The 56,561-nt window shown below is 52.0% G+C and carries 56 protein-coding genes (1 of these 56 running past the window's edge); 26 read left to right on the top strand and 30 right to left on the bottom strand.

The window, feature by feature from the left end:
- The 7 genes from nadA to ric form a co-directional block, all read right to left on the bottom strand.
- Positions 1-234, bottom strand: partial view of a quinolinate synthase NadA gene (gene nadA / locus I0P70_RS20285; protein WP_196120962.1) — the start only. Its footprint begins 810 nt before the window's first position; 234 of the gene's 1,044 nt are visible here — the first part of the coding sequence; the start codon lies at positions 232-234; the stop codon falls past the left edge of the window.
- Positions 235-280: 46 nt separating this feature from the next.
- Positions 281-736 carry an Rrf2 family transcriptional regulator gene (locus tag I0P70_RS20280; RefSeq protein ID WP_076423179.1) on the bottom strand — a complete coding sequence of 152 codons (456 nt, stop codon included), beginning with the start codon at positions 734-736 and terminating at the stop codon, positions 281-283.
- A 39-nt stretch (positions 737-775) separates the two neighbouring features.
- On the bottom strand, positions 776-1,096 hold the full coding sequence (locus tag I0P70_RS20275) for a metal-sulfur cluster assembly factor (protein ID WP_007658699.1): 321 nt from the start codon (positions 1,094-1,096) through the stop codon (positions 776-778).
- Entirely contained in the window at positions 1,056-2,384 is a 1,329-nt protein-coding gene (locus tag I0P70_RS20270; protein WP_196120961.1) for a hypothetical protein, read from the bottom strand. Before I0P70_RS20270 ends, I0P70_RS20275 begins: the two co-directional genes overlap by 41 nt.
- A 327-nt stretch (positions 2,385-2,711) precedes the next feature.
- Complete coding sequence (locus I0P70_RS20265) at positions 2,712-3,530, bottom strand: DUF2249 domain-containing protein (protein ID WP_196120960.1); 819 nt, start codon at positions 3,528-3,530, stop codon at positions 2,712-2,714.
- Between the two features lie 2 nt (positions 3,531-3,532).
- The gene (locus tag I0P70_RS20260) at positions 3,533-4,033 is read right to left on the bottom strand and encodes a hemerythrin domain-containing protein (protein WP_007658702.1); all 501 of its coding nucleotides are present in this window, start codon (positions 4,031-4,033) and stop codon (positions 3,533-3,535) included.
- Positions 4,034-4,343: 310 nt separating this feature from the next.
- Positions 4,344-5,300, bottom strand: a complete 957-nt coding sequence (gene ric, locus I0P70_RS20255; protein WP_196120959.1) for an iron-sulfur cluster repair di-iron protein — start codon at positions 5,298-5,300, stop codon at positions 4,344-4,346.
- A 177-nt stretch (positions 5,301-5,477) separates the two neighbouring features.
- Between ric and I0P70_RS21630 the strand changes: the two genes are divergently transcribed.
- Positions 5,478-8,792: a vitamin B12-dependent ribonucleotide reductase gene (locus I0P70_RS21630; protein WP_370583271.1), complete on the top strand. Its 3,315-nt coding sequence runs from the start codon at positions 5,478-5,480 to the stop codon at positions 8,790-8,792.
- A 75-nt stretch (positions 8,793-8,867) separates the two neighbouring features.
- Complete coding sequence (locus tag I0P70_RS20245) at positions 8,868-9,323, top strand: hypothetical protein (protein ID WP_196120957.1); 456 nt, start codon at positions 8,868-8,870, stop codon at positions 9,321-9,323.
- A 1,479-nt stretch (positions 9,324-10,802) separates the two neighbouring features.
- Here the strand turns inward: I0P70_RS20245 and I0P70_RS20240 are convergent.
- From I0P70_RS20240 to I0P70_RS20230, 3 genes are read right to left on the bottom strand one after another with little or no spacing between them, the layout of a single operon-like run.
- Positions 10,803-12,092, bottom strand: a complete 1,290-nt coding sequence (locus tag I0P70_RS20240; protein ID WP_196120956.1) for a hypothetical protein — start codon at positions 12,090-12,092, stop codon at positions 10,803-10,805.
- Between the two features lie 3 nt (positions 12,093-12,095).
- The gene (locus tag I0P70_RS20235; RefSeq protein WP_076423191.1) at positions 12,096-12,536 is read right to left on the bottom strand and encodes a hypothetical protein; all 441 of its coding nucleotides are present in this window, start codon (positions 12,534-12,536) and stop codon (positions 12,096-12,098) included.
- Positions 12,533-13,177, bottom strand: coding sequence for a thioredoxin family protein (locus I0P70_RS20230; RefSeq protein ID WP_007659154.1), 645 nt, complete (start codon positions 13,175-13,177; stop codon positions 12,533-12,535). Before I0P70_RS20230 ends, I0P70_RS20235 begins: the two co-directional genes overlap by 4 nt.
- A 239-nt stretch (positions 13,178-13,416) precedes the next feature.
- On the opposite strand from I0P70_RS20230, the gene I0P70_RS20225 reads away from it, so the two are divergent.
- The 4 genes from I0P70_RS20225 (at position 13,417) to I0P70_RS20210 (ending at position 17,495) form a co-directional block, all read left to right on the top strand.
- The gene (locus I0P70_RS20225) at positions 13,417-14,610 is read left to right on the top strand and encodes a proline dehydrogenase family protein (RefSeq protein ID WP_230392324.1); all 1,194 of its coding nucleotides are present in this window, start codon (positions 13,417-13,419) and stop codon (positions 14,608-14,610) included.
- A 234-nt stretch (positions 14,611-14,844) separates the two neighbouring features.
- Positions 14,845-16,650: a hypothetical protein gene (locus I0P70_RS20220; protein ID WP_196120955.1), complete on the top strand. Its 1,806-nt coding sequence runs from the start codon at positions 14,845-14,847 to the stop codon at positions 16,648-16,650.
- A 6-nt stretch (positions 16,651-16,656) separates the two neighbouring features.
- On the top strand, positions 16,657-17,106 hold the full coding sequence (locus tag I0P70_RS20215; RefSeq protein WP_196120954.1) for a 6-carboxytetrahydropterin synthase: 450 nt from the start codon (positions 16,657-16,659) through the stop codon (positions 17,104-17,106).
- A 155-nt stretch (positions 17,107-17,261) separates the two neighbouring features.
- A complete protein-coding gene (locus I0P70_RS20210; RefSeq protein ID WP_196120953.1) occupies positions 17,262-17,495 on the top strand; it encodes a hypothetical protein in 234 nt (77 codons plus the stop codon).
- 132 nt (positions 17,496-17,627) lie between these two features.
- Here the strand turns inward: I0P70_RS20210 and I0P70_RS20205 are convergent, their stop codons facing one another.
- The 15 genes from I0P70_RS20205 to I0P70_RS20135 form a co-directional block, all read right to left on the bottom strand.
- Positions 17,628-18,395, bottom strand: a complete 768-nt coding sequence (locus I0P70_RS20205) for an ABC transporter permease (protein WP_196120952.1) — start codon at positions 18,393-18,395, stop codon at positions 17,628-17,630.
- On the bottom strand, positions 18,392-19,102 hold the full coding sequence (locus I0P70_RS20200) for an ABC transporter ATP-binding protein (protein WP_196120951.1): 711 nt from the start codon (positions 19,100-19,102) through the stop codon (positions 18,392-18,394). The genes I0P70_RS20205 and I0P70_RS20200 overlap by 4 nt, the downstream gene beginning before the upstream one ends.
- On the bottom strand, positions 19,035-20,363 hold the full coding sequence (locus I0P70_RS20195) for a nitrous oxide reductase family maturation protein NosD (protein ID WP_196120950.1): 1,329 nt from the start codon (positions 20,361-20,363) through the stop codon (positions 19,035-19,037). The genes I0P70_RS20200 and I0P70_RS20195 overlap by 68 nt, the downstream gene beginning before the upstream one ends.
- Entirely contained in the window at positions 20,347-20,814 is a 468-nt protein-coding gene (locus tag I0P70_RS20190) for a nitrous oxide reductase accessory protein NosL (protein WP_007659140.1), read from the bottom strand. The genes I0P70_RS20195 and I0P70_RS20190 overlap by 17 nt, the downstream gene beginning before the upstream one ends.
- Before the next feature lie 16 nt (positions 20,815-20,830).
- Positions 20,831-21,412, bottom strand: a complete 582-nt coding sequence (locus tag I0P70_RS20185) for a hypothetical protein (protein ID WP_196120949.1) — start codon at positions 21,410-21,412, stop codon at positions 20,831-20,833.
- An 83-nt stretch (positions 21,413-21,495) separates the two neighbouring features.
- Positions 21,496-23,532 carry a Sec-dependent nitrous-oxide reductase gene (gene nosZ, locus I0P70_RS20180; RefSeq protein ID WP_196120948.1) on the bottom strand — a complete coding sequence of 679 codons (2,037 nt, stop codon included), beginning with the start codon at positions 23,530-23,532 and terminating at the stop codon, positions 21,496-21,498.
- A 17-nt stretch (positions 23,533-23,549) separates the two neighbouring features.
- On the bottom strand, positions 23,550-24,095 hold the full coding sequence (locus I0P70_RS20175; RefSeq protein WP_230392323.1) for a cytochrome c: 546 nt from the start codon (positions 24,093-24,095) through the stop codon (positions 23,550-23,552).
- 251 nt (positions 24,096-24,346) lie between these two features.
- Positions 24,347-25,114: an ABC transporter permease subunit gene (locus I0P70_RS20170; RefSeq protein ID WP_196120947.1), complete on the bottom strand. Its 768-nt coding sequence runs from the start codon at positions 25,112-25,114 to the stop codon at positions 24,347-24,349.
- 3 nt (positions 25,115-25,117) lie between these two features.
- The gene (locus I0P70_RS20165; protein WP_196120946.1) at positions 25,118-25,825 is read right to left on the bottom strand and encodes an ABC transporter ATP-binding protein; all 708 of its coding nucleotides are present in this window, start codon (positions 25,823-25,825) and stop codon (positions 25,118-25,120) included.
- Entirely contained in the window at positions 25,788-27,086 is a 1,299-nt protein-coding gene (locus tag I0P70_RS20160; RefSeq protein WP_196120945.1) for a nitrous oxide reductase family maturation protein NosD, read from the bottom strand. The genes I0P70_RS20165 and I0P70_RS20160 overlap by 38 nt, the downstream gene beginning before the upstream one ends.
- Complete coding sequence (locus I0P70_RS20155) at positions 27,070-27,537, bottom strand: nitrous oxide reductase accessory protein NosL (protein ID WP_196120944.1); 468 nt, start codon at positions 27,535-27,537, stop codon at positions 27,070-27,072. The genes I0P70_RS20160 and I0P70_RS20155 overlap by 17 nt, the downstream gene beginning before the upstream one ends.
- Positions 27,534-28,136: a hypothetical protein gene (locus I0P70_RS20150; RefSeq protein WP_196120943.1), complete on the bottom strand. Its 603-nt coding sequence runs from the start codon at positions 28,134-28,136 to the stop codon at positions 27,534-27,536. The genes I0P70_RS20155 and I0P70_RS20150 overlap by 4 nt, the downstream gene beginning before the upstream one ends.
- 91 nt (positions 28,137-28,227) lie before the next feature.
- A complete protein-coding gene (gene nosZ, locus I0P70_RS20145) occupies positions 28,228-30,246 on the bottom strand; it encodes a Sec-dependent nitrous-oxide reductase (protein ID WP_196120942.1) in 2,019 nt (672 codons plus the stop codon).
- Positions 30,247-30,275: 29 nt separating this feature from the next.
- On the bottom strand, positions 30,276-30,758 hold the full coding sequence (locus I0P70_RS20140; protein WP_230392322.1) for a cytochrome c: 483 nt from the start codon (positions 30,756-30,758) through the stop codon (positions 30,276-30,278).
- A gap of 212 nt (positions 30,759-30,970) precedes the next feature.
- A complete protein-coding gene (locus I0P70_RS20135; RefSeq protein ID WP_196120940.1) occupies positions 30,971-31,372 on the bottom strand; it encodes a cupin domain-containing protein in 402 nt (133 codons plus the stop codon).
- A gap of 184 nt (positions 31,373-31,556) precedes the next feature.
- Between I0P70_RS20135 and I0P70_RS20130 the strand changes: the two genes are divergently transcribed.
- The 5 genes from I0P70_RS20130 (at position 31,557) to I0P70_RS20110 (ending at position 38,118) form a co-directional block, all read left to right on the top strand.
- Positions 31,557-31,931, top strand: a complete 375-nt coding sequence (locus tag I0P70_RS20130; RefSeq protein WP_230392321.1) for a hypothetical protein — start codon at positions 31,557-31,559, stop codon at positions 31,929-31,931.
- 65 nt (positions 31,932-31,996) lie between these two features.
- Positions 31,997-32,896, top strand: a complete 900-nt coding sequence (locus I0P70_RS20125; protein WP_196120939.1) for a hypothetical protein — start codon at positions 31,997-31,999, stop codon at positions 32,894-32,896.
- Positions 32,897-32,969: 73 nt separating this feature from the next.
- On the top strand, positions 32,970-35,270 hold the full coding sequence (locus I0P70_RS20120) for a nitric-oxide reductase large subunit (protein ID WP_196120938.1): 2,301 nt from the start codon (positions 32,970-32,972) through the stop codon (positions 35,268-35,270).
- Between the two features lie 332 nt (positions 35,271-35,602).
- On the top strand, positions 35,603-36,235 hold the full coding sequence (locus I0P70_RS20115) for a hypothetical protein (RefSeq protein ID WP_196120937.1): 633 nt from the start codon (positions 35,603-35,605) through the stop codon (positions 36,233-36,235).
- 230 nt (positions 36,236-36,465) lie between these two features.
- Positions 36,466-38,118 carry a M28 family metallopeptidase gene (locus tag I0P70_RS20110; RefSeq protein WP_196120936.1) on the top strand — a complete coding sequence of 551 codons (1,653 nt, stop codon included), beginning with the start codon at positions 36,466-36,468 and terminating at the stop codon, positions 38,116-38,118.
- A gap of 158 nt (positions 38,119-38,276) precedes the next feature.
- Here I0P70_RS20110 and glgP read toward each other — a convergent pair whose 3' ends face one another.
- Entirely contained in the window at positions 38,277-39,923 is a 1,647-nt protein-coding gene (gene glgP, locus I0P70_RS20105; protein WP_196120935.1) for an alpha-glucan family phosphorylase, read from the bottom strand.
- 454 nt (positions 39,924-40,377) lie between these two features.
- Between glgP and I0P70_RS20100 the strand changes: the two genes are divergently transcribed.
- Positions 40,378-40,896: a GNAT family N-acetyltransferase gene (locus I0P70_RS20100; RefSeq protein WP_196120934.1), complete on the top strand. Its 519-nt coding sequence runs from the start codon at positions 40,378-40,380 to the stop codon at positions 40,894-40,896.
- Positions 40,897-40,913: 17 nt separating this feature from the next.
- On the opposite strand, the gene I0P70_RS20095 is transcribed toward I0P70_RS20100, so the two are convergent.
- Positions 40,914-41,777 (bottom strand): pirin family protein, encoded by an 864-nt coding sequence (locus I0P70_RS20095; RefSeq protein WP_196120933.1) that lies wholly within the window; start codon positions 41,775-41,777, stop codon positions 40,914-40,916.
- A gap of 125 nt (positions 41,778-41,902) precedes the next feature.
- A complete protein-coding gene (locus I0P70_RS20090) occupies positions 41,903-42,559 on the bottom strand; it encodes a response regulator transcription factor (protein ID WP_196120932.1) in 657 nt (218 codons plus the stop codon).
- Between the two features lie 489 nt (positions 42,560-43,048).
- Here I0P70_RS20090 and I0P70_RS20085 point away from each other — a divergent pair, with 489 nt between their 5' ends.
- Positions 43,049-43,396 (top strand): STAS domain-containing protein, encoded by a 348-nt coding sequence (locus tag I0P70_RS20085; RefSeq protein ID WP_007658051.1) that lies wholly within the window; start codon positions 43,049-43,051, stop codon positions 43,394-43,396.
- Positions 43,397-43,447: 51 nt separating this feature from the next.
- On the opposite strand, the gene I0P70_RS20080 is transcribed toward I0P70_RS20085, so the two are convergent.
- On the bottom strand, positions 43,448-44,308 hold the full coding sequence (locus I0P70_RS20080) for a hypothetical protein (RefSeq protein ID WP_196120931.1): 861 nt from the start codon (positions 44,306-44,308) through the stop codon (positions 43,448-43,450).
- A gap of 329 nt (positions 44,309-44,637) precedes the next feature.
- Here I0P70_RS20080 and cphA point away from each other — a divergent pair, with 329 nt between their 5' ends.
- The 11 genes from cphA (at position 44,638) to I0P70_RS20025 (ending at position 53,813) form a co-directional block, all read left to right on the top strand.
- Complete coding sequence (gene cphA, locus I0P70_RS20075; RefSeq protein WP_196120930.1) at positions 44,638-47,280, top strand: cyanophycin synthetase; 2,643 nt, start codon at positions 44,638-44,640, stop codon at positions 47,278-47,280.
- 131 nt (positions 47,281-47,411) lie between these two features.
- Positions 47,412-48,377 (top strand): isoaspartyl peptidase/L-asparaginase family protein, encoded by a 966-nt coding sequence (locus tag I0P70_RS20070; protein ID WP_196120929.1) that lies wholly within the window; start codon positions 47,412-47,414, stop codon positions 48,375-48,377.
- Between the two features lie 349 nt (positions 48,378-48,726).
- The gene (locus I0P70_RS20065; RefSeq protein ID WP_196120928.1) at positions 48,727-49,350 is read left to right on the top strand and encodes a hypothetical protein; all 624 of its coding nucleotides are present in this window, start codon (positions 48,727-48,729) and stop codon (positions 49,348-49,350) included.
- Between the two features lie 7 nt (positions 49,351-49,357).
- On the top strand, positions 49,358-49,666 hold the full coding sequence (locus tag I0P70_RS20060) for a transcriptional regulator (RefSeq protein WP_007660395.1): 309 nt from the start codon (positions 49,358-49,360) through the stop codon (positions 49,664-49,666).
- Between the two features lie 79 nt (positions 49,667-49,745).
- On the top strand, positions 49,746-50,084 hold the full coding sequence (locus I0P70_RS20055) for a potassium transporter KefB (protein WP_196120927.1): 339 nt from the start codon (positions 49,746-49,748) through the stop codon (positions 50,082-50,084).
- A 52-nt stretch (positions 50,085-50,136) separates the two neighbouring features.
- Positions 50,137-51,378: a DUF4153 domain-containing protein gene (locus I0P70_RS20050; RefSeq protein ID WP_196120926.1), complete on the top strand. Its 1,242-nt coding sequence runs from the start codon at positions 50,137-50,139 to the stop codon at positions 51,376-51,378.
- Positions 51,379-51,420: 42 nt separating this feature from the next.
- Complete coding sequence (locus I0P70_RS20045) at positions 51,421-51,708, top strand: hypothetical protein (RefSeq protein ID WP_196120925.1); 288 nt, start codon at positions 51,421-51,423, stop codon at positions 51,706-51,708.
- A gap of 49 nt (positions 51,709-51,757) precedes the next feature.
- The gene (locus tag I0P70_RS20040) at positions 51,758-52,048 is read left to right on the top strand and encodes a hypothetical protein (RefSeq protein WP_196120924.1); all 291 of its coding nucleotides are present in this window, start codon (positions 51,758-51,760) and stop codon (positions 52,046-52,048) included.
- Between the two features lie 11 nt (positions 52,049-52,059).
- Positions 52,060-52,332: a hypothetical protein gene (locus tag I0P70_RS20035; protein WP_196120923.1), complete on the top strand. Its 273-nt coding sequence runs from the start codon at positions 52,060-52,062 to the stop codon at positions 52,330-52,332.
- 144 nt (positions 52,333-52,476) lie between these two features.
- Complete coding sequence (locus tag I0P70_RS20030; protein ID WP_196120922.1) at positions 52,477-53,490, top strand: NAD(P)/FAD-dependent oxidoreductase; 1,014 nt, start codon at positions 52,477-52,479, stop codon at positions 53,488-53,490.
- Positions 53,490-53,813, top strand: a complete 324-nt coding sequence (locus I0P70_RS20025; RefSeq protein WP_196120921.1) for a 2Fe-2S iron-sulfur cluster-binding protein — start codon at positions 53,490-53,492, stop codon at positions 53,811-53,813. The genes I0P70_RS20030 and I0P70_RS20025 overlap by 1 nt, the downstream gene beginning before the upstream one ends.
- A 72-nt stretch (positions 53,814-53,885) precedes the next feature.
- Here the strand turns inward: I0P70_RS20025 and I0P70_RS20020 are convergent, their stop codons facing one another.
- Positions 53,886-54,257, bottom strand: coding sequence for a hypothetical protein (locus I0P70_RS20020; RefSeq protein WP_196120920.1), 372 nt, complete (start codon positions 54,255-54,257; stop codon positions 53,886-53,888).
- A 142-nt stretch (positions 54,258-54,399) separates the two neighbouring features.
- Here I0P70_RS20020 and I0P70_RS20015 point away from each other — a divergent pair, with 142 nt between their 5' ends.
- Complete coding sequence (locus tag I0P70_RS20015; protein ID WP_196120919.1) at positions 54,400-55,851, top strand: tyrosine-type recombinase/integrase; 1,452 nt, start codon at positions 54,400-54,402, stop codon at positions 55,849-55,851.
- 161 nt (positions 55,852-56,012) lie between these two features.
- Complete coding sequence (locus I0P70_RS20010) at positions 56,013-56,453, top strand: hypothetical protein (protein ID WP_196120918.1); 441 nt, start codon at positions 56,013-56,015, stop codon at positions 56,451-56,453.
- The last annotated feature ends 108 nt before the right edge of the window (positions 56,454-56,561 follow it).

Here is a 56,561-nt window from a genome sequence, read left to right as displayed (position 1 = left end):
CACACTCAGTCCGAGCGAGTCACCCACAAAATCGGCTATACCGCCATCAGCGTGCTGCACCTGCAGTTCGGGCGACATGTAGAAGTGGGACAAGATCACCGCGTTCTTCTCACGCTTCAGTTCCCGGATCTCTTCCACCGCCTCCTGCAGGGCGGCAATCTCTTCGGTTTGGGCAAAAGGGTGCATGGCTCTGAATTTTTCAGAGAAGGCACCCTGTGTCAGGGTCGCTGTCATGTTATGTGTTAGAATTGTTTGAGCTGTGCCTCAGGTCAGCTTGAGCTTAGCCGTTCAGCACTGGTTCAGGTTGGTTTTTGATGAAATATTTTCCGGTTTTCACGTCGTCTACCAGGCTCTGTATAGTCTTGTCGCGGAACACCTGTAAGAGGTGATCGCGGTAAACTTTGATCTCATCGTGGAGCGGACAAGGGTGCTTGTCAGAGCATTGCTTCATGCCCATACCGCATTTTTTGAAAGCTTCGAGCCCATCGATCAGGCGCACCACTTCCAGAATGCTGATTTCATTGGCGGGACGGTGCAGGAAAAAACCACCATGGGGACCTTTGATAGACGCGATCACGCCTTTGCGCACCATGTCCTGCAGGATCTTGCCCATAAAATGGGCCGGCAGTTCCAGTTCGTTCGCTATTTCCTTTATGCCTACCCGCTTGCCTTCATCGTCGGCCATCGCGATGTATACAATGGACCGCAGGGCATATTCTGTTGTTTTTGAAAGCATAACCTTGTCTTTATATCCTGTGCTCGGATCGCAAATTTATCAGGTATTTCCCAGTAATCGCATTCCTTCCTCACTTATCATCTCGGGTGTCCACGGTGGGAGCCATACCAACTCCACCTTTATCTCCAGATTTGGAAAACGCTTGTGCAGCATTTGCTCGGCCGCCGTGGTAATGGTGCCACTCATGGGGCAACCCGGCGTTGTCAGTGTCAACTCCACCCGCAGTGCCTCCTTATCTTCGTCGACCACTACTTTATATACCAGTCCGAGGTCGACAATGTTTATACCTATTTCAGGGTCGATGATATACTTGAGCGCCTCATACGCTTCGTTGACGAGCTCCTGTTCCTGCGTTTTCATATCCAAATGGTTTTAAATCTTTCACCTTGTGCAGCAGCACCTTAAACACATTGCCCGCATACAGCACCGCTGCTATGCACAGCAGTATCGCCCCCAGCAGGATCACTGTTTGCTCTGCCAGCAGCACCCCTCCCAGCAAACCCACCAGACCGACAATATAGGCGATGTTCTGCCAGCGCAGCAGCGTCACGCTATACAGGTCTTTGGGCATGGGCGTTTTGAAGCGGCCGACATAGTCTTCGTAGCTGTGCATCCAGACGATGAATGGCAGCGTCTTGAAGGTCTGCCCCAGAATCAGCGCCGATACAAAGCCGAAGAAGATGGACAGCCCATACACCAGGTATAGCGAAGACAACAGGTGCTGTGGTAAGCCAAGCTGCAATGTCACCACAAAGACCAGCACAATAGGCAGCACCAGCAAGGCCAGCGCCACGAAGGTCTGTTTCATGCCCAGATCCAGGTCAGGCCGTTTGGCAAGACATTTGGCCTGGTACAGAAAGTAGAGGAAGCAACCTATACCGGACACTACCATAGCCGCATAAAGCGCATAGTAGCCTTTGTGTACAAACAAGTGGTCTGCCGCGAAGAGGACCAATCCACCGTTGATCAGGTAATAGCTCCAGTTCAGGCTTCGGGTATCTTCAGGGTGTGCCAGCAGGAACATCGGAATCAGTTTGGAACCTACGCCCACGATCAGGAGCAGGAACCAACCCGCCATACCTAAGTGCGCATGCAGTTTCAAATAATGCACATGGTCCTGCGGCAGAAAAGGATACTGAAAGTTGAAGACCATCAATACGCCTACCACCCCCGTAGCCACCAGCCATACAACTGAAGTAACCATAAAATCTGCTTCTACCCCCCACTTCTTCACTTGCCGGGCAGTTTGCACCACGTTATAGGCAAAAAGTAAAAATGAGACAAAAAGCAGGCAGGCCGCAAGGTGCATGATGGTACCCACCCAGAAATTCCAGAAGGCGATGGAGAGCAGGATTGTACCTGTTGACAGCATCGCAAATGCTACCATACCTAATTTATCGCTGTAGAGTCTCACTTCCAGCACCACCGGCAGCAGTTGGTAAACCGAACCGAAGATGATCATCGTAGCCCAGCCCAATGCCGCCACGTGTGTCATCGTGAGCAGCTTGGGATGAAAGTAGTGTCCGCCGAAGGAATCGGTGGAGAATACCAGCAGCAGACAAAGCACCACAAAGGTCACCGCCGCGAAGGCGTAGTGCGGCAGCACAAGCCATTTAGATGGTGAATTGGAAGTAGTTGCGGCGCTCATGATGGTAATTATTTATTGTTAATTGCTGGTTATTAATGGTTTGGTATCACATGCTATAAGCCGTATATGTCATCTCGAAAGAATTGAGAGATCTGGATCATTAATTTCTGTTCACAATTTCCAGATTTCTCCCGATGGTCGAAATGACATAAGTCATCTAAAAAGACAGCATTGGTCCGGCATTTAGCCTATCCATACTCTTGCCCTCGCTCGCCTCTGGCGAGTGTGAGCTATTTGGCGGACTCTGGCCGCTTGGAGTTATACCTGTCAGTACAAGTGGCGGGACGCCACTGGATAGCTCACATTCGAGGGACGCGAGCGAGGGCTTTATCTATATATCAACAGGTATACCTCATTTGGCCCTACTTCTTTTATACTCACTTTAAATCCCCTCTCCGCCAGTTGCGGCAACAGGAACTGCGGTACCTTACGGTGATGCACGTACAGCGCCCCGTCTTTTGGAAGTGTTTCCAATGCGTTAAGTATAGACACCATCGGTTGGGGCATTTCCATTTGTCGCACATCGATGTGCTGTAGTGTGTCGCTATACCTGGCCAAAACCTCATCGAAATTCTCTTCGGTCCTGGAATCAGCGACCTCCAATTTCTCTCCTACACCCTGTCGCTTAAAATAGGTCTTCACCAAATTCGGTCCCAGCGTTTCGGTATAGTACTCGAAGCCTTTGGGGCGCACGATCGCGATGAGCGGAATCGGTTCGAAGGTGTTCACAATGCAAAGCACCTGCTCGGGACTCAGCTTGTTCACTACATCCATGATCTGCAGGAAGGGGTCGTCGCCCTTGGCAATGGTCTCGCGCACGTCCAGCACGATGGTGTCTGTTGCCTTTAGATTCTCCATAAAGGCAGGTCTTTCCAAAACATCGGTTTCCATGGGTATTGCCCTTTTGTTGTGAGTTGGTGTTGACGCGACACTGAAGCCCAGCGGCTGCAGCTTTTCATAAAAATCCTCCACCCTACACTTTCCTATGCGGGCAGCGTCGGCGATGGTGACCCGTGATGCCAGCACTTTGCGTAGCACGGGGTTACGCAGCTTTTCAAAGTGCTTGTTGATCGACACGATAGCCTCTATTGCCGCAGGGTTCTCCCGCAGAATAGTCGAGATGCGGGTGGTGGCAGAAAGCTCCATGGCTAGGCTACCTTTTTGTGCTCCCAGAAAGCGGGCGTGAACTCGTCTTTCGGTTCCTGCAGGTCGTGCTCCAGCAAGCGGCCTACATCCGCCAACTCTTCTGGATCGGCCACTGTTTGCAGGTATGGAAACAGCTCGCGTTCCTCCCAACGGATGTGGTCGGTCAGGTCCTGTTGCAGAGTGGCCACCAGCGAGGTGTTCACCGTTTTCTGTTTATTGATCAGGCCGATGATGGCTTCGATCAACTGGTGCTCTTCGTGCAGCCGAAGCGAATTTACATCGTCTTCTGGCAGCAGTCTTTTGAGGATGATCTCCTCTTCGCGGCAATGCGCTTTGAGCACATTTTTCCAGAAGTACTGGATGTACTGGCGCATGACTTCCAGCGAAGTGCCATTGGCTAAGCCTTGCTTAAGCTTCCAGCAGAACAACAGTCCGAAGTGGTGCTCCCGTGAGAGCGGCACCAGGCTTTTGTCGCGTTTTAGTGGTTTGGTTGCAGTTGTCATAGTGGTAGTGTTTTACCTCCCCCGACCCCCTCCTTTTTTCAAGGGTCCCTACCCCTAAAACAGGAGGGGGAGTTGGAAAGGGTTGTTTTTCTTTGCTCTCGCTTGTCTCTCTTCGCCCTCGCTCGCGTCCCGCGAGTGTGAGACATTTGGTGGCGTCTCGCCACCTGTGCCGACAGGCACAAACTAGCGGCCAGAGTCCGCCGAATAGCTCACACTCGCGGGACGCGAGCGAGGGCAGTAGGTCATTTAACTCCCTCCCCTGTTTTGGGGGTAGGGGCCCTCGACAAAAGGGGAGGGCTGGGGTGGGGTGTTACTTCAGCACCTCTTTCTCCAGCTCCAGCGCTTTCGGGAAGAGCACGTTGTTCTCCAGGTGGATGTGGCGGTGCAGGTCTTCTTCGAACTCCTGCAGCTTCGAGAACATCACGCGATAAGTGGCGCAGGCGTCGGCTGGCAGGGTGTAGTCGTCGGTCAGAGTGCGGATGGCAGCCAGTTCGTCGCCAGCGGCTTCGTGCTCCATCTCCATCATGTTGATCGGGTTCTGGATGCTGCCGAATGCGGGACGGTCTATTTTCACGCCGCTCTTCTGGGCTTCTTCCATTTGCTTGATGAATGGGAAAAGCACGCGCTCTTCTTTCGGCATGTGGGCCTCCAGCTCGTTGGCGATGTTCACAAAGTGCTTGGCTACTTCCACTACCTCTGGGTGACGGCCGCCGTGCACACGCGCTACTTTGGTGGTGTACTCGTACAGCGTAGGTATAGCCTCGCGCACGTAGCTGTGGTGCATGTTCACGATGTAGTCGCCGAGGAAGCTCAGGCTCCATTTTTCGTACTCGTTGCCGCGTGTGGTGGCGCTGCCTGTTTCAGGTATAGCGTTCAGCTCGCTTTCAACTACTTCGGGGCTAATGCCTTTTTCTTCACATACCTGTTTCAGCGATTTCTTGCCTCCGCAGCAAAAGTCAATGCCGTATTTTTTGAACACCTGCGCCTTGCGGTAGTCTTTGGCTACGAGTTCGCCCACGGTCTCCCCCTCTTCGGGAGTCAGTTTTGAGATTTTCACTTCCCAGATTTCGGGACCCTGCAACAGGTACTCCCACTTAAAGGTATTGCCTCGCTCGCCGAGCAACTGGTAGTACAGGGGCTTCGGGTCGTGGTCGTTGTGAATCACGAAAGCCTCGCCGCCATTCAGGTTGTCGAACCAGTTAAAAATGGTCGGGTGCTTCATGCGTGGCTCCAGTACCGTTACGTCTAATTTTTCTATGGTTTCCATGGTGTTGTTTTAAATGAATAATGGGTTGTAAATGATTGCCGATGTAAAAGTATGTACGAAAATAATTAAATAAAAGATAAAAAGGTCTTTTTTTCTTAATTATTTAATTTCTACATTTACTCCAGCCTATATAGCCAATCACGATATACCATAACTTATTAAAAATCAACGAAAAAAATTAAAACAAGCCTTATGAAAAAAGGAAGTCCCCGAGCCAGCGGTCTGGCTGTTTCCCGCTTCTTCACCCAACACGGTGGGAGCCCGTATGCCTTGTTCGACTACGAAACACGGTCCTCCACCATCCGCGACCCGAGCGGCGGCATTGTGGCCGAGATAAAGGATGTGGAAGTGCCTGCCCAGTGGTCGCAGATTGCCACCGACATACTCGCCCAGAAGTACCTGCGCAAGGCGGGCGTGCCGCAGCCCGACGGCAGTAAGGGGGCCGAGAAATCGGTGAAACAGGTAGTCCACCGCCTGGCAGATTGCTGGCGCTCGTGGGGCGAAGGCCATGGTTATTTTAAGACCAAAGAAGACGCGCAGGCGTTCTACGACGAACTGGTGTACATGCTCCTCGGGCAGTACGCCGCGCCCAACTCGCCGCAGTGGTTCAACACGGGCCTCTACAACTCCTATAAGTTAAAAGGCAAGGCGCAGGGACACTATTATGTAGACCCCGAAACCGAAAAGCTGCAGGAGTCGACCTCGGCCTACGAGCGTCCGCAGCCGCATGCCTGTTTTATACTGGCTGTGGACGATGACCTCGTGAACAAGGGCGGTATCATGGACCTGTGGGTGCAGGAAGCCCGCATTTTCAAGTATGGCTCCGGCGTGGGTACCAATTTCTCGAACATCCGCGGCAAGGACGAAGCGCTGGGCGGTGGCGGCAGTTCTTCGGGGCTGATGTCGTTTCTGAAGATTGGCGACCGTGCGGCGGGGGCCATTAAGTCGGGCGGTACGACACGGCGGGCGGCCAAGATGGTGTGCCTCGACCTCGACCACCCCGAGATTGTGGAGTTCATCAACTGGAAAAAGGAAGAAGAGAGAAAAGTGGCGGCCCTGATTGCGGCGGGCTACTCCGCGGACTACAACGGCGAAGCCTACCAGACGGTTTCGGGTCAGAACTCGAACAACTCGGTGCGGGTGCCGAACTCCTTTTTCAAGGCGCTCCAAAACAACGAACCCTGGCACCTGCGTGCCCGCTCCACAGGCAAGGTGCTGAAGTCCATACCTGCCCGCGAGCTGTGGGACCAGATAGCTGACGCGGCCTGGTCCTGCGCCGACCCTGGACTGCAATTCGACACGACGATTAACGAGTGGCATACCTGTCCCGCCGAAGGGCCTATTCGTGCCTCCAACCCCTGCTCGGAGTACATGTTCCTCGACAACACGGCCTGCAACCTCGCCTCACTCAACCTGATTCGCTTTTTCGATGAAGCCACGCAGACCTTTGATGTAGCCGCCTACCGCCATGCCTGTCGCCTCTGGACCATGGTACTGGAGATTTCTGTGCTGATGGCGCAGTTCCCCTCCGAAGAAGTGGCGCAGCGCTCCTACGATTATCGCACCATCGGCCTCGGCTATGCCAACCTCGGCGCTTTGCTGATGGTGCAGGGACTGGCCTACGACAGCGACGAAGCCCGCACGGTGGCCGCCGCGCTCACCGCCATCATGACGGGTACCTCCTATGCCACCTCCGCCGAGATGGCCGCCGAACTGGGTGCTTTCCCGAAGTATAAACCCAACGCAGAAGCCATGCTGCGCGTCATCCGTAACCACCGTGCCGCCGCGCACAACCAGCCCGAAGCCTTCGAAGGTTTGTCTATACCTGCGCAGCCGCTCGACCCTGCCCTTTGCCCCGACTACCTATACCTGGCTGCCTGCCAGGCATGGGACGAAGCGCTGGAACTGGGCAAAAAACACGGCTACCGCAATGCGCAGGCCACGGTCATCGCCCCGACGGGCACCATCGGTTTGCTGATGGACTGCGACACCACGGGCGTGGAGCCTGACTTTGCGCTGGTGAAGTACAAGAAGCTGGCAGGTGGCGGTTATTTCAAAATCATCAACCAGTCTATACCTGCCGCGCTGCGCAAACTGGGCTATACCGAAGCCGAGCTGCAGGCCATCGTGAACTACGCCAAAGGCCACGCCACGTTCAAAGGCGCTCCGCACATCAACGCGGAAAGTTTGCTGGCGAAAGGATTCACAAAGGAAGAGATTCAGAAGCTGGAAGCGGCCCTGCCGACGGCTTACGATGTGGCCTCGCTCTTCAGTACCTATACCCTGGGCGACGCCACCCTGCAGCGACTCGGCTTCAGACCCGAACAGTACCACCAGCCTGACTTCAACCTGTTAAAAGCGCTCGGCTATACCTATGCCCAGCAAGAAGAAGCCAGCGACTACATCTGCGGCACCATGACCACCGAGGGCGCGCCCCACCTGCGCGAGGAGCATTACCCTGTGTTCGACTGCGCCAACAAGTGCGGACAGAAAGGCAAGCGCTTTATCCGACCAGAGGGGCACATCCAGATGATGGCGGCGGTGCAGCCGTTCATTTCGGGGGCCATCTCCAAGACCATCAACCTGCCCAACGAAACTACCCGCGAAGAAGTGGCCCGTTGCTACCTCCTGTCGTGGGAGCTGGGCCTGAAAGCCTGTTCGATTTACCGCGACGGCAGCAAGCTTTCACAGCCGCTTTCGTCGGGCAGCAAGAAAGCCGAAACCGACGAAGCACCCGACGCGGAAGCGCCGCAGATCGACAACAGCATTAGCGCCGAACAGGTGTTGCAGGCGGCCAAGGCCATTCTGGAAGACGCCGCCAACGAGCCGTTCCGCAAGCAACTGGCCCACATGGTGGAGCGTCGCAAACTGCCCGACAAGCGCAGCGGTTTCACCCAGAAAGCCAAGATTGACGGCCACACCGTGTACATCCGCACGGGCGAGTACCCGAACGGCGACCTCGGCGAAGTGTTCATCGACATGTACAAGGAGGGCGCCTCGTTCCGCTCCATCCTCAACTGTTTCGCCATTTCGGTATCGCTGGGCCTGCAGTATGGCGTGCCGCTGGAGGAGTTTGTGAACCGCTTTACATTCACCCGTTTCGAGCCAGCGGGCCGTGTGGAGCACCCCAACATCAAGTCCGCCACCTCGGTCTTCGACTACCTCTTCCGCCTCCTCGGCTACGAGTACCTGCAGCGCGAAGACCTCGTGCATGTGCCGCGTGAGAAAACAGAGTCACCCGCCCCTCCAGTGGCTGCAGCTATACCTGCCGTAGCAAAGCCAGCGGCCCAGCCCGAGCCAGTCACCGACCTGAAAGCCAATGGCTATACCCTGGTGTCGCAGAGCCGCACCGTGCTACTCGAACAGACCCAACAGGTGCTGGCCAACATGATGGGCGACGCTCCCATCTGCAACGTCTGCGGCCACATCACCATCCGCTCGGGCACCTGCTACAAGTGCCTGAACTGTGGGAATAGTTTGGGGTGTAGTTGATTGAGTTTTGTGGAAATGAAACAGGAGCGTCTGGGTATAGGCGCTCCTGTTTTTTTTTTGGGGTGATGTTTGAACTTGGCTATTATAGAAAAAGGGCTATATTGGCTATGGTATTGCTACAGAATTGTTACAGAGGATAATGCCAAACATGATAACATCGAAATAAATACTAAAAGATTTCAAATAATGATAATTGTAGTAATCTTCATGGTTTTACTCTTCTCCTTTTCTGTTACATCTCTGGCAATAATATTTGCTCTGGGTGTTACTAAGTTTGTAGCTAAGGCATATGGCTATGAAGTCAATTTAATTACATTAGCTAAAAGGTCATTTTGGCTTTCATGGGGAATAAATACATGCATATACTATTATCTTTTCATGAATGAAATTGGTTTCAATGGGGTCAACGCACTCCTTAGTATTTGGACTATGGTGTTATGTGGTGTTGTGGTAGCGTTCATTGTTTATTTAAATTACCACGTTCTGAAAAAGCCTTATAATGAGAACAAACAAGATGATGTTAAAGAATAATCACTGTGTAACATTAATTAACGCATAGTCCGTTGCATTAAGCAATAGCCTAACCTATGAAGCTAAAACCAAGCTGAAAGAACAAATGAAGCGACCTGTTTTAACCCTTTTGCTACTCGTGGGCTTATGTGGTTCAACCTATGCGCAATCGGCTTTCTTTGTCCCGACATTTTGGCACCTTATTTAGTACTTCACATTTTGCCTGTATTAGCTTTGCTTCTCTCCTTGCTATGGGGCAAAAAGCATTCAGTTGCAAGAGTGATAGTTTATGGGTTGTGTGGGATAGTTGCTATATATTCTGCATGAAGTTTCACTATTTCATAGTATTTCTTTAGAAGCTAAACCAGTTGATGTAACATAGCTTATACTTTTTCTGCTTTAATTAAGTAAGTAATTATGGATAGTTTGAGTGATATCATGCCGTTGATTAAGGTAGCGATTATTCTGTTTTTATATATCCCTCCTCTCCTAGCCTATTCTATTATAAGGTTTGGCAAGCGAGATGGCTTGTCAAAATTCTTCTCACTTATTTTATGCTTGGTTACTTTTCTTGTAGTATATTTTTTGTGGTTCCTTTTCTTATCAGTTGAGGGCCGTCAGGGAGTACATGTTCTTCTTATGACGATATTAATAGGATTAACTTCATTGGTTGTTTTTTATACTTTTACCGCGAAGAGGAAAATATAAATACCTGTATGGACACGCTTTCGAGGTAGCTTACGTGCATTTTAATAAATACTTATATTCAAAGGCAGTTATGGAACAAAATATAGATACAGCTATTGTTTTTGTAATCATTCTCTTACATGGGTTGCCTCTAATAGCATATTTTATAGCGAAGTATAAAGGGAAAAGTATTATGTCAAGGCTTCTTGTATATATGATTTGTATAGGAGCTATAGGAATCGTCTTATTTTTATTATTTATTCAAATACCTACAGGTTACTTTTTATTATTGACATTAGTATGTTCATCTATTCTTGTAATTATTTATACTTGGCGTAGAAAGACACATTTTAGTCGAGAGCTGAATGAAAAATGAAAGAATGAATTCAAGTGCATTCATGCAAGGTATAATGATTCCACCTTTGCTGATGGCAACTATCATATTTATAGGCTTAATTACTTTCGAAAAGTCAGATTCGAATAATTTTCTAACAAATATATTCCTCTATATGTTAGTTGGCACTTTTGTGTTAACACCTCTGATTTTAATTACTCTTTACTTTAAGCTTAGGCATGTCGAAAAAGGTAAAGCAAAAGGCTACTTGTATTCCTCCTACTTTTGGATAATGTCTTTAATGATGTATATCTGGTTCTTCTTTATTTATAATTAGATTAAGGTATAGGGTATTCGGTTACTTGCATAATTAATGGGTATAACACTTGCCAAGTGCAGTTGATTTATACTTACCAGTAGTATTTCGAATGCCCATCCAAATGGAACCCAGCCTATCAGCATTCTCAATCCTGCCAATCCTAAAATCCTGCAAATCCTGATTCTGACAGATTCAACCCCCGCTGCCCCAGAAACAACAACCCCAACCCCAGCGGCATGGGCACACTTGCCCAGAACATCAGCCAGTTGAAACTTGGCAAAGCCGATAGCCCGAGCCAGAGCAAGGTGCCTTGCCCGAACATCAGCAACTCCGTGGCGAAGAAGCCCGTCAGGAAAAGTACCAGCCAGATACCGCCATATCGGCCGAGGCGGTAGAGGCCTTGCTGCAGGAGGAAGCCCAGCACGAAGAGCGACACGAAACCGAGCAAGGACAGGTGCAGGTAGCCGATGATGAAGTAGCGGAGTTTGTAGGCCAGGTCGGCCATGTACGGGAAAGCGGAGGCCGTTTGCAAGGCAAGCTTCAGCACTAGAAAGAACAGCGCCATACCTGCCAGCGCCCGCACCCAGGGCTTCAGCAAAGGCAGCACCTCTGCCCATACCTGCCGCAGCACTTTTGTCAGGTATAGCAAGCCCGCCAGTTGTAGGACCACCGACACATACCCGATGGCGTATACCCAGTCCGCAGGTTTGGTCCAGAGCACCGACAGCGCATAGGCGGGCAGACAGGCCAGCGCCAACAGCCAGAAAGCCCGCAAGGCCCAGCGATGGTTGAACATGATGTGGTGGCGCTCCAGAAACCAGAACAGCAAGCCCAGTGCGGCAAATGTAAACCAGCCGTTGTACTGGAAGTGCAGGTAAAAATAGATGGCCGAGTAGTAGAGTTCACCGCCAATGGTGCCTTTCGCCATAATCGGCCCCATGGCCCACGGACCGATGGAAGACACCACCATAAACAGTAACCCCGCCCCGATATACTTCAGCGAAACGCCATACACCTCCTGCGCCACATGCTGCCGCACATGGCGCCAGTAGCTGCGGGCAAACCAGTAGCTAAGCAAAATGTGCCCCGTCGAGAAGATGATGGAGAAGAGCGCATAGCCCTGCACGGGGAACGTGAACAGCATGCCCAGCACCGATACCTGCGTCAGGAAAAACTGCCGTCGGAATGAGGTGCGGTCGGCGGAGGTAGTGGCTGGAAAAATGTAGAGCAAAGCGGCGAAAAATGCGCAGTAGAGCCAGCCCAGCAAAGCCACATGCGAGTGCGCATGCAGGAAGTTCTTGTAGTTGACGCCCACCACAGGCGACACCATGAGCCAGCGCAGGAAAAGGCCCAGCACCGCCACCAGTACAAAATAGCCCAGCGCAAGCCGTGCCCGCACCAGGGTGTCCTGTTCTGTTATCGGTTGCCGCTGCGCCTTTACCTCCACCATCGATTATTTAAAATAGGTGTTGTATTCTTTTAGTCGCGTGCTTACCCGTGCTAATGCCTGTTCAGACAGGTGCTCGTCTTTTTCGGCCAGCACGTTCACATCCTCCACCAGCGGCACCAGGTATACGTGCAGCATGTCGTGGTCGGGCCCTTTCATGCGGCAGTCTTTGAAGAGCTGTTGCAGTTCGGCTTTCATCGAAGACCCCAAATCGTTGTAAGCTTCTGCCGAATTGTTCTCGGCCTGCAGCTTAAACTCCTGCAGCATAGCTTGCAATTGGGCGATGTGGCGGTTGGTCGGCTCGTCGGCCTGCCAACGCTCAGTGCCGTTCAGGGCCAGCGTTTGCTCTTCGTGAATTACTTCAGTATGCTCTGTTTCCAGATCGCGCTCGTGTCCGCACATCGAGGTCAGGCTGGCCAGAAATATGGCGATGATGATTAGCTTCATGATACCACTCCCTCCTCTTTTTCCTGCACAGGTATAGCCTGTTGTGCCAGGCGCAGCAAATCTTGCTGCAGCGATTGGCTGCGGTCTTTCGCATACTGCGTATGCACCAGTGTACCTATCTCCTCTTTCGTCGCATTTGGGTTCTCCTCTTTAAAGTGCAGCACTTGTTCGAGTATCGCCAGCGGTCGCGGCCCCCAGGTGAACAGGCGCTCGTTCGTTTCGGCGTTCAGGCAAATCAACTTAGGTATAGCGCGGCTTCCGTTGGTAAGGCAGGTGTCCATCCAGGCCGGGTTTTCGTCGCGCAGAATAATAGTCAGTTCGATGGTCGGCACGGCGTCAGCAATAGCGGCAAGAGCAGGCAGTTGCTGCGCTCCGTCGCCGCACCACGACTCCACCAGCACTACCCAATGCCACTCAGGGCGCGGTTGCTGCAGGGCTGCAAGCAAGTCAGGGTTGATGGCAAATTGCTTCTCGACGCGCTTCATGCGCTGCTGGTTCAGCCTGGTATAGCCAATGCGCTCTTCGGTTTGCTCCGGACCTGAAGTTTGGTTGTTGGCTACAAGTTCATCAACCAGTTGTCTGAAGCTCTGGTAGGTCAGCGGGTTGATGAGTTCGGGGGTCAATATATCGGGGGTATTCATGAGACGTTTAGGTTAAATTATACTGCAAGTCTACCCATCTATACCTGCTTATAAAATGACTTAAGTCACTCACATACAATAATTAACAAACCTCTAACCGGATGTAAAAATAAATACATAGAAAATGACCTATGTCATTATTTTGACTAACGATGCTCATTTCTGAGGGCTTGAAATTAGCCTACCTTGTCATGCCATCTATCCTGTTAAGACGGCATCTATCCTATCAAATTACACACATGGGCGTCACTACCATACAACCAACTACATTATTCGATCCGGAAGATCTTAAAATCGCTTTTAGCAATAAAACGGATGAAGAACTTAAACTTGCCCACTTCCTATTCAGGATGATGGGTAAGCCCACGCTAGTCAAACTGGGCGGCATCGCCACAGTCTGGGCGCTTAAGCTTGGGCTGCCGATCAAAGGCTTGGTAAAGAATACGATCTACCGCCACTTTTGCGGGGGAGAAACAGCGCAGCAGGCACAGCGGGCCATCCGTCGCATGGCCAATGTCAAGGTATACACTGTGCTCGATTATGCTGCTGAAGCGAAGGAAGACGAAGCCGGTTTTGACTACGTACTCGACGAGATCATGCGCAACATTCGGCTGGCAAAAGTCACTGGAGAGATTCCTTATATCAGTGTGAAACTGACAGGTATAGGCTCTCGTGAAATTTTCCAGAAACTGCAGGAAGGGGAGTCACTTACACCCGAAGAAACAGCGGCCTTTCAGCGCACAGAAAACAGGCTCGACCTGATCTGCAAAGCCGCCTTCGAAGCCAACATTACGGTATACATCGACGCAGAAGAAAGCTGGCTGCAGCAAGCCATGGACGAGCTGGCCGAAAAGATGATGCTGCGCTATAACGAGCACCGTGCCGTGGTGTTCAACACCCTGCAGATGTACCGCACGGACCGCATCGCTTACCTCACCGATCTGCTCAAAAGAAGCGAAGGCTATGATGTGGTGTTAGGTATAAAAATCGTGCGGGGCGCCTACATCGAGAAAGAGCAGGAACGAGCCGCAGAGTATGGGTATCCGAGCCCGGTATTCAGCATCAAAGCCGATACCGATCACAGCTTTGACAAAGCCATCGACATCTGTCTGCAAAATCTACATAGAGTAGAACTTTGTGCCGCGACGCACAACGAAGCCAGCACCCGCTACCTTGTCAACCAGATCAACCGCCGGGGTATAGCTGACCACCGCAAGTGTATTTACTTCTCGCAGCTCTACGGCATGAGCGACAACCTGACCTACAACCTGGCCAGCGCCGGCTTTAACGCTTCCAAATACCTGCCTTACGGCGATGTGGCCACTACGCTGCCTTATATGATTCGGCGAGCAGAAGAGAACACTTCAATTGCCGGGCAGATGGGCAGAGAATTGAGTTTGCTCGAGGCGGAGATGAAGCGTCGGGGGTTGTAGCACCCCAATCAACTAAATGCCCTCGCTCGCGTCCCGCGAGTGTAAGCTATCTGGCGGACTCTGGCCGCTGGTTTGTGCCTGTCGGCACAGGAGGCGGGACGCCACTAGATAGCTCACACTCGCCAGAGGCGAGCGAGGAAAGAACAATGAACAGAAAAACGAAAAATAAATAAAGCCCCCTCACCTCCCCCTCATATTTTGGGGGCTGGTGGGAGGTAAAAACCATTTTCATTCATGATCAAAAACACACCGCACACCTTCCACATCCCGGTTATGGGACTGGCCTTTTCCATCGACTCGCCCATGAAAGTGGCGCAGTACGGCATTTCATCGGTTATCTCGCTGAGCGACGATACCCTGATCGAACAAATGCGCCAGCATTACAGTCAGGTATACCAGGAACGCTTCACGCCCATCACCCCTAAAGAAGAGGATTACCGCGCCCGTCGCATCACAGAGTACCTCAACCTGGCCGACCGTATTGTGAAGCAGCAAGTGGAAAGCCTGAAACAGGAGTCATTTGATGCGGAGTCGCGCCTGAGCAAGTACTTCTTGCTGCTGCCTGACCAGACGCCGCTCAAGGTTCTTTATCAGAAGATGGTGCAGACCAACAATCCGGAGCTGAAAAAGATCATGCAGGATGAACTGCGCCAGGCTGTTGTACCTGGAAGTATAGATGTGAACATCATGACCAAGCTCGACAAAACCAATTACGACAAAGACGGCAACCCGCTGCCATCGGAGTACTCCGACGCACTGGCCGCACTGCGTGGTTTTGCAAAGAGTACCGTGCATGCTTCGGTGATCTTCTCGGCAGGTATGAACATGCGCCTCTACAGTTACCTGGAGCAGTTCCCATGCTTCTTCCCTGACGAAAACGGCTATTTGCAAAAGCAGGTGGTTATCAAGGTGAGTGATTACCGCTCGGCATTTGTGCAGGGTAAGATTCTGGCCAAGAAAGGTATCTGGGTATCGGAGTTCCGCATCGAGTCGGGACTGAACTGCGGCGGGCACGCTTTTGCCACAGACGGTTACCTGATCGGCCCGATCCTGGAGGAGTTCAAGCAGAACCGACGGGCGATGAAGGAAGAGCTCTATACCTTATTCAGCAATGCCCTCACGGCCAAAGGCTATACCGTGCCAGCCACTGCGCCAACCATGCACATTACGATGCAGGGCGGTATTGGCACAGCCGAAGAGCACAGCTTCCTGCTGGAGCACTACGGCATGGATGCCGCCGGTTGGGGTACGCCGTTTTTGCTTGTACCCGAAGCCACTACGGTAGATGTTGAAACAATGGAGAAGCTGGCCCGTGCCAAAAAAGAAGACCTATACCTGAGCCCGATCTCCCCGCTTGGCGTACCCTTCAACTCTCTGCGAGGCACCAGCTCAGAAGCGCTCACCTTGGCTCGTATTGAAAAAGGCAAGCCGGGCAGTCCGTGCGAGAAGAAGCACCTTGTCTCAAACTCAGACTTTACCAAAGAACCTATCTGCACCGCCTCCCGCAAGTACCAGCGCAACAAACTCGTGCAGCTGCAGAGATTAGGTTTGCCAGAAGCGGAATACAAAGCGCAGGAAGCCAAAGTACTGGAGAAAGAGTGCCTCTGTGAAGGACTGGCCAACACAGCTCTCGTAAAACTAGGTATAGCACGCAAAGCCGTTGCGTCCAGACCGGTGGCCATTTGCCCGGGACCGAACCTGGCCTACTTCTCCAACATCTTCAAGTTGCAGGAAATGGTGGACCATATTTACGGCCGCATGAACGTGCTCAACAATACCTACCGTCCGCACGTGTTCGTCAACGAGCTGCGGATGTATGTGGACTACTGGAAGAACAAGAAGGCAGAGTTGCAGGAGAGCATGACCGACAAGCAGGAGAAATACCTGCAGAACTTCTGGCAGAACCTGCAGCAAGGTATAAGCTATTATAAAGAGCAGCTGCCTGTTCTGTTCAAGGACCAGCTGGAGAAGCGCGTGCTGATGCTGGATGAATTACTTGATGCTGAAGACCAGTTACAATTGGCCAATCAGAAGGTATAGACAGGTATGAGCAGAATACGATTAACCCGCCTGTTTACGTTTGAAGCGGCCCATGCACTGCAGAACTACAAGGGCGGCTGCCGCAACATTCACGGGCATTCTTACAAACTGGAAGTAACGATTATCGGTACACCTATTGTGAGTGAGACGCACCCGAATGACGGCATGGTCATGGACTTTAAAGAGCTGAAGAAGCTAATGCAGGAAACGATCATTGAGCCGATCGACCATGCGCTCTTGCTGCGGCAGGACGCCCCACAGGAACTGATTCTGGCGCTGCGGCATTTTAACCACAAGCTGGTGCTCACGCCTTTCCAGCCGACATGCGAGAATATGCTGATCGACTTTAAGCAGCGCATCCGCCACTTACTCCCGGCTTATGTGGAGCTGCATAGCCTCAAGCTTTGGGAAACCGAAAAGTCCTTTGCAGAATGGTATGCTTCGGATAACCTGTAAGTAAATCTTACCTCCAGCTAAACCGCCCTGTTCGTTAGGCCAAAACCAACGGACAGGGCGGTTTTTTTATGTGCACTTCAGAATAGTATTACCTGATTCCCAACACCATACCTTGAAACGAAGCCGTCTGATATCCGTTGTAAAGTCTGTTACTAATGAACACGATTATGAAAAAGGCATTTATAATTTTTATCGGCATTTTCTTCTTCTCCTGCACCTCCGACAATACCACGCATGATACCGCTACTGATACACGCGGTACTGAAAGCATGGATGAAAGTGTAGAGATTGGTTCTGGCGAAGAGATCAACCCACAACTGGAAATGCAGGACGACACAGCCGCATTTGAAGTCGATACGGTGACGACTCCAAGACGGAATAATCAGTAAAATCTGGTTTGCTTTTGCAGCTTGTTTGCTGGCAAGGTAGCGACTTTGCGTAAGGTGGGAGTGCTCAAGCTTTTGCCAGCTATACCGGGTCTTGTTGCCTTAGTATAATTACGTCAAGTATAGCAACCTGACTTACATATCCCTCCGCTTAAATACCCTCCTGGAAACCAGCACTGGCACCAGCACCCAGAGCACCATCACCGCAAAAGCCAGGCCTATGCCCCACAGGCTGCCGAAGATGCTCTTGTACAAGGCGCCGGTGTAGCCCATCATGGCCGACACGTCCAGGTTGAGCAACACCATCACCCGCCCCAGATCCACGGGATTAAGTGCGGTCAAAGCGAGTGTGGCGTACTCCAGCGGGTAGTCGCCAAAAGAGTAGAGGATGAAGAGCACGATGCCGTCGTAAATCAGGGCGAAGTAGAACCAGAGCAAGAGCGCTATACCTATCCCTTTAGCCTTGTCGCGGGTGATGACTGAGGCCAGGAAGGCCAGGGCCACGAAGATGAAGGTGATGAACACGCCCGTCAGCACCAGGTACAGCCCCGTGGCGCCGGGAGCGAACAGCAGCACCGGTATACCCACCCCGATCATAAAAGCGGCAGACAGTGAGAGGGCCACCCCCAGGTACTCGCTCATGAAGATCTTGCTACGTCGAATGGGCTGCGATACCAGCAGCTCCATGAACTCGTAGGAGTTGTAAAAGTGCGTCGTGCCGAAGACGATGCTGATCAAGGGCACGGTCAGAAGCACCAGGTTCAAAAGGCTCAGCAGGCCCTTGTCAGGACTGCCTCCCAGGTTGAACACCCCGATGGAGAGCAACAGCAAAAACAGAGTGTAGGCCACGATGATTTTGTTGCGGACAATGTCGTAGAGTACGTATTTGATGATCTTGTTCATGGTTTGTATCCTTCGTTCATGATTTTGGCAACGGCACGGCTCAATCTGGTTTCCTGAGTTTGCGCTTTTAAGTCAGAAATCGTTTCATAGAACATCACACTGCCATCCACCAGGCACAGCACCTCATCGGCCACTTCTTCAATCTCGCTCATCACATGCGATGTGATCAGGATCAGTTTACCTTTCTTTTTCTCTTTCAGGATTTTGCCTTTCAGAATTTCAGCGGCAAAAGGGTCCAAACCAGCGGTTGGTTCATCGAGGATAAGCACCTGCGGCTCGAACATGAAAGCCAGTGCCGCACTCACTTTCTGCTTCGTACCGCCTGACAGCGCGCCCATCCGCTTTTCGTACATTTCTTCCAGCCGGTACAAACCAATCAGTTCATCATCAACGGCAGCGTCCTTTCGGATGTCGCGGATCATCTCGATCACCTGCCGGATCTTCATGTTCTCGGGGTACTTTCCGATCTGGGGCATATACCCGATCTGGCTACGGTAAGCATACTTTTTCAATACACTTTCGCCGTTGAATCTGATGTCGCCGCTGTCAGGCAGCACCATGCCCAGTATGCACTTGCTCATGGTGGTTTTGCCCGAGCCGTTCGGCCCTATTATGGATATGACTTTGCCCTTGTCCAGCTCAACGCTCACGCCACGGAGCACTTGCAGTTTGCCGTAGGACTTGTACAAATTCTCTATTGTTATCATGATTTACTTTCTTCATCAAGGGGCGCTCGTCCACCAGGTTTTGAGGAATGATACTTGGCAGCACTCTTTCCATGTTATCGAGCAGGTCTACCATAAAGCTGCGCATCAGCATAACCGAAGGCGGCACCCGCTCGATCAGCATAGAGTACAGACTCACCGGCCGGTAGGGTACATCGCCTACGCCGTTTTTGTCCAGGTCGTAGCCGCTATACTTCTCCCAGTAGTTGTGCTCAAAGTAGTTGTGCTGCGCATTTCCATTGGTACTGATGTCAAAGGAGTTTCCGGTGAAGTTATTGAGCCGGAAGGTATCCTGTATACAGGTAGTCATCAGTTTAATGGCCCAACCGTTGCGCTCAAAATCGTTGTTTCTGAAATCAAGGCGGCTCGAACTTTCCATGTGTATACCTGTGGTATTGCGCCGGAATGTGTTGTTGTAAATAACGCTGTTGTTTATTTCTTTCAAAAGCAGACCATACGAAGCTGCACCCCAGTTATCCTCAAACACGTTGTGCTCCATCCGGACGTTTGTGGTATACATCACCGCCACACCTGCCCCGTTTTTCCGGAAGATGTTATGGGTATAGGCATTCCCGTCCGAGAACATAAAGTGCAGGCCGTAGCGGCTGTTCTGGTGGCTGAGGTTACGCTCCACGGTGCTGTTTTTCACTGTCTCCAGGTAGATGCCGTCCCGGTGGCCCTGCACCTCGTTCCCTATTATCTGCACATCGTCTGTATAGTACACATGAATGGCATTGCCCAGCGAGGACTCGGTTCTGCCCACGTTCTCCCCTTTTACCACATTGCCCTTAACAACGATGCCATCCGAATACTGCAGGTATATCCCGTAATAGGTTTTCAGGATGGTGTTGTCGAGGATCTGGATGTTGTTTTGCTGCCTGACCCGGATGGCAGCGTCGTCGCGGGTATAGCTGGTGGCTACGTTCTGCAGCGTGAAACCCTGAATGGTTACGTTGTCAGACAACACCGTGATGATCTGACCGCTGTTGTTACTATCTATCACCGGGTTGTTCTGCCCGATCAGGCGGATGGGCTGGGTGATCTCTATACCTGACTCCAGGTACACGCCGCCGTCCACGAGCACCACGTCGCCGGCCTTCGCCTGGCTTACGGCCTGTTTCACGGAGGTATAGGTGCAGTTGGTGCATACCTTTAGTGTGCCGCCAACCGCCTGCAGGCTCGTTAGCAGCAACACTAAAGTGCATGCTGTCCAAACTACTATCTTTTTACTCAGGTTTTTCATTGTTTTTAACGGCTTCTTTTGCCCCTTCCCAGTTCAGCAGGCGGCCTCCATACTCCTGTTGCAGCCTGCTGGCTGTGGCCTCGTCTGCCACCGCTGTCAGGTACATGCCCATGGGGCTGGGTAGCTCCCGGCTTTGCAGAAAGTGTGCCTTGTCTACCTCAACCAGGTTATCAGGGTTGGTGAAGTCCGTTACCAGCAGGTAAGCCGCAGCATCGCTCAGTTCCGGCTGCTCCAGTGCGTAAGCGGCCAGGCACTCCGCCGAATCAAAGAAAAAAGCTTTGCCCTTGTCGTTTACCAGCTCAGCGCCATACCGGCTGTCAGACACGGTCATCTGGCAATGGACGCAGTTAGCCTCACCATAGGGCACGGGTTTCGGCTCCACCGAGCAACCTGCGGCTCCTATCAGCAGGAGTAGTAGGCTCAGTGTGTAAAGGGTGGTTTTGTGTAGCATGTCGAAGATTTTCGGTTTAAGTGAAATAAGTTTTACGCCTGCTTAACAGGTATACGAGTCCGCCTATAACGATAGCCAGGAAGATGCCCAGGCTCCCCCAGGCGGGCAGCGAAAGCGCATTAAAGTTGAGCAGCGCCTTGTGACCCAGCAGCGGCGGGATGTAGGTCATGCCCGGCACTTTGATGGGAGCTTCCGGGTCGAGGTTGGTGCCGAACTTATGCAGCCAGAGGTAAAAGTCTGCGATGCCAGCTGCACCAGCTATGGCCAACAGAATCACCCAGTACAGCACCAGTTTTCTTTTCCCGAGAATCCCAGCCAGCACGCCCGTCATAATAAAGAAGATGACGATGTAGGGCATGTACTTGAGCTCGGCAAAAGAGTCCGGATGAATGGCCTCCATGCCGATGTAGTGGTTCAGGATATTGAAGTTCTGGAGCACGTGGTCAGAGCTTCCGCCCAGCTTGTTTATCCAGATGTGCAGTTCCAGCCCCTCGGGGTACTGCGGCGCCTCCAGGTAAATCTTCCACATCGGGAAGAAAAACAGTGTGCCCAGCGACAAAGCGGCTATTACCATCAGTATTCTCAGGTATATGCGCATAATTTCCTATTTAGGTTGGAGGTATAAAAAGACAGCGAAGCCTGGTTTTAACAAACTCCGCTGTCTTACACAATCAGCTAATCTTAGTTTACGCTTGCCTGGGCCGGAGGGACCGGTTTCTTTTCTCCTGTCGAGAACTTGATAGGGACGTTGGATCCCCTTGGCGACACCCGCACGTAGCCTTGCATTTCCTGGTGCAGGGCCGAACAGAAGTCCGTGCAGTAGAACGGGTAAACGCCTTCCTGCTTCGGTACCCACCTCAGCGACTGCGTGGCACCCGGCATGATCAGGGTTTCAGCATTGTTGGCGCCCATGATCGCAAAGCCGTGCGGCACGTCCCAGTCCTGCTCGAGGTTGGTCACATGGAAGATGACCGTATCACCTACCTGCACACCTTCGATATTATCCGGCGTAAAGTGGCTTCGGATAGAGGTCATGTTCACTTTAACGGTCCTACCCTGCCGCGTCACGCTCACGTCAGATTCTTTCTTCACAGCCTCCGGGTGCGTGTTTTCGTCCAGCTTAAAGAATTTGACGCTATTTGGTGCCACCTTGTCTGCCTGTATCGCCTGGGCGTAGTGCGGCTCTGCCAGGGTCGGGAAATCGAGCAGCATCCGCATTTTATCTCCGCTGATGTCGATCAGCTGTGCGGAGTGCAGCAGTTCAGGCCCGGTTGGTAGGTAGCGGTCCTTGGTGATCTTGTTCATCACGACCAGGTATTTGCCATCTGGCTCTCTCGTGTCGCCGCCCGGAATCATCAGGTGGCCTGGGGAGTAGTAAACCGGCATTCTGTCCAGTACCTGCAGGTCTTTCACATTCCACTTCACTACTTCCGACGACACAAACATGGTAGAGTACGCATTGCCTCTGCCATCAAACTCCGTGTGCAATGGTCCTAAACCAGGCTCCTGTACTTCGCCGTAAAGAACCGATTCATACTTGAATACAGGTATACCATTCACCTCGCCGTCAAAGTCCTTGTTTTCGATAGCCTGCTGCATTTTAGAGAAAGAGAACACAGGAAGCGTGGCGGCCAGTTTTCCGTTCACCACCATGTACTCCCCTGTCGGGTCCACGTCGATGCCGTGCGGCGACTTAGGCGCCGGGATCAGGTACATCATGCCCGGGCACTCTTCCGGCAGCAGGTAGCGCACTGATTTCTTCACGGTAGACTTGGCGATATGGGAGTTGTGGTCCATCGTGTTGTGGTAATAGTTGGCTGGCATCTCGTGTGCCTTCCCTTCGGCGGCATACTTGGCTGCCAGTTTCCAGTTGATGGCCGCCAGGTAATCGCGGTCGTTCTGGGATGCTCCCAGTTCTTTCAGTGTGGAAGACTTCTCGGTGTTGTAAGTCGTAAAGAACACCCAGTCACCGGAAGGACCTTTGCCGCCATTGGCCAGGTCATAATCAAAGCCGGGTACCAGTATCTGGAAGTCCAGTTCCATGTGGCCATCGTCTTCATTCGTTTTGATGAAAGAGATAGAGCCGCGGAACTTGTCCTTATACTCGGAAAGACTGGCATCTCCCATCCCGGCTTTATCTGTGTTTATCGGCACACTGAAACGCGTACCCGCCAGTATGTACTCGTTGTTGTTGGTTGGGTATGGCGAGCAGTGGTTACCGGCAGAGTTCGGAATTTCCATGATCTCCACTGTCTCGAAGGTAGTCAGGTCCACCTTGGCCACACGCGGCGTGTTGTTGCCGTTCACGTACAGGTACTTGCCATCGGCCATTCCGTCACTACGCGAGAGTTTGGGATGGTGCAGGTCATCCCAAGGCACGAAGCCATGTGAGGTCATCAGCATGGGCTTTGTCTCTTCGTTGTAGCCGTAGCCGTTTTCGGCAAATTGCGTGAAAACAGGTATAACTTTCAGCAGCCTGCCCGAAGGAAGCCCGTATACTGAAACCTGTCCGTTGAAACCTCCTGACAGGAAAGAGTAGTACTCATCGTGCTGCCCTGGCGGAACATAAACCGCTGCGGCGGCATCTGAATCAACTGTACCGGATTTCTGATTTCCTTCTCCTCCTCCACATCCCTGCAACATCGCACCTGCCATTAGCATCGGTATAAAGCCTAGCTTGGGTGCTATCCTTTTTAAATTCTGCTTCAATACTTCCATTATACCAGCGGTTTAGTTTACTTTCCTTGTGCTTGTAGGTCGTTAAGGCGCATAAACTCAAGCAGTGCGCGGGCATCCGACTCGTTGATATTCTGGTTTGTCATCTGCGTTAAGTGCTCTGCGAGTAGCTTCTTGGCGGTTGGGTCTTTCTTGGTCATCTCTTCCGGGTTGATCACCATGTTCATGATCCACTCCGGCTTGCGCTTTTCGGTTACACCCAGCAGGCCTGGACCCACTACTTTTTCGTCTGTAAGGGTATGGCAGGCAGAACATTTGCTTTCATAAATTGACTTACCCTCTGCTGCCAGGGCATCATCAATGTTCTCGCTTACCTCAATGGAAGAAACAGGTCCTATCCCTTTGCCATCATCCTCTACAGGAGCCTGCTCCTGCTGGTGAGCCAATCCGGTTTGCTCTTGTGACTCAGCAGCGTTGTTTTCGCTATCACCTGATGAACAGCTAAAAAGTAAGGAGCCACAGAACAGGACTACTACGCTATACCTGATAGACTTTGGCAGAAGACTATATAGTGTTTTGTTTAGTGAAGAGAGCTGATTTGTCATAGTTTTGGATAGTTAAGGTGAGTAATGGTTAAACATGATTGGCCTTTGTTTACGAAGACCTTTCGTTTCGGTTCAATTTGGGTAAGTATATACCGCAATCAGCAGCGTTTTATACCTTTTCCCCTTTTTCCTCAATACGGATAACAAATGCAGGCTACCAAAATCAAAAGAGCGCAGACCTCAGGGCCTGCGCTCTTTTGATTAAGAAGACTGTCTGATCAGCTAACCAGGCAGCGGGTGTTTCACATTATTTACAGATCTCTCCTGGTAAAAGCTCTTCTGGAGGCCAGCACCGGCACCAGCACCCAGAGCACCATCACCGCAAAGGCTAGTCCTATGCCCCACAGGCTGCCAAAGATGCTCTTGTACAAAGCCCCGGTATAGCCCATCATGGCCGACACGTCCAGGTTGAGCAGCACCAGCACACGCCCCAGGTCTACCGGGTTAAGCGCAGTAAGTACCAGTGTGGCGTATTCCAGCGGGTAGTCACCGAAAGAGTAGAGGATGAAGAGCACGATGCCGTCGTAGATCAGCGCGAAGTAGAACCAGAGCAAGAGCGCGATGCCTATCCCCTTGGCTTTGTCGCGGGTGATGACCGAGGCCAGGAAGGCCAGGGCCACGAAGATGAAGGTGATGAACACGCCCGTGAGCACCAGGTACAAACCCGTGGCGCCCGGCGCGAACAGCAGCACCGGTATACCCACCCCGATCATAAAGGCAGCCGAGAGCGACAAGGCCACCCCCAGGTACTCGCTCATAAAAATCTTGCTGCGCCGGATCGGCTGCGACACCAGCAGCTCCATGAACTCGTAGGAGTTGTAAAAGTGGGTGGTGCCGAAGACGATGCTGATCAGCGGCACGGTGAGCAATACCAGGTTGAGAAGGCTCAGCAGGCCCTTGTCCGGGCTGCCGCCCAGGTTGAAGAGGCCGATCGAGAGCAGCAGCAGAAACAGGGTGTAGGCCACGATGATCTTGTTGCGGACAATGTCATAGAGTACGTATTTGATGATCTTGTTCATGGCTTAGTCCTCCTCGTTCATAATTTTGGCAATAGCGCGGCTCAGGCGCTCTTCGTTGGTGTGCTGCTTGATGCTGGTGATCGTTTCATGGAATTTGAGCGCACCGTCCACCAGACACATCACCTCGTCAGCCACCTCCTCTACTTCGCTCATGATGTGCGATGTGATCAGGATCAACTTGCCTTTTTTCTTTTCCTTCAGAATCTTACACTTCAGGATCTCCGCCGAAATCGGGTCGAGGCCGGCGGTTGGTTCATCGAGAATAAGCACCTGCGGGTCGAACATGAAGGCAAGTGCCGCACTCACTTTCTGCTTCGTGCCGCCCGACAGGGAGCCCATTCTTTTATCGTACATATTTTGAAGGCCATACAGGCCAATCAGTTCCTCATCTATCACGGCGGCGTCTTTGCGGATGTCACGGATCATCTCGATCACCTGCCGGATCTTCATGTTCTCGGGGTACTTTCCGATCTGCGGCATATACCCGATCTGGCTGCGGTAGGCGTACTGTTTCAGCACACTCTCGCCATTGTATTTGATGTCGCCGCTGTCAGGCAATACCATGCCCAGTATGCACTTGCTCATGGTGGTTTTGCCCGAGCCGTTCGGCCCGATAATGGACACCACACGGCCACCACTAAATTGCACCGTCAGGTCTTTGAGCACGGTTAGGTTACCGTAGGTTTTGGACAAGTTTTCTATCGCTATCATGATTCACTTTCTTCATTAAAGGCCGTTCATCGACCAGACTCTCAGGTATAAAACTCGGCAGCACCCGCTCGATGCTGTCCATCAGATCGACCATAAAACTGCGCATGAACATCACCGAAGGCGGCACCCGCTCCACCAGCATGGAGTACAGGCTCACCGGGCGGTAGGGCACATCCCCTACCCTGTTTTTGTTCAGGTCGTAGCCGCTGTACTTATCCCAGTAGTTATGCTCAAACAGGTTCATGGTCGGGCTGCCATTGGTGCTCACATCAAAGGAGTTGCCGGTGAAGTTATTGAGCCTAAACGTATCCTGGATGCAACTCGCCAGCAGTCTTATCGCCCAGCCATTGCGGTCAAAATCGTTGTTTTCTATGTACAACCGGCTGGAGCTTTCCATGTAAATGCCGGTGGTGTTTCTTCGGAATGTATTGTTGAGAATGACACTTTGCGAAATATCTTTCAGGAGCAATCCATAAGCAGCAGACCCCCAGTTATCTTCAAAGGTATTGTGTTCCATCCGGATGTTTCGGGTATACATCACGGCTACGCCAGCTCCGTTTTTCCGGAAAATGTTGCGGGTATACACGTTGCCGTCCGAGAACATAAAGTGCAAGCCGTAGCGGTTATTGCGCTCGCTGATATTCTCGTGGATCAGGCTGTTGGTCACATATTCAAAATAGATTCCATCGCGGTGACCTTCCACTTTGTTGCCGCTTACTTCGGCACCGTCGGTGCGCCACACATGTATGGCATTGCCCAGCGCCGATTCTATCTTGCCTGTGTTGACGCCCTTCACCACATTGCCTTTCACGATGCTGTTGTCGGCGTTCTGCAGGTATATACCAAAGTAGGTGTTCAGGACGGTATTGTTCAGTATCTGTATGTTTTCACGGTCAGCTACCCGTATGGCAGCGTCGTCGCGCATGTAGCTTACGGCCACATTCTGCACCGTAAAGCCTTCCACTTTCACGTTGGATGAGGTAATGGTGATAATCTGGCCGCTGTTCTGGCCGTCTATCACCGGGTTGTTGCGCCCGATCAGGCTGATGGGTTTGGTGATCTCTATACCTGACTCCAGGTATACGCCGCCGTCCACCAGCACCACATCGCCGGCTTTCGCCTTGCTTACGGCTTCTTTCACGGAATGGTACTCGCAGGTGTTGCATACCTTTAGTGTGTCGCCGAGAGCCACTGGGCTACCCAGCATCCACACCAAAGCGCATGCTGTCCAAACTACAATATATTTACTCAGGTTTTTCATTGTTCTTTACGGCTATCATGGCCTGATCCCAGTTCAGCAGGCGACCGCCTACTTCCTGGTGCATTTTGGTGGCAGTTCCCTCATCTGACAAAGCGGTCAGGTACATACCCATCGGGCTTGGGAGCTCCTTACTCTGTATAAAACTGGCGCTGCGGGCGTCAATCAATTGATTAGGTCGGGTAAAGTCAGTCACTAGCAGATAGGCTGCCTTCTCTTGCTGCTCCGGGTTATCCTGCAGGTATGCTGCCAGGCACTCCGCTGAGTCGAAATAGTAGGGCTTGCCTTTGTCATTGACCAGCTCAGCGCCATATCGGCTGTCAGACACAGTCATCTGGCAGTGAGCGCAGTTCACCTCCCCATAAGCGATGGGCTTAGGCTCTACCTGGCAACCTGCCAGCAGCAGGATCACCAGCAGCACCAGGCAGCTCATGTATAGGTTTAGTGATTTCATGCCATTACTTTTTTTGATGTTTTCACATGCACTGTGCTGCGGCTGAAGAAGTAGACCAGACCTCCCAGCAGTATGGCCAGCCCTATTCCTAAACTACCCATGGCAGGCAGCGACAAGGCATCGAAGTTGAGCAGCGTCTTGCTTCCGAGTAGCGGTGGCACATATGTCATACCGGGTACTTTGATGGGGGCGCTTGGGTCTAAGTTGGTGCCGAACTTGTTGAGCCACATGTAGAAGTCGGCTATACCTACGGCACCGCTTATCATCAGCAGCACAACCCAGGAGAGAACCATTTTTCTTTTGCCCAACAGCGCTACCAGTATACCTGCCACCATAAAGAAGATGACGATATAAGGCATGATCTTGAGTTCAGCGAATGAGTCGGCGTGGATCGGCTCCATGCCAATGTAGTGGTTGAGGATGTTAAAATTCTGGAGCGATCCTTCAGTGTCACCTGAAATCTTGTTCACCCAGATGTGCATCTCCAGACCTTCTGGATACTGTGGAGCCTGCAGGTAAATCTTCCACATCGGGAAGAGGAACAACAAACCGAGAGACAGCGAGGCTATCATCATCAGCACTTTATGGTAAGCTTTCATCCTTGTGAGTTTTAAGGTGAAAATTTAAAAAATAAGCGGAGGCTGCCCCGGGCAACCTCCGCTTGTGTTATGCCCGGCTTATACCTGTTGGTTAAGCGGCAGGCTTCTTCTTGCCTGTAGAGAATGTAATCGGTACGTTTGATCCCTTAGGAGATACGCGGATGTAACCTTGCATTTCCTGGTGCAGCGCAGAGCAGAAGTCTGTGCAGTAGAATGGGAACACACCGGCTTTCTTCGGTACCCAGCGCAGTGTTTGTGTTGCGCCCGGCATGATCAGCGTCTCGGCGTTGTTGGCGCCCATCACTGCGAAGCCGTGCGGTACATCCCAGTCCTGCTCGAGGTTCGTCACGTGGAAGAGTACGGTGTCACCTACCTGCACACCTTCAATGTTGTCCGGTGTCATGTGGCTTCGGATGGCCGTCATTTTCACACGTACCACGTTTCCTTCGCGGGTTACGCTGGCGTCAGACTCTTTCTTCACCGCATGTGGGTGTGTGTTCTTGGCCAGGTCGTAGAATTTCACACTGTTCGGCGCTACTCTTTCAGCTTTGATAGCCTGTGCGTAGTGCGGTTCAGCTACGGTCGGGAAGTCAAGGAGCATGCGCATTTTCTCGCCGCTGATGTCGATCAACTGAGCAGAGTGCGCCAGTTCAGGACCAGTTGGCAGGTAGCGGTCTTTGGTGATCTTGTTCATGGCCACCAGGTACTTGCCGTCAGGAGTGTGCGTATCGCCACCAGGGATCATCAAGTGACCAACTGAGTAGTACACCGGCATTCTGTCCACTACTGTGAAGTCGCTCAATTTCCATTTCACGATCTCAGAAGACACGAACATAGAGGTATAGGCGTTGCCTTTTCCGTCGAACTCGGTGTGCAATGGTCCAAGACCTGGCTCTGGTACTTCAGCTTTCAGCACAGACTCGTACTTGAACACTGGGATACCGTTGATCTCACCGTCAAACGCTTTGTCTTTAATTGCCTGCTGCATTTTAGAGAAAGAGAACACTGGGATAGTTGCAGCCAGTTTACCGCTCACTACCATGTGCTCACCGCTAGGGTCCACGTCGATACCGTGCGGAGACTTAGGAGCCGGGATCAGGTACATCATACCTGGGCAGTCCTCAGGAAGCAGGTAGCGAACAGACTTCTTGATAGTAGACTTCGCCATGTGCGAGTCTTTGTCCATTTTGTTGTGGTAGTAGTAAGCTGGCATTTCCTTCGCCTTGCCTTCAGCAGCATACTTGGCAGCCAGTTTCCAGTTCACAGCAGCCAGGTAGTCGCGGTCGTTCTGGGAAGCACCCAGTTCTTTAAGCGTACCAGAGCGCTCTGTGTTATAGGTAGTGAAGAATACCCAGTCAGAAGACGGGCCTTTGCCACCGTTCGCCAGGTCGTAGTCGAAGCCCGGTACCAGGATCTGGAAGTCAAGTTCCATATCGCCTTTGTCCTGGTCTACCTTAATAAAGGAGATAGAGCCGCGGAACTTGTCAGCATACTCGTTCATGCTCACGTCAGCCGTACCGCCTTTCATGTCAAGTGGCACAGAGAAACGCGTACCTGCGATCACATACTCGTTGTTATCAGTTGGATAAGGCGAGCAGTGGTTACCGGCAGAGTTCGGGATTTCCATGATCTCCACGGTCTCGAAGGTAGTCAGGTCGACACGGGCCACACGCGGAGTGTTGTTACCGTTGGCGAACAACCAGCGACCGTCTGTCATACCGTTCGTGCGCGACAGTTTCGGGTGGTGCAAGTCATCCCAGGGCACGAAGCCGTGTGATGTCATCAGCATTGCCTTAGACTCTTCGCTGTAGCCGTAGCCGTTCTCACCGTGCTGTGTGAACACAGGGATGATTTTCAGCAGTCGGCCAGAAGGCAGACCATACACGGACATCTGTCCGTTGAAACCACCTGACAGGAAAGAGTAGTACTCGTCGTGCTTGCCAGGAGCTACATACACTGCCTGAGCAGCATCAGAGGAGACGCCTGCAGCAGTGGCGCTTCCTTCGCCCGGGCCGCTGCTGCAGCCCTGCAGCACGGCACCACCGCCTACCGCCATGATAAAGGCGGCTGCAGGAGCGACATTTTTGAATTTATTGAATAAAGATTTCATGATGATTATGATTTTCGTGTTGTTTCAGATTAAGAATTCTTGTCATTCTGACGCAGGAACTCCAGCAGGGCTCTGGCGTCAGTTTCGTTGATGTTCTGGTTAGTCATCTGCGTTAAGTGCTCAGCCAGCAGCTTTTTAGCAGTCGGGTCTTTTTTGGTCATCTCCTCCGGGTTGATGATCATGTTCATCACCCACTCCGGCTTGCGGCGCTCCGTTACGCCCGCCATACCCGGGCCTACTACTTTCTGGTCTGACAACTGGTGGCAGGCAGAGCATTTGCCTTCGAAAATAGACTGACCTTCAGAAGCCAATGCCTGGTCTATGTCTGCACCCACTTCAACTGACTTAACTGGTCCTATACCTTTTCCGTCATCTTCTACCGGTGCAGCAGGCGCCTGATGGGCGAGGCCCGACTCCTGCTTGGTTTCAGTAGTTGTGGTGTTGTCAGAAGAGCAGCTGTAGAATACCATAGCGGCCAGGAAAAGGAAAGCAGCGGATTTAATAGATTTCATGATGGTTGTTTTTTGTTTTTTGAAATTCATGATGTTTACCTGTTTAACTATGAGGTGATCAGGTTCCGTTGTTGTCTTGTGTTTGCAGACTTTCACTTTCAGGTTTTGACCCCCTCTGTAATCAGTACTATTTGGCTTTCATTTACAATACAAAGGTATTCTCAGAGTGTCGCGAAATAAAAGACCTATATCTCTTTTAATAGTGACCTTTGTCATCTTTTTGAAGTGAGCGGTGAAACAGTCAGCAGGAAAGCTGCCTCTTCGAGTGCCTCCACGCTGTGACGCACATGCTCTTGCAGCGTCAGCAGCTGTCCTTTGCTCAGCACTACAGTTTCCGTTTCGGTGTTGAACCGGATACTTCCCTCCACTACCTGCACACTGATAGGACCCGGTGCCTGATGCGGCTTTATCTCGGTGCCCGCCTGCATCACATTCAGCAGGATGCGCATTGTCTCAGACTTGTAGATCGTCCTGGACCCTCGCCCGTTCTTCTGCCAGTTCTCCTCCCCTTTCAGCTCAAGTGCCAGGGCAGGAAGATCAGTAGTGATCAAAGCCTTGTCGCTATCCCTGGGAAGGGAGTTGCCGGATTGCTGTGAGTTTTCTGTTTTATTCATGGCTCTATTATTATATAAGAGTAGGTGGGGTATTTCTTACCGCCTTGACCTTGCACAAAAGTATCCCAGCCCGGCCTGACAATAGAAGACCTTAATCTCTTTTATTAGTGATCTATGTCATTTTTCTCCTTCCCTGCCTGTATGACCTTTGCAACAGTTCAAAACCATGTGAAGAGAAGATGCCATGAAACGGCTTGCTATTATAATGTGTGTGATCTGTGTGCTGGTGCAGCCCTTGAGCAAGCAGGGTATCTTGTTGGTATACCAACTGAATAAGGCCTATATCGCCAGTGAACTGTGCGAAAACAGGTTTATACCTGGCTCCGAATGCAATGGAAAATGCCACCTCCGCAAAGAGCTGAAAAAAGACAGCGAGCGTGAGCAGCAGTCACAGCGTCAGCAGCACAGCGTAATCGACCTGATTGCTTTTGATACAGAGCTGCTTCCTGCGGCGCCTGCCATAGCACCAGTAGAAACCAGCGGACACTCCCTATACCGGGCAGGTGTCTATACCTCACCCGATTTTTCAATCTTTCACCCTCCGCGATTCATCGCTTAGTCTCTGATCCCGGTGCCACTCCGGCACCCTCCTGTTTATTTTAAAAATTCAAAGAGTACTAAGTCATGAAAAAGATATTATTAATCGTCATCGCCCTTTTATCGATCAACATCAGCAGCCAGGCCTGCGACAAAGGCTGCACCATGGGCGGCAGCTACATGGGCATATTGCCTCAATTCCATAAAAACTTTGTGGGTTTGCGCTATACCACACGCTCTTATACCACTACTGCCACACATGGTCACCATGTGCAGGTAACCGACGAGCGCTTTGCCACAGCCGAGCTGTGGGGCCGTTTTGTGCCGGTCAAGAACGTGCAGATCTTCGCCTTTGTGCCCTACATGCTCAATGAACAGAGCGGTGGTCACCATGCCATCAAGAGCAGAGGCTTTGGGGATGTGACCCTGATGGCCAACTATTCGCTTATCAACACCGGTGACAGAATGGACAAGAACCTGAAGCACACGCTGCAGGTAGGTGGCGGCGTAAAACTCGCCACAGGTGCCTACCGCAACCAGGAGCATGGTGAGCAACTGGCACCAAACATGCAACCCGGCACTGGCAGCACCGACTACCTGGCAAACGGTATCTATACCGTCCGCTACAAGCAACTGGGCCTGAGCAATGATGTGACCTACCGTTTCAACACTGAGAACAGCAATGGCTACCGTTTCGGCAACCGTGTCAGCGCTTCTTCTAACCTGTTTTACTGGCAGAATGTGAAAGGTATCTCCCTGCTGCCTAGTGCGGGCGTGTACTACGAGCATGCCGAAGGCGACCAATACGAAGGGGCTCCTAACCTGCAAAAAGGCGGCGACTCTTTCTTCACTAACCTGGGCATGAGCGTGTATGTGAAAAACATCGCGGTGGGCGGTACAATACAGTTACCTGTGAGCAGCACCGAGGCGCACCACCATACCGAAGGCAACCGTCGCACCATGGTTAACCTAACCTACATGTTCTAAGGCTCATGGCCTGAACCTCAGCTACTGATTTTCAACTCAAATTCAACTATAACCACTCAAACCTTTACCTTTTATGAAATACAGAAACCTATGGCTGGGGTTCATTGCCGTGATCGTCGGCTCCTTCGCCGTTCTCGGATACTACGGTATCGAGATTTACAGAGAAGCACCACCTATACCGAACAAGGTGGTCACCACATCCGGAAAAGTCCTTTTTACCGGGGATGACATCAAAGACGGACAGAATGTTTGGCAGTCCACGGGCGGTCAGCAGCTGGGCTCAGTTTGGGGCCACGGTGCCTACATAGCACCTGACTGGAGTGCCGACTGGCTGCACAAAGAGGCCATGTACTTCCTCGACTACTGGGCACAGCAGGAAAAAGGCGTGCTGTATGACGACCTGGACGAAGAGACAAAAGCGATGCTGGAGGCCCGTCTGCAAAAGCAGATCCGTGCGAACACTTACGACCCGGAGACAGGTATACTGACTGTATCGGATCTGCGTGCTGAGGCGATAGCAGAAGTGGGCAAGCACTATACTGGCCTGTTTATGAACGACCCGGCGTTGGCCAAGCACCGCGATGCCTATGCCATGAAAGACAACACTGTGGAAGATCCGGTGCGCATGGAGAAGCTCAACACCTTCTTCTTCTGGACTTCGTGGGCCTGCGTGACCGAGCGTCCGGGCAAGAAAATCACCTATACCAACAACTGGCCTGCAGAGAAACTGGTGGCTAACGAGCCTAGCTCTGACCTGATCATTTGGACCGGCTTCTCTGTGATCATTCTGATTGCGGGTGTGGGCATGCTGGCTTATTACTATGCCTCTAACCGTGAAGAGGAGATCGACCATTCCAAGCTGCCGAAGCAAGATCCATTGCTGGGCTTAACGGCTACTCCTTCCATGAAGGCGACCTTGAAGTACTTCTGGATTGTGACAGCTCTGATTCTCGTCCAAGTCACGCTCGGGGTTGTCTCGGCGCACTATGGTGTGGAAGGACAGGCCTTGTATGGCTTCCCGCTAGCCGAGTACCTCCCTTACTCCATTACCCGTACCTGGCACGTGCAGCTGGCCATCTTCTGGATCGCGACATCCTGGCTGGCAACAGGTTTATACATCGCTCCTGCCGTGTCGGGTCATGAACCTAAATTCCAGAAATTAGGCGTTAACTTCCTCTTCGTTTGCTTGCTCATCATTGTGGCTGGTTCACTGGCTGGTCAGTGGTACGGCATCATGCAGAAGCTAGGCTACACCGAAAACTTCTGGTTTGGTCACCAGGGCTACGAGTATGTGGACCTGGGTCGCTTCTGGCAGATCTTCCTGCTGGTGGGCTTGTTCCTGTGGCTGGGGCTAATGGTACGTGCCATTCTGCCTGCCTTTAAGAAGGATGTGGATGGACGCCACTTATTAGGTATGTTCCTGATCTCATCGGCAGCTATCGCCATCTTCTACGCCTCTGGCCTGATGTGGGGTCAGCATACCAACCTGGCCATTGCCGAGTACTGGCGCTGGTGGGTAGTGCACCTGTGGGTAGAAGGCTTCTTCGAAGTATTCGCCACCGTGGTAATCGCTTTCCTGTTCGTACGCATGGGGCTGCTAGATACCAAAATGGCAACGGCAACGGTGCTCTTCTCGACCATCATCTTTCTGTTCGGCGGTATCATCGGTACGTTCCACCACCTTTATTTCAGCGGCACACCTACTGCGGTAATGGCCCTGGGAGCGACCTTCAGTGCGCTGGAAGTAGTGCCATTGGTGCTGATCGGTTTCGAGGCCTACCACAACCTGCAGATCAGTAAGCTCACCCAGTGGATCAAAGCTTATAAGTGGCCGATCTACTCTTTCGTGGCTGTTGCTTTCTGGAACCTGGTGGGTGCCGGTGTGTTCGGTTTCGTGATTAACCCGCCGATTGCGCTCTACTACATGCAGGGACTTAATACGACACCAGTGCACGCCCATACGGCCCTGTTCGGGGTATACGGTATGCTGGGTATCGGTCTGATGCTGTTCGTGCTGAAAGGCCTGTCTGCCCGCCGTCGCTGGAAAGATGGGGTGATCAGCTTCGCCTTCTGGTCTATCAACATCGGCCTGATTCTGATGGTACTCATCAGCGTGCTGCCAATTGGTTTGATGCAGACCTGGGCGAGTGTGGAGCATGGTCTGTGGTATGCCCGCTCTATGGAGTTCATGCAAACCGACACGATGAACATCCTGCGCTGGCTGCGTGTGATCGGTGACACGATCTTTGCGGGTGGTGTGCTGGCCCTGGCCTGGTTCATCATCGGCCTCAAAACTGGCTGGTCGCTGGAAGAGGACGAGGACGTGGCACCACTGATCGAAGAAGAAGCTACTGTAAAACAGGTTCGTTCTTAAGTTAAATTCAGCTATACCCAAAAGCTGAACTCCGAGCAAAGCGCTCATTATACATATACCCTTTACTAACAGCCCTTCTGCCTTTGGCGGGAGGGCTTGTTTTTTGTGTCTATACCTGTGGCTTCAGGTATAGCAGCGAAACTGGTGCAGGTATACCTTATACTTCCTGCCCTTTTGTGCGTAAGGTATAGGCTGACTGAGGTAGAGCGTTTGGGTTTTATCAACCCCGAAATAAACAGTGGGTGATTCTTTAATCCCCGTATACCTATGTGGGGCATGTGGGTCCGGAGACCTGCAACAGCATCCAATCATTCAACAATAGAACAAAAGTTATGGGCATCAAGAAAGTAGTAGATAAGGTAAAAGAAGAAGTAAAAGTGCTGAAGGGCGAAGAGTCCAAGGACAAAGTATACCAGAACGAGCAGAACTACCCGGATATGACCACTGCGAGGACAGCTTTTGAAGAATCAAAGAAAAAGCTTTTCAATGTAAATCTCTGGTCTAACCTGGAGGGGATCAATTCCACATTCGAGTTGCATGATGAACGAGGGCGGAAAACGACGGCTGAAATTCCGGAGATTGGCTATTTTGTAAAGATTACGTTGCCTGCTTCCAATGTAGAGAACTGGGTGAACATATCCAGCATCCGCATCGAGGACAACCTGGCTGAGTTTACGGTACATCCCAGCGAGAAACCCAATCCGCCGGCAGACGAGGAGGAAGTAACAGAGCACTTTTTCACCAAAGAGGCCAGCAGTACGTTTCGGGTAGAATTGCAGGGCACCAGACTTGTTGCCTCCGAGATCGGCAAAAACGAATACATCAACAACCAGGGTGAAGAATCCGGCGACCGCTCCGTGCTGAACACCCTAATCGCAGAAGGCGGCTGGGCCGGTTTCCAGGGACTGCAATGGGACAAGCTCACCAGCTACCTCGTGCACCAGGAGGAGAGAAAAGACGAGTAGGCAGCTGTGTATACCTCATCCAAACAGTTGCATAAGGTATGAAAGTACTGAGCCTGATTCTGTTTCTGATATTTCTGACTGCACTGACCTTCATTTTGAGAAAGATCGAGCGCCGTAAAAACCGTAGAGATTAGCGCTATACCTGTCCTGCTATACCTTTCGGGCAGGTATAGCATAGGCGCTGTGCTGCATTTCTCTTATATTTGGAGGTAACAACCAATCTGATCTGAATGAAACGCTTTCTGTTCCTGGCCCTTTCCTGTGGCCTTCTGCTACAAGGAAGTGCCTCCGCCCAGTCGCTGGCACTTGAAAAACCTGTCGAGAAATCGCTCAAAAAAGTAAAACCAAACGATATAAAAGCCCACATCAAGTACCTGGCCGATGACCGCCTGCTGGGTCGAAAGCCCGGCACCGAAGGCTACCAGATGGCTGTGGACTATGTAGTGGAGCATTACCAGAAGGCAGGTATAGAGCCCGGTGGTGAGAACGGCACCTACCTGCAGCTGGTGCGTTTGCGCCAGTCTTTCCCCGGCAAAGAGGCGAGCATGGTGATTGCCGATTCAATGGGCTCCGCAATGCAGCTGACATACAACAAGGACTTCTCAGTATACCCACATGCCGAAGAGCCGGAAGTAAGCATCGAGGCTCCGATGGTGTTTGCTGGCTACGGCATCAGCGCTCCTGACCTGGGCTACGACGACTACGCAGGTATAGACGTAGCAGGCAAGATCGTGGTGGTGTTGCGCGGCGCTCCAACCAACTTCCCTTCTACGGTGTCGGCCTACAGCCGCGACATGATGACGGTACTGAAGATCGCTGCCGAGAAAGGCGCCGTGGGCGTGATCGTAGCCAATACGAATCCGAAAGCCGGTGTGCCTAACCTGCAGGGTGGCACGTACAGCGTGATGGACCCGAATGGTAAAGTGGCCGTTTCCCGCAACTATGTATCGGATAAGATCCGGGTGCTGGCCAGCATCAACAGCAGCACCTTCGAGCAGCTTCTTAAAGGCACAGGTATAGAAATAGCCAAACTCGGGGAGCAACTGCAACAGGGCAAGCCGGCCTCTACCCCATTGGCCCATACCCTGCGCACCAGCTATACCTCTACCTACAAGGATTTTGAAAGCCACAACGTGATTGGCAAAATCACGGGTGCTGATCCGCAACTGCAGAACGAGTACGTGGTGCACAGCGCGCACCTCGACCACGTAGGTGTAGGTCGCGCTGTGAATGGTGACTCCATCTACAACGGTGCCCACGACAATGCCTCCGGTGTGGCCAGTGTGCTCGAGATCGCGAAAATCTATTCCAGGCTGCCTGAAAAACCGAAGCGCTCTGTCCTGTTTGTGATGGTAACTGCTGAGGAAATGGGCCTGCTGGGTTCCGCTTACTTCGCCCGCTTCCCGACAGTGCCGGTGGAGCAGATCGTGGCTAACATCAATACCGATATGCCAACCATCATCGCACCACTATTGTCAGTTGTTGGCCTCGGTGCAAACCACTCCTCGCTTGAAAACGAAGTAGCCGCCGCAGCAAATCACCTGGGCCTGACGGTAGAGGAAGATCCGGAGCCGGAGCAGATGCGCTTTATCCGCAGCGACCAGTACAGCTTCGTGATGCAAGGTATACCTGCCCTGCACATCAAGTATGGCAACAAAACTAAAGACGGACTCAATAACCTGAAAAAGCAGGTGGAGCAATGGCGTGCCGTGCACTATCACAAGCCACAGGATAACTTCAATGACACCTTCGACTACAAGGCCGGGAGAAAGTACGTGCAGCTGAACTTCCTGATCAGTTACCAGGTGGCCAATGACCCGCAGCGACCAAGCTGGAAAGCAGGTGATTTCTTCGGTAGTCGCTTTGGGAAAGGAAGTAATTAATGAATAATGACGAATAAGTAATAGCGAATAAGTAGCTACTAAAAGGCGAAGCGAAATGGATATTGATTATCCATTTCGCTTCGCCTTTTAGTCATCAATCACCTCAACTCCTCCTGAATTATTCATTCATCATTACTCATTATTCATTACACAAAGCATTAATACATTTGCTCGTAGTACTGATGCGCCATGCGGTCTGAGTCAAAGAAAGGAATCACATCGCGCATGCTTTGCTTGACGATGCCCATCCATTTTCCGCGATCCTTGTAATAAGCCGGGATCACTTCATTTTCCAGGATGTTCATCAGGTTCTTATGGTCGATCTCATCCTGCATGGAATCGGGCAGGTTGCTGTCTACTACCGGCAGTACAAAGCTGTTCTCGCCGTGGCGGGCAAACTCTGGCAGCCAGCCATCCAGCACCGACAGGTTCACGGCACCGTTCATGGCGGCTGTCATACCGCTTGTGCCCGAGGCTTCGCGGGGTCTTCGCGGTGTGTTCAGCCACACATCTGCTCCCTGCTTTAGTTTGCGCGACAAGCCGATTTCGTAGCCTGTCAACACCGCAAAGTTCTTGCGCTGGTACGACAGATTCACCAGGCTGTTGAACACACTCACGGCTCCCTCATCAAAAGGGTAAGGCTTACCGGCCCAGATCACCTGCACGGGCTGGTCTTTCTGGGTAAGCATGTCAAAAAACCGCTCGATGTCATGCACCAGCAAGTCAGCACGCTTGTAGGCAGCAAACCGGCGGGCCCATACCACCGTGAGTACATCCTTCCGGAAGAGCTTACCTGTCTGGTCAGCCACGATCTCAAACAGCTCCTGCTTCATCTCAGCCTTGCGTTGTATCAGTGACTGATTATCGTCCCGCTCCAAAGCCTGCCGCATGGTGCTATCCATCCAGAAGCGGGCATTTTGGGCATTTGTGATCGCCTTGATCTCGCACACGTTGTCATTCTCGTACCACATGTCGCGGGCTACCTGCCCATGCAGTTGCGACACCCCATTGGCCACTTTCGCGATTCGCAGGGCAGCCAGGGTATAGTCAAAGAAATTGCCATGCATGCCCGTCATGCGCCGTGCCTCCTCCAGTGAGGTTTTGTTGAAGAAAGACATATTGTTGAGCAGGTGAATGTCGTGCACTTCGTTACCTGCTTTTTCGGGCGTATGGGTCGTAAAAGCAATGCGCTTTCGCATGTCTTCTGTATTGCCGAATTTCTCGTGCAGATGGAACGCCAAAGGTAAGGCGTGACCTTCGTTCATGTGGTAAATGTCAGCACCACCAAGTTCCTCTACCACCTTGGCTCCCGCTATACCCAGCACAATGCTTTGTGCAATACGGGTGGACGGCTCTTTGTCGTACAGGTGATAAGTAATCGTGCGGGCCAGGTGGTCATTTTCGGGAATGTTGGTGGTCAGGAAGTACATGGGCACCGTACCGAACACTTCAGGACGCAGTACCAGGGCTTTCACTTTTACAGGATGGCCGTTTACGTTCACTGTCACCATGATGCCGGTGTCCTCCAGGTAGGTATAGTATTTTTTCTGAAACTGTACCCGCATGGTCTGGTCGTCGTTGCGCACCTGGTCATAGTAACCGTACTTCCAGAGTATGCCTATCCCGATCATGTTCTGCCGCAGGTCGTGGGCGCTGCGCATGTGCGAACCCGCCAGAAAACCCAGACCGCCTGAGTAAGTTTTGAGCGCCTGGTGTATACCGAACTCCATGCTGAAATAGGCCACACGTTTCTGATACTTCTCATTTATTTCGTACGGATGATACCACTTGCTATATGCTTTCATAAGTTAAATGTTCATGTTTTTAAGGTGTCCTGAGACCCGGCTGAAAATTAAAATGAAAGCAGCGAAAGGCGAAATGCAACAAACGCTGAAGGCATCACCTGTTCAACTGCTTTTATGCTCTTCTGAACGTAAGTCACTGTGGTAGTATACCGCTAAAAGGATAACACCTGGTCTCACGCTCGAAAAAGCTTAAGTACAATATACTTATAACCTTACCAAAGTGATTCAGTTTATTTCAGGGGAGCATTTCCGCTCCCAACAAAAAAGGCTCTCCTATTTGGGAGAGCCTTTTTTAACTCTATTTCAGCTGAGCCCTTATTTTGCCAGCAGCAACTTATTGGAGTAGAGTCTTTCTAAAAAATTCACTTGCGAGGGTAAGGACCTTTGTGCCCTGATTTGTCAAATTTGCTAATTTGCAGTCGCTGCAAAACGCAGTTTACACCTTATACCTTTCATGATAAAGTTTATACCCTACCCCACACTTACGCCCAACTTGCTGCGGGCATTAAATGAATGCATAACTGTGGAGTTTGGCCATGTACCCTTTGTGCAGCAGCGCAGTTGGGCCACACCAGATTGGGTGGTGCTATGGGAAACAGATGGCGAGGTTGCCACTTTCTGCAACATTGTGGAGCGGGAAATTCTGGTAGATGGTCAGCGCCGAAAGGCAGCAGGAATCAATAATGTGATCACCCCTGCGGCGCACCGGGGCAAAGGCTACGCCAGCCAGGTACTGCGCGAAGCAAACGCCTTTCTATTCCGGAAACTGCAGGCCGATATGGGTCTCCTGCTCTGCGCTGATGCCCTGGTGCCTTTCTATGAGCGTTTAGGATGGTACACTGTAGAGAGCCAACTAGTATATGATCAGCCGGCCGGCCAGGAGGAGTATGACTCAAATGTAATGCTGCTCAGCCCAGCGCATACCAACCGACAGGCTCCTGCGCACATTGACCTGCAGGGCCTGCCCTGGTAAGCTGTTGTTATCGATATTTACTCGATCAGTATTCCCATTTTACCCATCTGGTAGTCACGCATGGCCTGCATCACCTCGGTCTGGTTGTTCATCACAAAAGGTCCGTGCATGGCTAGTGGTTCTTGCAGTGGCTTTCCTGCTAATAGCAGCAGGCGGGTATCCTGGCGGGCGGTGATGGTACAGGCCTCTCCATCCTTGTTCAGGAGCGCCAGGTGCAGCCCATCCACCAGGCCATAGCCTTCGAGCGTTACCTGGCCGTCGAGCAGGTAAAGCATGGCGTTAAAATCAGTGGGTATAGGTATGGTGCATTGCCCACCGGCCTGCAGGGTGAGACGCAGCGCCATTACGGGGCTAGGGGTTTGTACGGGGCCTGTTGTGCCTTTGTAATCTCCTGCTACTACGGCTATCCGCACGCGCTCTTCACTGATCACTGGGGTGTCATCAGCTTGCAAGGCATAGTAAGCAGGCTGTTCCATTTTGAGGGCTGCCGGAGTGTTCACCCACAGCTGCACAATCTCCTGCACGCCGCCCTGCTCCTGCATTTCACGGGGAGGGCGCTCACTGTGCACAATACCCAGGCCGGCATTCATCCACTGGGTACCGCCGGCATACACCACGCTGTCGTTGCCACGGGAGTCGCGGTGATGCACGCCGCCCTGGTACACAAAGGTAACCGGCGAAAAACCACGGTGCGGGTGCGGGTCCACGCCTAGCTTATAGGGGTAGTCTGACTGCGGAATAACGGTGGTGTGATGATGCAGTAGCAGAAATGGGTCGTGCTGCTCTACCTGATTGGTGGGCAGTGGCTGCCGGAGCGGCAGCCCACCCATGTCAGTTTCCTCTGCATAAAGAAGTCGTGCGACGCTTCGATTCTGATACATTGGCGTTGTAGGGCTATGGTTTCATCTCAAGATACGAAAATACCTGATCCAGGGAGCCCTACCGCAATCAAAACGTTCCGTTCCGGCTATTTTACCTGTTTGCAGAGGCGCTACTTTGTAGCTGGTCAGGAGATCAGGCCGCGCTGCAGGGCGTATTTGATAAGTGCAGCCGTGTTTCGTGCTTTGGTTTTCTCAAGCAGGTTTTGGCGATGGGTTTCGACGGTGCGCTTGCTCGTAAAAAGTCTTTCTGATATCTCGGCATTGGTATAGCCCTCGCCTATCAATGCCAGCACTTCCAGTTCCCGCTTGGACAGTTCACGATGCGACTCTCCGTTCCCGCTCGTATGCTGTAGCTCATTTGGCAACTGCTTCACTTTACGCAGTAGTTCCAGCGTCACATCCGGGCTAATGTAGCGACAGCCTTGTGCGACAAGCTGCAGGGCACAATAAAGCTCATCTTTACCGGCATTTTTAAGGATGTAGCCAGAAGCACCAAGCTCCAACATACGGTTCACATATTTCTCGTGACTGAGCATGGAGAGTACCACCACCTTCAGCCCGGGATAGTTTTTAAAAATATGAGCGGCCGTTTCAAAACCGTCCATATCGGGCATACTAATGTCCATCAGGACAATATCTGCGTCAACTTTAGGCAATAACTCCATCAACTCACTGCCGCTGGCGGCTTCCCCTACCACTTGTACCGCCGTGTGGTCCTGCAGCAATGCTTTCAGGCCGTCACGCACTATTTTGTGGTCATCGGTGATTATAAGGTTTATCATTTTATAATTTTAAATGAGAGGCTAACATCTACCTCATGGTCCGGCATATTCAGGGCCCAGGATCGGAGCACAAAAAGTCAGGAGTGATGTAAAGAAGAAAAAAGGATTGCGTCCGGTCCCAAGGCGATTTAATCTGACATACCTGCTTGCAGACAATTTTCACAATAAATAACTGAATGTACAATCGTACCTCTCAAACATTTAACTTAAATTTGAAGCATTAGTAAAAAATCAGTATTTCCAGCATCATGGTATACGTATTTACAACGGAACTAACCGAAATTGAGGAGTAGATATACTTCCGATCACTACGCATACCATAGCAGGGGTATTTTGATTCGCGTTTCATGAGCTGTTGGCTACTGCAGTCGGACAGCCCAGGAAACGTTTTTGCGTATGAGAGCCAATAACACTAACCAATCACCTTATTGCGGGAGGACATGCGCCCGAAATGGTGGAGATTGGTCAACCAAAGGAAAACAACGATAGATGAAAACTTTTAGCGTTACGACAGATGCGATTGGTAAGGGAGTATTGCTTCGGTTTAAGGGAGAGCTTGACGCCAGTTCATCTGTTTACGCCGACAATGCCCTGGAGGAGACGATTGCTGCTTCGTCAGGTTTTGTGCTGATCGATTGCAGCGAACTGACCTACATATCTTCTGCCGGCCTGGGCGTTTTGCTGGCTGCTTTTCAGGCTTGTAACCTGAAGGAGATGGACCTGGTCATGGTGAACATGCAGCCTAAGATCCGCAACGTGTTCGAGATTCTGGGGCTCGACCGCCTGATCAAGTCAGCTGAAACTGTGGAAGAAGCACGACAGATGATTGCCAAGTAAATAAAAAAGGGACCGCTTTGTACGGTCCCTTTTCTTTTGAACATTTCCTGGTTATCTGTCCCAGTCACTGCCGAAGTTTTGGTCAGACTGGCCCCGACGGCGCTGCTCGCGACGAGAGTAATCGTAGTCAGAACGGCTGTAGCCCTCTGAGCTGCCGTATCCGCCTGTACTTCCCATTGAGCTGTTTCTGCCCTGGAAGCCCTGCACGGAGTCGCGCTGCGATCCGCTGCGCGATCTGTAGCCCACATTGCCGGTGTCACCGTACGGGCCACCGCTCCACGGCCCTGCCCCACTGCCGAAGTAGCCGCCGCCCATAGAGCCGGAGCCGCCACTGCCGTAGTCCGAGCCGCGCGGGAAGCCCATGGAGCTACGCCCGTAGCCTCCTGAAGATTCGCCGTAACCGGAAGAGCTGCCGTAGTCACGCTGTGAGCTGCCATAGCCTGTATGCTCTGAAGCGCCGTACTCCCCTCCGCTGGAGCCGGCTCCGTATGGGGAGCCAGTGCGGCCGTAGCTGCTGCCCTGGGATGAAGACCCGTAATCAGACATGCGGCCACTGTAGCCACTACTGCTTTCGCTCTGGCCCGAGCGGTAAGAGCTGCCTTGTGAGCGCTGTGGGCTATACCTGCCCATTTGGGACTGACCGTAGCGCTGGCCCTGGCTTCCTGAAGTGCCTGAACCATACCCGGAAGAGCGGTACCCGCCGCGGTCAAATTCTCCTGAATAAGGATGATGCGTACTGCCTCGCTGCTGTCTCTCTCCGCGATCGTCCTCATCTCCGGCTATACGCTCCCAGGCATGGCTGATCTTTTCCCCAATCCGGTTGAAAAAGCCTCCTTCCTCGTGTTGAGAGCGGTCGCGGTCATGAGAGCGATAGCTTCCCCTGCCATAATCATCCTGATAATCTCTTGCCATAACTGTATATTTTATTTAATTATAGAACTTATTGAATATGCATTTAGACAAAACGCGCACTTATTAAACGTTTAAGGTGGGGCGGGGTTTTACATTAACGGACTCAAAACAGCCATTTACCCAAAAGACGTACAAATACGGAAAACGAGCTGGTACAAAACACTTTCTGCTACACTACAGCTGTTTTAACTACTCATTTTTAGAAAAATCAGGCTTCATTTGAAGCTCCGGCGTTCTCCCAAAGTTCTCCTAATCCGTACTAATCTTAGGCATTGCCCTTGCGGCCCGCTACCTGTTGACACAGGCTCAAACCTGATGTGTGAAAGCAAATGAAAATACTTGAACTGAGGATCATGCGTGGACCTAATTACTGGTCTATCAAACATCCCAAAATAATTGTCCTGAAGCTTGACCTGGAAGGTCTGCAGGATGTGCTTACAAATGAGGTCCCACAATTTCCGGAGCGGTTGGAAAAGCTATTCCCGGGCATGTATGAGCATCGCTCGTCCAAGGGTACACCCGGCGGTTTTTTCAGGCTCGTGCGCGAAGGCACCACGTTCAGCAAGGTGGTACAGCATATTGCCCTCGAGCTGCAGACCCTGGCCGGCATGAACAGTGGCTATGGCCGCCGCTACGCCGGCCCCGGCCCCGGGGTGGACTATGTCATCTTCTCTTACCAGCAGGAGCGTGCCGGGGAATATGCGGCACATGCCGCGGTGCGCATTACCGAACTGATGGCCAAGGGCAAAAAGCCCAGCATTGTGCAGGACATTGCCCGGTTGCACCAGATACGGGAAGATGAGTACTTTGGCCCAAGCACGGAGGCTATTGTGTCGGAGGCGGTAAGCCGCGGTATACCTTATATTAACAACCAGCGCAGCGGGCTTATACAACTTGGGTACGGCATACACCAGAAGCACATACAGGCTGCCATGACCTCCCGCACTTCCTGCTTCGGGGTGGAAAGTGCCGGTAACAAAAACGCCACCAAGCTGATCCTGGAAGATGCAGGTATACCGGTGCCCCGGGGCCATATCGTGCATGATGCCGATGAACTGGATGAGGCCGTGCAGGAACTAGGCTACCCTGTGGTGGTGAAACCGCTGGACGGCAACCAGGGAAAGGGCGCTACCATCAACATCCATACCTGGAAGGAAGCGCAACGTGCCCTGACCGAAGCACAGCGCTACTCCAAGAAGGTGATGGTAGAGCAGTTCATCACAGGCGACGACTACCGCCTGCTGGTGATCAACGGCAAGTTCACAGCCGCCGCCAAACGCACACCGGCCATGGTCACCGGCAACGGCATCTCGACCATACAGCAACTGGTGAAAGAAGTCAACAAGGATCCCAGACGAGGTATAGGGCATGAGAAGGCGCTCACGCACATCAAAATAGACAAGCATACGCGCAGCCTGCTCAAGGAGAAGGGGCTGACGCTGCAGGCAGTCTTGCCGGAGAGCGAAGTGCTATACCTGAAAAGCACAGCCAACCTCAGTACCGGCGGCACAGCCACCGATGTAACGGACCTGGTGCATCCTTATAATGTGCTCATGGCAGAGCGCATTGCCGGCATCATCGGGCTCGATGTGTGTGGCATCGATGTGATGACGACCGATATTGCCATCCCGCTGCCTGAAACAAAGGGCGCCGTGATCGAAGTGAACGCCGCTCCGGGGCTGCGCATGCACATCTCCCCTACTGATGGCCTGCCCCGCAACGTGGCAGAACCGATCATCAACATGCTTTTTCCGCACGGCACACCGACACGAATACCCATTGTGGCCATCACAGGCACTAACGGCAAAACCACCACTACCCGCCTCGTGGCCCACATGCTCAAGTTTAAAGGTTACCAGGTCGGCTATACCACCACCGACGGCATCTACATACAGGACAACAAGATCATCAAAGGCGATACCACCGGATCCTACAGCAGTGAGTTTGTGCTGAAAGATCCCACCGTGAACTACGCTGTATTAGAGTGTGCCCGGGGCGGTATGCTCCGCTCTGGCCTGGCTTTCCGGCAGTGCGACATCGGCATCGTCACCAACGTGTCGGCTGACCACCTGGGGCTGGGTGATATCAATACCGTAGAGGAAATGGCCGAAGTAAAAGCCGTGATCCCCCGCACCGTATGCCAGAACGGGTATGCCGTGCTCAATGCGGACGATGACCTGGTTTTCGAAATGGCAACGGGACTTTCCTGCAAGGTGGCTTTCTTTAGCCTCGACGAAAACAACCCGCGCATCCTGCAGCACATCAGCAAAGGCGGACTGGCGGCTGTGCTTGAAAACGGGTACATCTCTATCTTCAAGAATACTTACAAGATCCGGGTAGACCGGGTAGCTGACATTCCGCTGACCTTCGGGGGCCGCGCCCGCTTTAACATCCATAATGTGCTGGCGGCAACCCTGACCGGGTATATCAACCACTTTGAGATTGCTGAGATCAGAACGGCCTTGCGCACTTTTATTCCTTCCGCAGAAACCACACCGGGCCGCATGAACCTGTTCAAACTCCCGCGCTACGAAGTGCTCATCGACTATGCCCACAACATTGCCAGCATGGAAGCCATCGCCGACTTCATCGACAATGTGCAAGCCACCTACAAGATCGGCATTGTGGCAGGTATAGGCGACCGCCAGGAAGAAGACACCATCGAGATCGGGCGCATTGCGGCCGAAACCTTTGACGAGATCATCATCCGGCAGGACAAGGACCTGCGCGGCAAATCCGGAAAGGAGATCAACAGCCTGATCAAGCAGGGCATTATGGCTGTTAAACCCAACATGAAGCTCACAGAGATCAACCAGGAAACCCGTGCCCTGGCCCATGCCATGGAATATGCCCCTGAAGGTTCCTTTATTACTCTGTTCTCAGAGGATATACCGGAGTCGATCAAGCTGGTGGAGAGTTTCCGGATCATCGATCACCGGCGCATTTCCTCTCTGGAGCAGGACTCATTTTAATGCGGGGTATCTCCTCCGGCGGCTGTCCCTGAATCAGGTGACAGCTGCTGCATTTTGGGCTATACCTTGTCATAACCAGGAATAATTCATCCAGTACTATCAGGTGCTTAATTAAACGGAAACAAACAATAATGAAAAAATTTGCGATTGCGATACACGGAGGTGCAGAATCTGTAAATCCCGGTGAGCTGGACAAGGAAAAAGAGGAAGCATACAGACAAGGGCTGGCAGAAGCGCTGAAAGAAGGGTATGAAGTGCTGGAGAAAGGCGGAAGTGCCCTGGATGCTGTAGAGGCTGCTGTCAACAGCATGGAGCGTAACGTTGTGTTTAATGCAGGACGGGGCGCTAGCCTGACACAGCGGGGGGAGAATGAGTTTGACGCAGCCATTATGGACGGTAATACGCTTCGGGTGGGCGCTGTGGGCGGTGTGCGCTATGTGCAGCACCCCATTAGCCTGGCTAAGGTAATTCTGCAGAAGTGCGAACACTGCCTGCTGGTGGGTACCGGCGCCGAGGAGTTTGCCCTGGCCAATAATTTGCCACTCAAAGGCCCGGAGTATTTCATTACCCCTGAAAAAAGAGAGACCTGGCTTGACAAGCAGCAGGAAAAAGCTGAGAGGAAAGGGATGCCCGGCTCCATGACGGATACAGTGGGCGCTGTTGCCCTGGACATAAACGGCAACCTGGCCGCTGCGACTTCCACCGGTGGCCTGACACACCAGTTGAAGGGACGTGTCGGGGATACCCCCATCATCGGAGGGGGCACGCTAGCCAACAACGAGGTATGCGCTGTGAGTTGCACCGGCGAAGGCGAAGTGATCATGCGTGGTGTGCTGGCGCATGAGGTCTACGCGCTAATGAAGTATGCCGGCAACTCCTTACAGTCGGCCACTGACAAAGCCGTTCAGTTGCATGACGACAAACTAAAGGGTGACAGGGGTATCCTGGCAATGGACACTGCCGGCAAGGTAGCCTTTGGCTTTAACACCGGCTTTATGAAGCGGGGTTACCATGCAGCAGACGAAGAACCTTATATAGCTTTGTGGGAATCCGAAAAACTAAAGAAGCCTGCCAAACAAAAGGAAATGGAAAAATAGCCTCAGGCCAGGAAACAACTATACCTGTTCCGAAAGAAAGGCATTTGTAAAGCTGGTTCGGATATAGCTGTCCGAATTTAAATTGTAGCGGGTCTCCAGACCCGCGCGAACCGCTTAGTGGTTCACGGGGATTATGAAATCCCCTACAGTTTACTTCGGGATTTAGAAATTCTGAACAGCATTAAGTGCTGTATGTTTGTACTAGCAATTAGTCTTTCCAAAACCTGTATACCCTGGACTAGGTTGAGGGCTGATCCCATGCACTTCCTAAATTCTTAAAAAATAATTTAGCCCCTGCGCTTGACTTTACGTAAACCTCTATTAACTTTGAAACTCAAAGTACTTTATAATGAATCAGCAGCAAGACCAGTTAGAAGCCCTGCACGAGATCCGCAACATCATGGATCGCTCTTCCCGCTTTATCTCCCTGAGCGGATTGTCCGGCGTTTTTGCAGGCTTGTCGGCGCTTGCCGGTGCAGCTGTCGTTAAGTGGTATTTAACGCAGCATAACATCAATTACGTTAGTGACCTGGCTGGCAACTTCAGTCGCGACAACATCCTGTTCGTGTTGGCAGTAGCGGCTTCTGTGCTCATACTTGCCTTCGGTACCGCCACCTACTTTACGGCGCGCAATGCCCGCAAGAAAAACCAGCGCACCTGGGACAACCAGTCGAAGCGACTGCTGGTGAACCTGGCTATACCTTTGGCTGCCGGTGGTGTGTTTTGCGCCGTGCTGCTTTACCATGGCATTCTATACCTGGTAGCGCCTGCCATGCTGGTTTTTTATGGCCTGGCCCTGCTCAATGGCAGCAAGTATACCTTAGGCGATATTCGCTACCTGGGCATCATCGAGATCATCATTGGCCTGATGGCCTGTGTGTTTGTAAGCTATGGCCTGATACTCTGGACGCTGGGCTTCGGTATACTGCACATTGTATATGGTGCGCTGGTGTACTTTAAATACGAACGCTAGCAGACCTGTGAAAGAGTATCTTGAAAATATAAACAAGGCCTTCGAAAGCAGGGCGCGGCTGGGCATTATGTCGGTGCTGATGGTGGACGACAAAGTGGACTTTAACACCCTGAAGGAAACCTTGCAACTGACCGATGGCAACCTGGCCAGTCACTTGCGGGCGCTGGAAGAAGCCCAATACCTGCGTGTGGAAAAGCAGTTTGTGGGCCGCAAACCCAATACGACTTACCATGCGACGGATGCGGGCCGTGAGGCTTTCAAAAGTCACCTGGATGCGCTGGAACAACTGATTTTGAACAACAGGCAGAGCGACTAAATTTTTTTTGTCGCTTTACTTTGAAACTCAAAGTACTTTAATGACACAGAAATAATTCATAACCTTAACTCAGATTAAAATGGTACAGCAACATGATTATCAAAAACAGCACTGGCAACCTGCTGCGGCAGCCAGGCGGGCACTGACAGGCGCCGCGATCGGATTAGCCTTGATCACAATTTTCCTGATAGGTGTTAAATCGCCTGACCCGGCTTGGGGCGATTTATGGATGCTGCGGCCACTGCTCATCGTTCCGATGGCTGGCGCACTCGGAGGCCTGATCAACTACATCCTGCTGCAGTATCATCACCGGTTCGGGATACACAAAGCCATCGCGGTGGTGCTCAGTGTTCTGATTTTTGTGGTAGGTCTGTGGCTTGGCTTTGTGCTGGGTCTGGCAGGCACGCTGTGGCACTAGGAGGCAGCAGCTATCAGGTATAGATCATCTTGAAAAATTAACCAATAGACTCATGAAAGCGCAAATACTATCGCACCTGAACGACCCCAACCAGTTGGAGAAGCTGTACCGGTCAGACAAAGCAGGCTTTAAGCAGGAGTTCAGCGGCTTATACCCACAACTCAGCGGCAGTGCGCTGGCTGACTTCTGGCACGCAAGACTGCACTACGAAGCAGAGGATGTTTTCTGGCGCTTTAACCGGGAGTTTCTGTTTGTGGTAATCGCCGCATTGGTGGCAGGTATACTGGTCAAGCTGCCCGCCATTTTCCCGATCAGCGAAGACTTCTACTACCCGCGCAACCTCAGCTTCTTTGTGCTACCGCCCCTGATGGCCTACTTCGCCTGGAAAAATCGACTGCCTGCATACAGTGTAGGTATCTTAACCGGGATCACGGCTGTATGTCTGATTTACATCAACTTACTGCCGGACAACCAGAGCGACACCCTGGTTCTGGCCTGCATACACCTGCCTTTGCTGCTGTGGGTACTGCTGGGCGTGTCCTATGCTGGCAACGAGCTTCACCTGGCCGACAAGCGACTCAGCTTCCTGCGCTTCAACGGCGACCTGGCCGTAATGTCGGCGCTGCTGGTCATAGCGGGCGGTATGATGACAGGTATAACGATCGGCTTGTTCGCACTGATCGGGCTTCGGATCGAGGAGTTTTACTTTGAGTACATCGTCGCCTTCGGTTTGCCGGCTGTACCGATCGTGGCTGCTTACCTGACGCAAAACAACCCGCAGCTTGTCAACAAGGTGTCGCCGGTTATTGCCCGGATTTTCAGTCCGCTGGTGCTGGTCATGCTGGTGATCTATCTCGGGGCTATTATCTATTCCGGTAAGGACCCTTACAACGACCGGGAGTTTCTGCTGCTCTTCAATGTGCTCCTGATCGGGGTGATGGCGCTGATCTTCTTCTCGGTGGCGGAGAGCACGAACCGGACAAGCGCATTGTCAGCCGTGTGGGTGCTGCTCATGCTCTCGGTTGTGACAGTGGTCGTGAATGGCATTGCGCTGTCGGCTATTTCGTTCCGCATCTCGGAATGGGGCATCACACCCAACAGAGTGGCTGTGCTGGGCGGCAACGTGCTCATGCTGGTGCACCTGCTCATCGTCACGGTCATGCTCTTTAAAGCAGCTACCCGCAAGGCAGCCATCACCGAAGTTGGTCGCTCCATTGTGCTCTACATTCCGGTCTACTTTGCCTGGACCATCATCGTCGTTTTCCTTTTTCCGATTATGTTCGGGTTTAAGTAAGCCGCAGAAACATTCACTTCATCATCAAATCAAAAACACATCATGGAAAAAACTTTGCAAATCGGGAGTGTGGTCAGCTGGCTGTTTGGCTTCCTCTTTCTGGCAATCGGATTCATCAACACGTTTTGGGGCAACGACGCCGGCTATGGCCTGTTTATCATTATCCTATCACTCGTTTACTTCCCTCCCATGACCGCTATTCTGCGAGAGACAACGGGCTTCTCTGTTCCATTGGCAATCAAGATCATCCTGGGCCTCTTCATCCTGTGGTCTGCTCTGGGTGTGGCCGAGCTGCCTGAAAAGATCGACCTGATGCTGATGGACTTTTAGGACACCTGGAATTCGAAAAACAAATCATTCACATCATAAAAAAACAGATATGGTAACGCAAAACAAAAGATTAATCGGCATTGTGCTCGGCGTGGCACTGCTGTTGTGCATCCCGCTAATTGCGATGCAATTCACAAGCGAAGTAGACTGGGATCTGCGTGACTTTGTGATCATGGGCATCCTGCTGCTCAGCACCGGGCTCGCGGCAGAGTTTGTCATCCGAAAAGTGAGAAATAACGAATCACGGCTCGTTATCATCGGAATCATTCTGCTGATTTTCTTCCTCATTTGGGCTGAGCTGGCAGTTGGCATCTTTGGAAGTCCATTTGCGGGAAGTTAAACAGCAGCCTTATGAAAGCGCATAACCTGACATTTCCCCTGCTCGGATGGTTTTTCGGCAGTGTAGTAGCTGTAGTAGGTATACTGAACCTGGTGCTGGTGCACCCTGTGCCGGGTATTGCCTACCTGCTCCTTTCGCTTGTTTATTTTCCGCCAGCCAATGTATACCTGAAGCGACATTTGGGCCTCTCCATTCCGGTAGTGCTCAAAGTGGTGCTGGCCATTGTGCTGTTCATGTTCACGCTGGGCGTGAGCGACCTGGGCGACATGATCGACAAATTGTAATCAGATCATAAAACATGTGAAATGGGGGTGGTTTGCAGCACGTGCTGTTGATCACCCCCATTTTATAGCAGAAATTACTATGGATGCTTAACACATGGCCGTATCTTTACGGTAGAAAATTGATTGATCAAAAAACAATTTTACATGGACAGAATAACAACTGATATATGCATTGTGGGTGCAGGTCCGGTGGGCCTGTTTGCTGTGTTTGAAGCCGGCTTGCTCAAAATGCGCTGCCACGTGGTGGACGCCCTGCCCGTGGTAGGTGGCCAGCTGGCCGAGATATACCCCAAAAAACCGATCTACGACATACCTGGTTTCCCGTCTATACTGGCCGGTGAGCTGGTAGACAACCTGATGAAGCAAATCGAGCCCTTCCACCCGACCTTTACCCTGGGTGAGCGTGTGGAGGAGCTGGACAAGCAGGAAGACGGCTCGTTCATTGTGCGCACTTCCGAAGGCACTGAGATTGCCTGCAAGGTAGTGGCCATCGCAGGCGGACTGGGTTCGTTTGAGCCGCGCAAGCCGGCGATCGAAAGCCTGGAGAGCTTTGAAGGCAAAGGCGTGACCTACATGGTGCGTGACCCGGAGCTGTTCCGCAGCAAGAAAGTGGTGCTGGCCGGCGGCGGCGACTCTGCCCTGGACTGGGCGATATACCTGGCCGGTGTAGCCGAAGAATTGACGCTGGTACACCGTGGCTCTACCTTCAGGGGAGCGCCGGAGTCGGCTGAGAAAGTACTGACCCTGGCCGAAGAAGGGCAGATCAAACTTCTGCTCAAGTCGAACGTGACGGACGTGCAGGGCAACGGCAAAGTAGACGCTGTGACTGTGCTGATCGACAATAAGGACGAGCACAAGATCGAGACCGACTACTTCATTCCGCTCTTCGGGCTGGTACCAAAACTGGGGCCGCTTGAGAACTGGGGGCTGGAACTGGAGAAAGGTGCCATTGTAGTGAATACCTTCGACTACTCCACCAACATACCGGGCGTATACGCTATCGGCGACATCAACACCTACCCGGGCAAGCTTAAGCTGATCTTGTGCGGCTTCCACGAGTCCGCTTTGATGGCCCAGAGCGCTTACAACGTCATCTACCCTGACAAGAAGTTTGTGCTGAAGTACACGACCGTAAACGGCATACAGGAGCTGAGCTAATGGAGGAGCTGATCAACATACACGTGGAGCTACCCGACGGTAGCCGCGTGACGCTGGAGGCTCCGACTGACATGGGCCTGTCGGTGATGGAAGTGATGAAAGCCAACGAGCTGGACGTGCCGGCCATTTGCGGCGGTATGGCCATTTGCGCCACCTGCCACGTGGAGGTGCTCGAAAGCGGTGAGTTGCCAGAGCCTGGAGATGACGAAGCCTACATGCTCGAAACCCTGCCACATGCCACTGCGACCAGCCGTCTTTCGTGCCAGCTGCGCGTGAACCCTGACCTTGATGGGCTGGTGGTGCGCCTGATGCCGGAAGCGTAGTAAGCTATACCTTATCACTGGAAATTTGGAAAGCCATACCTGCACAGGGTATGGCTTTTTGTTGCGCTATACCTAGGTCTTGTCCATGTAAGGCTGCCATTTGACGATGAGCACCTTTTCGTCCTCGAGCAGGAAATAGCCGTAGTCGTAGCAGAAGTAATAGGTGTTGCCCTGCTTGGTGCGGTAGAGGTGGGTGAAGTGCCGGAAGTCGAAGCCGGTTACCTGCAGCACTTCTCGCCTGAGAGTGGTTTTTCCCTCGGGGCTATGGCGCTGCAACACGAAGCGGTTGTGGCGCAGCTTGGTGTTAATCTCCTTCATCAGGCGCTCGCCCGCGTCCTCGGAGCGCCTGCGGTTGCTGGCGGCAGCCCGGCACTGGTTAGAGCAGTATACCTTGCCCGCCCTGCCCACCAGCGGCTGGTCGCATGTTTCGCAATTTCTTTTCATTTTGTTGATGGGTTGCATACCGTACAAACGTGTGTAAACGTTTAAAGTCGTTATATACGTTTACAAGCGCACTTATGCGTATAATCTGCGCTTAAGTGCGACCAATACCCGAATTTGGTGGCTGTATTATCAACTGCGCACCATGACACACGCCAATTCACAGCCCGCCGTATACCTCAACTCATTAGAGCACGAGGGCAAACGCTACATCCGCCTGTGGTTCAAAGCCAACCCTTTCATTGCCAAGCGCCTGAAGGAGGCCGATTGGGTGAAGTTCAGCAAAACCTACAAGTGCTTTGTGATGCACCGCACAGACCAGTGCGTCGAGAAGCTGCACCAGCACTTCGAGGGGCTGGCCAAGGTGGACGCACGCTATCTGGACAGGCCTAAGCGGCTTCGGCCCGCCGAGGGTGCGACCATACTGGCTTCTGGGCACGCCTCTGACCCACTGCCGCGCGTGACGGCCCTGCCTGTAGTGCGCCTGCAACCTCTTCAACACGAGGAAAAGACGCTTATTCAGCTCTCTTTCCAGTACAGCAAGGAGATCTATACCTGCCTCTGGCACTTCAGCGGCTGTACCTGGATCAAGGAACTCAAGTGCTTTGCCATGCCCAGTCAGAGCCACCACATCCATGAGTTGCTGGACGCGTTGGAGGGCACGGCGCAGGTATGGCTGGCCCAGACAATGCAGCTACGGGACCTGGCTTTGCAGGTGAGGCTCTGGGAGCAGGGTTACGTGCAGGGGCCTGCCTATTTAACCTGTCCACTTCCCTTTGTAGAGAAGCTTTTCCTGCTCAACTACTCCATGAATACGATCCGCACCTACCACGCGCTGCTGCTGCGCTTCCTCAACGGGCACAGCACACTGGGGCTGGGGCAGATAGACGCTTTCTCTGCAGAGGAGATCAACCGCTACCACCGGGGCATGGTGCAGAGCCAAAGGTATTCCCACTCCACCGTGAGCCAGTCGATCAACGCCGTCAAGTTCTACTACCAGCGGGTGCTGGGCCGCCACAGCGTGCGGCTCGAGGAGGTGGAGCGGCCCGAGAAGCCGAGTCGCCTGCCTCAGGTGCTCAGCAAGCAGGAGGTGCAGCGCATCCTCGCCGCCACGGAGAACCTGAAGCACCGCTGCCTGCTGCAGCTGCTTTATGCGGGCGGGCTCCGCATCGGAGAGGTGATCAATCTGAGGATCAGTGACGTGCAGTCGGACCGCAACCTGCTCTTCATCAGGGGTGGCAAAGGCAAAAAGGACCGCACCACGCTGCTGTCGCAGAAGCTACTCGAGAGCCTCAGGGCTTACTACAAGGTATACAGGCCCAAGGTGTGGCTCTTTGAGGGGCAGACGGGGGGGCAGTACACGGTAGAGAGCATCCGCAGCGTGTTTCGTGCAGCCAAGGACAAAGCCGGGGTGAAGACGAAGGCCACGCCCCACACGCTCCGGCACTCCTTTGCCACGCACCTGCTGGAACAGGGCACCGACCTGCGTTACATCCAAACCCTGCTCGGGCACCGCTCCAGTAGAACAACAGAGATCTACACCCACGTGACGAGCTATGCGCTCGATAAAATCACGAGCCCGCTGGATTGTCTGTAGGATTATTGTATATTAGCTAAAGAAAATATAAAACGATGAAAGAAGGGAAAAACGGTCAAAATGGTGCTTTCAAGATGCCGATAAAGGCGAATTCCTCCTTCGCACATAGTGCCAATAACCGTATGTTCACGCTTTCGAGGTAGTTAGCCAAAACTGAAAGTATGAAAGACTGGAATTCCATAAAGCAAGAACTATATTATGAAGACGGGTCTTTAAGGGATATTCTAGTTCTTAAGACAAACAGAGAAGACTGGAAGAAATGGAGTTCTCTTGTTAATGATAATTATAAGGTAGAATTCTACAACGGACGGACACTAAAAACTGAATCAAGAATCGATTTAGAAGTGGTATTCAGCTTTTGGGAAGATTCAGGGTCATTTGTAGAACCAATCAAAGCCACAATAAAATTAGGGGAAGTCAACATCATGTGTTATTTCTTCATAGAAAGCGAGATTGAAAACGACATCGAACCAAGGGAAGTTAAAACAGAAGAAGACCATCGAGCGATACTAAGCTACCTAAAATCTGTTGCTGATATACTTGGTAAAAAAGTTTTGATGACGCCAGAAATGGAAGCAGAGACAATCTTACTAGAAATTTAAAAACAGCAGTGGCTAACAACTAAGGCTTCGTTGGGTACGAAGTGCCCACAATGAAGCCGTGGTTGCACTGACCGTGCGACGCGTTATGGGTTTTAAGTTGGAAGAAGT

Origin of the sequence: Pontibacter sp. FD36 (assembly GCF_015686655.1) — a bacterium.
Taxonomy (GTDB): Bacteria; Bacteroidota; Bacteroidia; order Cytophagales; family Hymenobacteraceae; genus Pontibacter.
This window is presented reverse-complemented; position numbering and strand designations above follow the sequence as displayed.

What these genes read in the sequence shown, in the direction of transcription:
- I0P70_RS20280 (WP_076423179.1), bottom strand. Translation starts at nt 736, where the DNA reads ATGCTTTCAAAAACAACAGAATATGCCCTGCGGTCCATTGTATACATC.
- I0P70_RS20275 (WP_007658699.1), bottom strand. Translation starts at nt 1,096, where the DNA reads ATGAAAACGCAGGAACAGGAGCTCGTCAACGAAGCGTATGAGGCGCTC.
- I0P70_RS20270 (WP_196120961.1), bottom strand. Translation starts at nt 2,384, where the DNA reads ATGAGCGCCGCAACTACTTCCAATTCACCATCTAAATGGCTTGTGCTG.
- I0P70_RS20265 (WP_196120960.1), bottom strand. Translation starts at nt 3,530, where the DNA reads ATGGAGCTTTCTGCCACCACCCGCATCTCGACTATTCTGCGGGAGAAC.
- I0P70_RS20260 (WP_007658702.1), bottom strand. Translation starts at nt 4,033, where the DNA reads ATGACAACTGCAACCAAACCACTAAAACGCGACAAAAGCCTGGTGCCG.
- ric (WP_196120959.1), bottom strand. Translation starts at nt 5,300, where the DNA reads ATGGAAACCATAGAAAAATTAGACGTAACGGTACTGGAGCCACGCATG.
- I0P70_RS20240 (WP_196120956.1), bottom strand. Translation starts at nt 12,092, where the DNA reads ATGGTGGAGGTAAAGGCGCAGCGGCAACCGATAACAGAACAGGACACC.
- I0P70_RS20235 (WP_076423191.1), bottom strand. Translation starts at nt 12,536, where the DNA reads ATGAAGCTAATCATCATCGCCATATTTCTGGCCAGCCTGACCTCGATG.
- I0P70_RS20230 (WP_007659154.1), bottom strand. Translation starts at nt 13,177, where the DNA reads ATGAATACCCCCGATATATTGACCCCCGAACTCATCAACCCGCTGACC.
- I0P70_RS20225 (WP_230392324.1), top strand. Translation starts at nt 13,417, where the DNA reads ATGGGCGTCACTACCATACAACCAACTACATTATTCGATCCGGAAGAT.
- I0P70_RS20220 (WP_196120955.1), top strand. Translation starts at nt 14,845, where the DNA reads ATGATCAAAAACACACCGCACACCTTCCACATCCCGGTTATGGGACTG.
- I0P70_RS20215 (WP_196120954.1), top strand. Translation starts at nt 16,657, where the DNA reads ATGAGCAGAATACGATTAACCCGCCTGTTTACGTTTGAAGCGGCCCAT.
- I0P70_RS20210 (WP_196120953.1), top strand. Translation starts at nt 17,262, where the DNA reads ATGAACACGATTATGAAAAAGGCATTTATAATTTTTATCGGCATTTTC.
- I0P70_RS20205 (WP_196120952.1), bottom strand. Translation starts at nt 18,395, where the DNA reads ATGAACAAGATCATCAAATACGTACTCTACGACATTGTCCGCAACAAA.
- I0P70_RS20200 (WP_196120951.1), bottom strand. Translation starts at nt 19,102, where the DNA reads ATGATAACAATAGAGAATTTGTACAAGTCCTACGGCAAACTGCAAGTG.
- I0P70_RS20195 (WP_196120950.1), bottom strand. Translation starts at nt 20,363, where the DNA reads ATGAAAAACCTGAGTAAAAAGATAGTAGTTTGGACAGCATGCACTTTA.
- I0P70_RS20190 (WP_007659140.1), bottom strand. Translation starts at nt 20,814, where the DNA reads ATGCTACACAAAACCACCCTTTACACACTGAGCCTACTACTCCTGCTG.
- I0P70_RS20185 (WP_196120949.1), bottom strand. Translation starts at nt 21,412, where the DNA reads ATGCGCATATACCTGAGAATACTGATGGTAATAGCCGCTTTGTCGCTG.
- nosZ (WP_196120948.1), bottom strand. Translation starts at nt 23,532, where the DNA reads ATGGAAGTATTGAAGCAGAATTTAAAAAGGATAGCACCCAAGCTAGGC.
- I0P70_RS20175 (WP_230392323.1), bottom strand. Translation starts at nt 24,095, where the DNA reads ATGACAAATCAGCTCTCTTCACTAAACAAAACACTATATAGTCTTCTG.
- I0P70_RS20170 (WP_196120947.1), bottom strand. Translation starts at nt 25,114, where the DNA reads ATGAACAAGATCATCAAATACGTACTCTATGACATTGTCCGCAACAAG.
- I0P70_RS20165 (WP_196120946.1), bottom strand. Translation starts at nt 25,825, where the DNA reads ATGATAGCGATAGAAAACTTGTCCAAAACCTACGGTAACCTAACCGTG.
- I0P70_RS20160 (WP_196120945.1), bottom strand. Translation starts at nt 27,086, where the DNA reads ATGAAAAACCTGAGTAAATATATTGTAGTTTGGACAGCATGCGCTTTG.
- I0P70_RS20155 (WP_196120944.1), bottom strand. Translation starts at nt 27,537, where the DNA reads ATGAAATCACTAAACCTATACATGAGCTGCCTGGTGCTGCTGGTGATC.
- I0P70_RS20150 (WP_196120943.1), bottom strand. Translation starts at nt 28,136, where the DNA reads ATGAAAGCTTACCATAAAGTGCTGATGATGATAGCCTCGCTGTCTCTC.
- nosZ (WP_196120942.1), bottom strand. Translation starts at nt 30,246, where the DNA reads ATGAAATCTTTATTCAATAAATTCAAAAATGTCGCTCCTGCAGCCGCC.
- I0P70_RS20140 (WP_230392322.1), bottom strand. Translation starts at nt 30,758, where the DNA reads ATGAAATCTATTAAATCCGCTGCTTTCCTTTTCCTGGCCGCTATGGTA.
- I0P70_RS20135 (WP_196120940.1), bottom strand. Translation starts at nt 31,372, where the DNA reads ATGAATAAAACAGAAAACTCACAGCAATCCGGCAACTCCCTTCCCAGG.
- I0P70_RS20130 (WP_230392321.1), top strand. Translation starts at nt 31,557, where the DNA reads ATGAAACGGCTTGCTATTATAATGTGTGTGATCTGTGTGCTGGTGCAG.
- I0P70_RS20125 (WP_196120939.1), top strand. Translation starts at nt 31,997, where the DNA reads ATGAAAAAGATATTATTAATCGTCATCGCCCTTTTATCGATCAACATC.
- I0P70_RS20120 (WP_196120938.1), top strand. Translation starts at nt 32,970, where the DNA reads ATGAAATACAGAAACCTATGGCTGGGGTTCATTGCCGTGATCGTCGGC.
- I0P70_RS20115 (WP_196120937.1), top strand. Translation starts at nt 35,603, where the DNA reads ATGGGCATCAAGAAAGTAGTAGATAAGGTAAAAGAAGAAGTAAAAGTG.
- I0P70_RS20110 (WP_196120936.1), top strand. Translation starts at nt 36,466, where the DNA reads ATGAAACGCTTTCTGTTCCTGGCCCTTTCCTGTGGCCTTCTGCTACAA.
- glgP (WP_196120935.1), bottom strand. Translation starts at nt 39,923, where the DNA reads ATGAAAGCATATAGCAAGTGGTATCATCCGTACGAAATAAATGAGAAG.
- I0P70_RS20100 (WP_196120934.1), top strand. Translation starts at nt 40,378, where the DNA reads ATGATAAAGTTTATACCCTACCCCACACTTACGCCCAACTTGCTGCGG.
- I0P70_RS20095 (WP_196120933.1), bottom strand. Translation starts at nt 41,777, where the DNA reads ATGTATCAGAATCGAAGCGTCGCACGACTTCTTTATGCAGAGGAAACT.
- I0P70_RS20090 (WP_196120932.1), bottom strand. Translation starts at nt 42,559, where the DNA reads ATGATAAACCTTATAATCACCGATGACCACAAAATAGTGCGTGACGGC.
- I0P70_RS20085 (WP_007658051.1), top strand. Translation starts at nt 43,049, where the DNA reads ATGAAAACTTTTAGCGTTACGACAGATGCGATTGGTAAGGGAGTATTG.
- I0P70_RS20080 (WP_196120931.1), bottom strand. Translation starts at nt 44,308, where the DNA reads ATGGCAAGAGATTATCAGGATGATTATGGCAGGGGAAGCTATCGCTCT.
- cphA (WP_196120930.1), top strand. Translation starts at nt 44,638, where the DNA reads ATGAAAATACTTGAACTGAGGATCATGCGTGGACCTAATTACTGGTCT.
- I0P70_RS20070 (WP_196120929.1), top strand. Translation starts at nt 47,412, where the DNA reads ATGAAAAAATTTGCGATTGCGATACACGGAGGTGCAGAATCTGTAAAT.
- I0P70_RS20065 (WP_196120928.1), top strand. Translation starts at nt 48,727, where the DNA reads ATGAATCAGCAGCAAGACCAGTTAGAAGCCCTGCACGAGATCCGCAAC.
- I0P70_RS20055 (WP_196120927.1), top strand. Translation starts at nt 49,746, where the DNA reads ATGGTACAGCAACATGATTATCAAAAACAGCACTGGCAACCTGCTGCG.
- I0P70_RS20050 (WP_196120926.1), top strand. Translation starts at nt 50,137, where the DNA reads ATGAAAGCGCAAATACTATCGCACCTGAACGACCCCAACCAGTTGGAG.
- I0P70_RS20045 (WP_196120925.1), top strand. Translation starts at nt 51,421, where the DNA reads ATGGAAAAAACTTTGCAAATCGGGAGTGTGGTCAGCTGGCTGTTTGGC.
- I0P70_RS20040 (WP_196120924.1), top strand. Translation starts at nt 51,758, where the DNA reads ATGGTAACGCAAAACAAAAGATTAATCGGCATTGTGCTCGGCGTGGCA.
- I0P70_RS20035 (WP_196120923.1), top strand. Translation starts at nt 52,060, where the DNA reads ATGAAAGCGCATAACCTGACATTTCCCCTGCTCGGATGGTTTTTCGGC.
- I0P70_RS20030 (WP_196120922.1), top strand. Translation starts at nt 52,477, where the DNA reads ATGGACAGAATAACAACTGATATATGCATTGTGGGTGCAGGTCCGGTG.
- I0P70_RS20025 (WP_196120921.1), top strand. Translation starts at nt 53,490, where the DNA reads ATGGAGGAGCTGATCAACATACACGTGGAGCTACCCGACGGTAGCCGC.
- I0P70_RS20020 (WP_196120920.1), bottom strand. Translation starts at nt 54,257, where the DNA reads ATGAAAAGAAATTGCGAAACATGCGACCAGCCGCTGGTGGGCAGGGCG.
- I0P70_RS20015 (WP_196120919.1), top strand. Translation starts at nt 54,400, where the DNA reads ATGACACACGCCAATTCACAGCCCGCCGTATACCTCAACTCATTAGAG.
- I0P70_RS20010 (WP_196120918.1), top strand. Translation starts at nt 56,013, where the DNA reads ATGAAAGACTGGAATTCCATAAAGCAAGAACTATATTATGAAGACGGG.